At 72.3% G+C, this 56,745-nt stretch carries 51 protein-coding genes (1 of these 51 only partly in view); 14 read left to right on the forward strand and 37 right to left on the reverse strand.

Annotation, left to right across the window (positions count from 1 at the left end; all coding sequences use genetic code 11):
- Positions 1-87: 87 nt before the first annotated feature.
- The 3 genes from ABZY91_RS13225 to ABZY91_RS13235 form a co-directional block, all read right to left on the reverse strand.
- Positions 88-1,773: a methylmalonyl-CoA mutase family protein gene (locus ABZY91_RS13225; RefSeq protein WP_329882987.1), complete on the reverse strand. Its 1,686-nt coding sequence runs from the start codon at positions 1,771-1,773 to the stop codon at positions 88-90.
- 233 nt (positions 1,774-2,006) lie between these two features.
- Entirely contained in the window at positions 2,007-2,348 is a 342-nt protein-coding gene (locus tag ABZY91_RS13230) for a DUF3817 domain-containing protein (RefSeq protein WP_355402119.1), read from the reverse strand.
- Positions 2,349-2,423: 75 nt separating this feature from the next.
- Positions 2,424-2,963, reverse strand: coding sequence for a MarR family transcriptional regulator (locus tag ABZY91_RS13235; protein WP_329952210.1), 540 nt, complete (start codon positions 2,961-2,963; stop codon positions 2,424-2,426).
- A 491-nt stretch (positions 2,964-3,454) separates the two neighbouring features.
- Here ABZY91_RS13235 and ABZY91_RS13240 point away from each other — a divergent pair, with 491 nt between their 5' ends.
- Together ABZY91_RS13240 and ABZY91_RS13245 are read left to right on the forward strand one after the other, a co-directional pair.
- Entirely contained in the window at positions 3,455-5,092 is a 1,638-nt protein-coding gene (locus ABZY91_RS13240) for a M4 family metallopeptidase (RefSeq protein WP_355402122.1), read from the forward strand.
- A gap of 480 nt (positions 5,093-5,572) precedes the next feature.
- Positions 5,573-7,186 (forward strand): M4 family metallopeptidase, encoded by a 1,614-nt coding sequence (locus ABZY91_RS13245; RefSeq protein ID WP_355402124.1) that lies wholly within the window; start codon positions 5,573-5,575, stop codon positions 7,184-7,186.
- 124 nt (positions 7,187-7,310) lie between these two features.
- On the opposite strand, the gene ABZY91_RS13250 is transcribed toward ABZY91_RS13245, so the two are convergent.
- A complete protein-coding gene (locus ABZY91_RS13250) occupies positions 7,311-7,634 on the reverse strand; it encodes a DUF3817 domain-containing protein (RefSeq protein ID WP_355402180.1) in 324 nt (107 codons plus the stop codon).
- A gap of 231 nt (positions 7,635-7,865) precedes the next feature.
- Between ABZY91_RS13250 and ABZY91_RS13255 the strand changes: the two genes are divergently transcribed.
- The 4 genes from ABZY91_RS13255 to ABZY91_RS13270 all read left to right on the forward strand — a co-directional run bounded on the left by ABZY91_RS13255 (position 7,866) and on the right by ABZY91_RS13270 (position 10,822).
- Positions 7,866-8,504, forward strand: a complete 639-nt coding sequence (locus tag ABZY91_RS13255) for an AIM24 family protein (RefSeq protein ID WP_329882992.1) — start codon at positions 7,866-7,868, stop codon at positions 8,502-8,504.
- Positions 8,504-9,154 (forward strand): AIM24 family protein, encoded by a 651-nt coding sequence (locus ABZY91_RS13260; protein ID WP_329882993.1) that lies wholly within the window; start codon positions 8,504-8,506, stop codon positions 9,152-9,154. Before ABZY91_RS13255 ends, ABZY91_RS13260 begins: the two co-directional genes overlap by 1 nt.
- 257 nt (positions 9,155-9,411) lie before the next feature.
- Positions 9,412-10,212, forward strand: a complete 801-nt coding sequence (locus ABZY91_RS13265; protein WP_329883202.1) for an AIM24 family protein — start codon at positions 9,412-9,414, stop codon at positions 10,210-10,212.
- Between the two features lie 85 nt (positions 10,213-10,297).
- Positions 10,298-10,822 carry a MarR family transcriptional regulator gene (locus ABZY91_RS13270; RefSeq protein ID WP_329882994.1) on the forward strand — a complete coding sequence of 175 codons (525 nt, stop codon included), beginning with the start codon at positions 10,298-10,300 and terminating at the stop codon, positions 10,820-10,822.
- Between the two features lie 115 nt (positions 10,823-10,937).
- On the opposite strand, the gene meaB is transcribed toward ABZY91_RS13270, so the two are convergent.
- Together meaB and ABZY91_RS13280 are read right to left on the reverse strand one after the other, a co-directional pair.
- The gene (gene meaB / locus ABZY91_RS13275; RefSeq protein ID WP_329952213.1) at positions 10,938-11,894 is read right to left on the reverse strand and encodes a methylmalonyl Co-A mutase-associated GTPase MeaB; all 957 of its coding nucleotides are present in this window, start codon (positions 11,892-11,894) and stop codon (positions 10,938-10,940) included.
- Positions 11,895-11,973: 79 nt separating this feature from the next.
- Complete coding sequence (locus ABZY91_RS13280; protein ID WP_329882996.1) at positions 11,974-13,167, reverse strand: acetyl-CoA C-acetyltransferase; 1,194 nt, start codon at positions 13,165-13,167, stop codon at positions 11,974-11,976.
- Between the two features lie 258 nt (positions 13,168-13,425).
- Here ABZY91_RS13280 and mce point away from each other — a divergent pair, with 258 nt between their 5' ends.
- From mce to ABZY91_RS13295, 3 genes are all read left to right on the forward strand, one after another.
- Positions 13,426-13,869, forward strand: a complete 444-nt coding sequence (gene mce, locus ABZY91_RS13285) for a methylmalonyl-CoA epimerase (RefSeq protein ID WP_355402182.1) — start codon at positions 13,426-13,428, stop codon at positions 13,867-13,869.
- Positions 13,870-14,469: 600 nt separating this feature from the next.
- Positions 14,470-18,987 (forward strand): hypothetical protein, encoded by a 4,518-nt coding sequence (locus ABZY91_RS13290; protein ID WP_355402126.1) that lies wholly within the window; start codon positions 14,470-14,472, stop codon positions 18,985-18,987.
- A 107-nt stretch (positions 18,988-19,094) separates the two neighbouring features.
- Complete coding sequence (locus tag ABZY91_RS13295; protein ID WP_327680760.1) at positions 19,095-20,024, forward strand: cellulose-binding protein; 930 nt, start codon at positions 19,095-19,097, stop codon at positions 20,022-20,024.
- Between the two features lie 195 nt (positions 20,025-20,219).
- Here ABZY91_RS13295 and ABZY91_RS13300 read toward each other — a convergent pair whose 3' ends face one another.
- Positions 20,220-20,531 carry a hypothetical protein gene (locus ABZY91_RS13300; protein WP_329882998.1) on the reverse strand — a complete coding sequence of 104 codons (312 nt, stop codon included), beginning with the start codon at positions 20,529-20,531 and terminating at the stop codon, positions 20,220-20,222.
- Positions 20,528-21,325 (reverse strand): alpha/beta hydrolase, encoded by a 798-nt coding sequence (locus tag ABZY91_RS13305; protein WP_329882999.1) that lies wholly within the window; start codon positions 21,323-21,325, stop codon positions 20,528-20,530. The genes ABZY91_RS13300 and ABZY91_RS13305 overlap by 4 nt, the downstream gene beginning before the upstream one ends.
- A gap of 92 nt (positions 21,326-21,417) precedes the next feature.
- Between ABZY91_RS13305 and ABZY91_RS13310 the strand changes: the two genes are divergently transcribed.
- Together ABZY91_RS13310 and ABZY91_RS13315 are read left to right on the forward strand one after the other, a co-directional pair.
- Positions 21,418-22,422, forward strand: coding sequence for an ATP-binding cassette domain-containing protein (locus ABZY91_RS13310; protein ID WP_329883000.1), 1,005 nt, complete (start codon positions 21,418-21,420; stop codon positions 22,420-22,422).
- A 1-nt stretch (position 22,423) separates the two neighbouring features.
- Complete coding sequence (locus tag ABZY91_RS13315; protein WP_355402130.1) at positions 22,424-23,188, forward strand: ABC transporter permease subunit; 765 nt, start codon at positions 22,424-22,426, stop codon at positions 23,186-23,188.
- A 90-nt stretch (positions 23,189-23,278) separates the two neighbouring features.
- Here ABZY91_RS13315 and ABZY91_RS13320 read toward each other — a convergent pair whose 3' ends face one another.
- Positions 23,279-23,575, reverse strand: a complete 297-nt coding sequence (locus ABZY91_RS13320; protein WP_329883204.1) for an ATP/GTP-binding protein — start codon at positions 23,573-23,575, stop codon at positions 23,279-23,281.
- A gap of 414 nt (positions 23,576-23,989) precedes the next feature.
- Here ABZY91_RS13320 and ABZY91_RS13325 point away from each other — a divergent pair, with 414 nt between their 5' ends.
- A complete protein-coding gene (locus ABZY91_RS13325; RefSeq protein WP_355402185.1) occupies positions 23,990-25,138 on the forward strand; it encodes an LLM class flavin-dependent oxidoreductase in 1,149 nt (382 codons plus the stop codon).
- 292 nt (positions 25,139-25,430) lie between these two features.
- Here ABZY91_RS13325 and ABZY91_RS13330 read toward each other — a convergent pair whose 3' ends face one another.
- Complete coding sequence (locus ABZY91_RS13330) at positions 25,431-25,823, reverse strand: SCO5389 family protein (protein ID WP_329883002.1); 393 nt, start codon at positions 25,821-25,823, stop codon at positions 25,431-25,433.
- A gap of 514 nt (positions 25,824-26,337) precedes the next feature.
- Here ABZY91_RS13330 and nucS point away from each other — a divergent pair.
- Entirely contained in the window at positions 26,338-26,997 is a 660-nt protein-coding gene (gene nucS / locus ABZY91_RS13335) for an endonuclease NucS (RefSeq protein ID WP_329948544.1), read from the forward strand.
- A gap of 70 nt (positions 26,998-27,067) precedes the next feature.
- On the opposite strand, the gene ABZY91_RS13340 is transcribed toward nucS, so the two are convergent.
- The 5 genes from ABZY91_RS13340 to ABZY91_RS13360 all read right to left on the reverse strand — a co-directional run bounded on the left by ABZY91_RS13340 (position 27,068) and on the right by ABZY91_RS13360 (position 33,324).
- Entirely contained in the window at positions 27,068-29,473 is a 2,406-nt protein-coding gene (locus ABZY91_RS13340) for an ATP-binding protein (RefSeq protein WP_355402132.1), read from the reverse strand.
- A 192-nt stretch (positions 29,474-29,665) separates the two neighbouring features.
- On the reverse strand, positions 29,666-29,998 hold the full coding sequence (locus ABZY91_RS13345; protein WP_329883005.1) for an STAS domain-containing protein: 333 nt from the start codon (positions 29,996-29,998) through the stop codon (positions 29,666-29,668).
- A 416-nt stretch (positions 29,999-30,414) separates the two neighbouring features.
- On the reverse strand, positions 30,415-31,284 hold the full coding sequence (locus tag ABZY91_RS13350; RefSeq protein WP_329883006.1) for a 3-hydroxyacyl-CoA dehydrogenase family protein: 870 nt from the start codon (positions 31,282-31,284) through the stop codon (positions 30,415-30,417).
- Positions 31,285-31,465: 181 nt separating this feature from the next.
- Positions 31,466-32,116 carry a response regulator transcription factor gene (locus ABZY91_RS13355; RefSeq protein WP_329883007.1) on the reverse strand — a complete coding sequence of 217 codons (651 nt, stop codon included), beginning with the start codon at positions 32,114-32,116 and terminating at the stop codon, positions 31,466-31,468.
- Complete coding sequence (locus tag ABZY91_RS13360; RefSeq protein ID WP_329948546.1) at positions 32,113-33,324, reverse strand: histidine kinase; 1,212 nt, start codon at positions 33,322-33,324, stop codon at positions 32,113-32,115. Before ABZY91_RS13360 ends, ABZY91_RS13355 begins: the two co-directional genes overlap by 4 nt.
- 158 nt (positions 33,325-33,482) lie before the next feature.
- Between ABZY91_RS13360 and ABZY91_RS13365 the strand changes: the two genes are divergently transcribed.
- Positions 33,483-34,082 (forward strand): hypothetical protein, encoded by a 600-nt coding sequence (locus ABZY91_RS13365; protein WP_355402135.1) that lies wholly within the window; start codon positions 33,483-33,485, stop codon positions 34,080-34,082.
- 24 nt (positions 34,083-34,106) lie between these two features.
- Here ABZY91_RS13365 and ABZY91_RS13370 read toward each other — a convergent pair whose 3' ends face one another.
- The 22 genes from ABZY91_RS13370 to thrC form a co-directional block, all read right to left on the reverse strand.
- Entirely contained in the window at positions 34,107-34,679 is a 573-nt protein-coding gene (locus tag ABZY91_RS13370) for a cob(I)yrinic acid a,c-diamide adenosyltransferase (RefSeq protein ID WP_329883010.1), read from the reverse strand.
- Positions 34,680-34,824: 145 nt separating this feature from the next.
- Positions 34,825-35,325: a DUF2550 domain-containing protein gene (locus ABZY91_RS13375; RefSeq protein WP_030302766.1), complete on the reverse strand. Its 501-nt coding sequence runs from the start codon at positions 35,323-35,325 to the stop codon at positions 34,825-34,827.
- A gap of 148 nt (positions 35,326-35,473) precedes the next feature.
- On the reverse strand, positions 35,474-35,857 hold the full coding sequence (locus ABZY91_RS13380; RefSeq protein ID WP_329883011.1) for a F0F1 ATP synthase subunit epsilon: 384 nt from the start codon (positions 35,855-35,857) through the stop codon (positions 35,474-35,476).
- Between the two features lie 186 nt (positions 35,858-36,043).
- Positions 36,044-37,489, reverse strand: coding sequence for a F0F1 ATP synthase subunit beta (atpD, locus tag ABZY91_RS13385; RefSeq protein WP_329883012.1), 1,446 nt, complete (start codon positions 37,487-37,489; stop codon positions 36,044-36,046).
- Positions 37,490-37,491: 2 nt separating this feature from the next.
- Entirely contained in the window at positions 37,492-38,406 is a 915-nt protein-coding gene (locus tag ABZY91_RS13390; protein WP_329883013.1) for a F0F1 ATP synthase subunit gamma, read from the reverse strand.
- A gap of 32 nt (positions 38,407-38,438) precedes the next feature.
- Positions 38,439-40,013 carry a F0F1 ATP synthase subunit alpha gene (atpA, locus tag ABZY91_RS13395; protein WP_329883014.1) on the reverse strand — a complete coding sequence of 525 codons (1,575 nt, stop codon included), beginning with the start codon at positions 40,011-40,013 and terminating at the stop codon, positions 38,439-38,441.
- A 156-nt stretch (positions 40,014-40,169) separates the two neighbouring features.
- The gene (locus ABZY91_RS13400; protein ID WP_329883015.1) at positions 40,170-40,985 is read right to left on the reverse strand and encodes a F0F1 ATP synthase subunit delta; all 816 of its coding nucleotides are present in this window, start codon (positions 40,983-40,985) and stop codon (positions 40,170-40,172) included.
- Complete coding sequence (locus ABZY91_RS13405; RefSeq protein ID WP_329883016.1) at positions 40,982-41,539, reverse strand: F0F1 ATP synthase subunit B; 558 nt, start codon at positions 41,537-41,539, stop codon at positions 40,982-40,984. Before ABZY91_RS13405 ends, ABZY91_RS13400 begins: the two co-directional genes overlap by 4 nt.
- A 34-nt stretch (positions 41,540-41,573) precedes the next feature.
- On the reverse strand, positions 41,574-41,810 hold the full coding sequence (gene atpE, locus ABZY91_RS13410; protein WP_329883017.1) for an ATP synthase F0 subunit C: 237 nt from the start codon (positions 41,808-41,810) through the stop codon (positions 41,574-41,576).
- Positions 41,811-41,905: 95 nt separating this feature from the next.
- Positions 41,906-42,718: a F0F1 ATP synthase subunit A gene (gene atpB / locus ABZY91_RS13415; RefSeq protein ID WP_329883018.1), complete on the reverse strand. Its 813-nt coding sequence runs from the start codon at positions 42,716-42,718 to the stop codon at positions 41,906-41,908.
- Positions 42,719-43,003: 285 nt separating this feature from the next.
- The gene (locus ABZY91_RS13420) at positions 43,004-43,447 is read right to left on the reverse strand and encodes a hypothetical protein (protein ID WP_329883019.1); all 444 of its coding nucleotides are present in this window, start codon (positions 43,445-43,447) and stop codon (positions 43,004-43,006) included.
- Positions 43,448-43,738: 291 nt separating this feature from the next.
- Positions 43,739-45,100, reverse strand: coding sequence for an MraY family glycosyltransferase (locus ABZY91_RS13425; RefSeq protein ID WP_355402140.1), 1,362 nt, complete (start codon positions 45,098-45,100; stop codon positions 43,739-43,741).
- A 160-nt stretch (positions 45,101-45,260) separates the two neighbouring features.
- Positions 45,261-46,553, reverse strand: coding sequence for a serine hydroxymethyltransferase (locus ABZY91_RS13430; RefSeq protein ID WP_355402142.1), 1,293 nt, complete (start codon positions 46,551-46,553; stop codon positions 45,261-45,263).
- A gap of 162 nt (positions 46,554-46,715) precedes the next feature.
- Complete coding sequence (locus ABZY91_RS13435; protein WP_329883206.1) at positions 46,716-47,357, reverse strand: protein-tyrosine-phosphatase; 642 nt, start codon at positions 47,355-47,357, stop codon at positions 46,716-46,718.
- 29 nt (positions 47,358-47,386) lie between these two features.
- Positions 47,387-48,034: an L-threonylcarbamoyladenylate synthase gene (locus ABZY91_RS13440; RefSeq protein ID WP_327680712.1), complete on the reverse strand. Its 648-nt coding sequence runs from the start codon at positions 48,032-48,034 to the stop codon at positions 47,387-47,389.
- A 46-nt stretch (positions 48,035-48,080) separates the two neighbouring features.
- A complete protein-coding gene (gene prmC, locus ABZY91_RS13445; protein ID WP_329883023.1) occupies positions 48,081-48,947 on the reverse strand; it encodes a peptide chain release factor N(5)-glutamine methyltransferase in 867 nt (288 codons plus the stop codon).
- A gap of 58 nt (positions 48,948-49,005) precedes the next feature.
- Positions 49,006-50,082 (reverse strand): peptide chain release factor 1, encoded by a 1,077-nt coding sequence (prfA, locus tag ABZY91_RS13450; protein ID WP_329883024.1) that lies wholly within the window; start codon positions 50,080-50,082, stop codon positions 49,006-49,008.
- Between the two features lie 127 nt (positions 50,083-50,209).
- Positions 50,210-50,431: a 50S ribosomal protein L31 gene (gene rpmE / locus ABZY91_RS13455; protein WP_030057539.1), complete on the reverse strand. Its 222-nt coding sequence runs from the start codon at positions 50,429-50,431 to the stop codon at positions 50,210-50,212.
- Between the two features lie 148 nt (positions 50,432-50,579).
- Positions 50,580-51,833, reverse strand: coding sequence for an LCP family protein (locus ABZY91_RS13460; RefSeq protein WP_355402145.1), 1,254 nt, complete (start codon positions 51,831-51,833; stop codon positions 50,580-50,582).
- A 181-nt stretch (positions 51,834-52,014) separates the two neighbouring features.
- Positions 52,015-54,132 (reverse strand): transcription termination factor Rho, encoded by a 2,118-nt coding sequence (rho, locus tag ABZY91_RS13465; RefSeq protein WP_329883026.1) that lies wholly within the window; start codon positions 54,130-54,132, stop codon positions 52,015-52,017.
- 632 nt (positions 54,133-54,764) lie between these two features.
- Positions 54,765-55,700: a homoserine kinase gene (gene thrB / locus ABZY91_RS13470; protein ID WP_355402147.1), complete on the reverse strand. Its 936-nt coding sequence runs from the start codon at positions 55,698-55,700 to the stop codon at positions 54,765-54,767.
- 340 nt (positions 55,701-56,040) lie between these two features.
- Positions 56,041-56,745: the 3' portion of a threonine synthase gene (gene thrC, locus ABZY91_RS13475; RefSeq protein ID WP_329883207.1), read on the reverse strand. Its footprint extends 393 nt past the window's final position; the window shows 705 of its 1,098 coding nt (coding positions 394-1,098); the start codon falls outside the window, past its right edge; its stop codon occupies positions 56,041-56,043.

Genomic DNA, 56,745 nt, shown 5'->3' on the forward strand with positions numbered 1-56,745 from the left:
GTGGTGTTGCCGGGTACTGCGGTTCCAACCGTACGTGGACGCACACGGAGGTGCGGGGCGGCTCTCGGCCCGCCGGGGCGGGCGGGGTCAGAACCGGGCGGTCTCCCGGTAGATGCCCCACTCGTCGCGCAGCGCGTTGCAGATCTCGCCCAGGGTCGCCTCGGCCCGCACCGCGTCCAGCATCGGCGGGATCATCGACGCACCGGACCGCGCGGCGGCCAGCATCGCGTCCAGCCCGGCCCGGACCGCGGCGTCGTCCCGGGCCGCCTTGCGTGCGCCCAGCACCCGCACCTGCTCGCGTTCCACCTCGTGGCTGACCCGCAGGATCTCCAGCTCGGGGGTGACGCTGCGCGGGTGGCAGTTGACGCCGACGACCCGCTTCTCCCCCTTCTCCACCCCCTGCTGGTACTGGAAGGCCGCCTCGGCGATCTCGCCGGTGAACCAGCCGTCCTCGATCCCGCGCAGGATGCCGGAGGTGATCGGGCCGATCTCGTGGTCGTCCCGGCCCTTGTCGAGGATCTTCCGGAAGATCTCCTCGGCCTGCTGCTCGATCCGGTCGGTGAGCGCCTCGACGTACCAGGAGCCGCCCAGCGGGTCGGCCACGTTGGTGATGCCGGTCTCCTCCATCAGCACCTGCTGGGTGCGCAGGGCGATCTCGGCGGCCTGCTCGGAGGGCAGCGCCAGGGTCTCGTCCAGCGCGTTGGTGTGCAGCGAGTTGGTGCCGCCGAGCACCGCCGAGAGCGCCTCGACGGCGGTGCGGACGACGTTGTTGTACGGCTGCTGGGCGGTGAGCGAGACGCCGGCGGTCTGGGTGTGGAACCGCAGCCACTGCGCCTTGTCGGTCTTCGCGCCGAACCGGTCGCGCATCCACCGGGCCCAGATCCGCCGGGCGGCGCGGAACTTGGCGATCTCCTCGAAGAAGTCCAGGTGCGCGTCGAAGAAGAAGGAGAGGCCGGACGCGAAGTCGTCCACGTCCATGCCCCGGGAGAGGCCCAGCTCGACGTAGCCGAAGCCGTCGGCCAGGGTGTACGCCAGCTCCTGCGCGGCCGTGGCCCCGGCCTCGCGGATGTGGTAGCCGGAGACCGAGAGCGGCTTGTACGCCGGGATGCCCTCGGCGCAGTACTGCATGAGGTCGCCGATCAGGCGCAGGTGCGGCTCCGGGGCGAAGAGCCACTCCTTCTGGGCGATGTACTCCTTGAAGATGTCGGTCTGCAGGGTGCCGTTGAGCACCGCCGGGTCGACGCCCTGGCGCTCGGCGGCGACCAGGTACATGCAGAAGACCGGGACGGCCGGGCCGCTGATCGTCATCGAGGTGGTGACCTCGCCCAGCGGGATGCCGCCGAACAGCACCTCCATGTCGGCGGCCGAGTCGATGGCCACGCCGCAGTGGCCGACCTCGCCGAGCGACTTCGGGTCGTCGGAGTCGTACCCCATCAGCGTGGGCATGTCGAAGGCGACCGAGAGGCCGCCGCCGCCGGCCTCCAGGATCATCCGGTACCGCTCGTTGGTCTGCTGGGCGTTGCCGAAGCCGGCGAACTGGCGGATGGTCCAGGTCCGGCCGCGGTAGCCGGTCGGGTGCAGGCCCCGGGTGTACGGGTACTCGCCCGGCCAGCCGATCCGCTCGAATCCCTCGTAGGCCTGCCCGGGGGCCGGCCCGTAGACGGGCTCGACCTCGTCCCCGGAGAGGGTGGTGAAGTCCGCGTCCCGCTTGCGGGCGCTGTCGTACCGCTGCTGCCAGCGCTGACGTCCGCGCTCGATCTCCTCGGCGTCCATGACCCCGAACTCCGCTCCGTACGGCCGCCGCACCAGCGGGCGACACTGCTGTTAGGACGTCCTACTAATTTACTCGGACGTCCTAGTAATTGTCGACGGACGTCCGGTACGACATGCGGGGAATTCGGCGGCTTGACGGGCGGCCCTCGGACGGAACGGGGTGCGGCACGGGGTGCGGCACGCACGAGGGCGCCCTCCCCGACGGGGGAGAGCGCCCTGTGGAACACCTGCGGTCAGACGCCCGCGGGCTGGCGGGCGGCGTCACCGGACGGCAGCTTCGCGGCGGCCTCGGCGACCACCCTGCGCTCCGCGACGAAGGAGGCGAACGGGATGCAGCCGGCGGCCAGGGTCAGGATCATCCGGCCCAGCGGCCACTTGAGCTTCTGCCCGAGCATGAAGGTCACCACGAAGTACCCGATGTAGAGGTAGCCGTGCAGCATCGCCACGTACGTGGTCGCGTCCTCGGCCGCGTCGAAGCCGTACTTCGCCACCATGAAGCCGCAGAACACCAGCAGAGCCGCACCGGTCGCAATGGCCAGGGCCCGGTACCAGCCCAGCAGGGGGGTCGCCTTCATATCTTCAATCGCCTCGCTCGGCAGGATCGGGGGGCACGCCCGTTCCGCGCACCGCTCCCACGAGGGTAGCCGCCCTCACGCCCCGCCCCGCGCAGGCCCCTCGGCCTCCGACTCGTCGAAGTCGCCGGCCGCCACCCGCAGCGGACGCAGCAGGTCGAACACCTCGCGGCACTGGTCCGCGTCGTACTCCTCCAGGCCGAACTCCACCGACATCAGCCCGCGGGTGGCCTCCTCGACGACCTCGCGGCCGCGCGCGGTGATCGTCGCGAGCACGCCGCGGCCGTCCAGCGGATTGGGGCGGCGGGCGACCAGGCCGGCCCGCTCCAGGCGGTCGACCGTGTTGGTGACGCTGGTCGGGTGGACCATCAACCGCTCGCCGACCTTGGAGAGCGAGAGCTCGCCGGTCCGGCTGAAGGTGAGCAGCACCAGCGCCTCGTAGCGGGCGAAGGTCAGTCCGTACGGCTTGAGGACCGCGTCCACGCGGGCGAGCAGGATCTGGTGGGCGCGCATGATCGAGGTGATCGCCGCCATCGAGGGGACGGCTCCCCAGCGGCGGGTCCACAGCTCGTCGGCGCGGGCGATCGGATCGAAGTCGAGTGCGAGGGGCTTGGCCACGCCCTTACCGTACCGGCGGGTGGGGCTGGTGCTACCAGGCGTCCTGATGGTGGACAAGTGCGACACGTGGCGGGATCACGCCAGCCGGTCCACCAGGTCCGGACCAGGACGTTGCGCGGATGTGAACCCCCGCCAACCCGCAGGCCGGGTCCGGTGGTTGGCCGACGAACCGGCGTCCGGCCCGGGATCAGGCCTCGGTTCGGGCGGTAACCCGCCGCGCGAAGGGTGATCCGTCCCCTTTTGTCGCCCTGTTCACGATCCGCCGCATTGGCGAGACCTGGCCAATCGATGAAGCAGACCTGTCATTTCACTTGTTGGATTGTCATGCTTTCGCCCAGCCCCGTCCGGCGATCACCGCCCCCACTCACCGGTGACCGCCGGGGACCGCACGGAGCAGCACGTCAGCGCCCGTTCCGCCCCTCAGGTGCCAACCCCGGCACCCCGGAGCGAGGTGCGACCGCGCACACGCGGTTTTCCGGAAGGACCTGTACGTGAAGCGAAAGCTCGCAGCCGGCGCCGTACTCTCCGCCACCGCCCTCCTCACCGGCGTCATCCAGGTGAGCACCGCGGCCCAGGCCACCCCGACCCCGTCCGCCCAGGCGCAGGCCGCGCAGCACCGCGCCGACCTGATCGCGCTGGCGGGCGGCCAGTCCGGCCCGCTGGCCGGGGCGCTCGCCCTGGGCGGCCAGGAGACGCTGGTCGCCAAGGACGCCGTCGTGGACGCCAACGGCACCCGACACCTCCGCTTCGAGCGCACCTTCGCCGGCCTCCCCGTGCTCGGCGGCGACCTGGTGGTGCACCAGGCGCCCGACGGCGCGGTGAAGGCGGTCGACAAGGCCGTCGCCGCGCAGATCTCGGTGCCCAGCCTGACCCCCGGGATCCCCGCCGACCAGGCCGCCTCGCAGGCCACCGGCGCGGTGCAGTCCACCGTCGGCATAGCCGCCGACAAGGACGAGTCCCCGGTGACCGAGGTCCGCCGGGCGGGCGCCGCCCAGCTGGTCGTCTGGGCCGCCGACGGCAACCCGCGCCTGGCGTACCGGACCACCGTCGAGGGCCTCCGCGCCGACGGCACCCCGAGCAGCCAGCTGCTGGTCACCGACGCCGCCACCGGTCAGGTGCTCTCCAGCCACGAGCAGGTGCAGACCGCCTCCGGCACCGGCACCGGCGTCTTCGTCGGCAACGTCCCGCTGACCACCTCCACCGCGAGCGGCGGCTACTCGCTGAAGGACGCCTCCCGCGGCGGACAGTCCACCAGCGACCTCAAGGGCAGGACCTCCGGGTCGGGCACGCTGCTCACCGACGCCGACAACACCTGGGGCGACGGCACCGCCGCCAACCGCCAGTCGGCCGCCGTGGACGCGCAGTTCGGCGCCGCGGCCACCTGGGACTACTACAAGAACAGCTTCGGCCGCAACGGCATCAAGAACAACGGCGTCGGCGCCACCAGCCGCGTCCACTACGGCAAGAACTACGTCAACGCGTTCTGGAACGACTCCTGCTTCTGCATGACCTACGGCGACGGCGACGGCAACACGCACCCGCTGACCGCACTGGACGTCGCGGGCCACGAGATGACCCACGGCGTCACCTCGGCCACCGCCGGCCTCAACTACTCGGGCGAGTCCGGCGGCCTCAACGAGGCCACCTCGGACATCTTCGGCACCATGGTCGAGTGGTACGCCAACCTCCCCGCCGACAAGCCGGACTACCTGATCGGCGAGAAGATCGACATCAACGGCGACGGCACGCCGCTGCGCTACATGGACAAGCCCTCCAGGGACGGCGGATCGGCCGACTCCTGGTCCTCGGGCGTCGGCAGCCTGGACGTCCACTACTCCTCGGGCGTCGGCAACCACTTCTTCTACCTGCTGGCCGAGGGCAGCGGCGCGAAGGTGATCAACGGCGTCAGCTACAACAGCCCGACCTCCAACGGCTCGACCGTCACCGGGATCGGCCGCACCAAGGCCGCGGCGATCTGGTACCGCGCGCTGACCGTCTACTTCACCTCCACCACCAACTACAAGGCGGCCCGCGCCGGCACCCTCAGCGCCGCCAAGGACCTCTACGGCGCCGGCAGCACCGAGTACAACGCGGTGGCCGCCGCGTGGAGCGGCGTCAACGTCAACTGACGTCCGCGTGCCGGGCGCCCGGGGTCCTCACTGGGAGGGGAGGCCCCGGGCGTCCGGCGTTCCCGGACCTCCGCCACCGGCGGCCGCCGGGCGTCCACGCGCCGCCCGTACGCGCGAGCGCCGGGGGCGCGGGCACGGGCGCGCGGTAGCAACGGCCGCCGGGCCCGGCAAGGCCCGTCGGCTGGCGGGATCCCGCCAGCCGGACGAACCGTCCCGAACCGGACACTCGGCGCTCCGTCACCTCCCGCACCTGCGCGTGGCGGGACCTGGCCAATCGCCGGCCGCACCCTGTTCTTTCACAACCTGCATTGTCATGCTTCTGACCACGCCCCGTCGGGCGGCCGTCGCCCCCACCCATCGACGGACCGCCAGGCCGCACGGGACAGCACGTCAACGCCCTACCGCCCCACGGCGCCAACCCCGGTGCCCCGGTATGCGGCGTGACCGCGCACCCGCGGTTTCGTGGAAGGAACCCCGTACGTGAAGCGAAAGCTGACAGCCGGCGCCGTACTCTCCGCCACCGCTCTGCTGGCCGGCGCCATCCAGGTCGCCGCCGCCCCCGCCCAGGCCGCGCCCCCCGCGCCGGTCCAGCAGCGGGAAGCCCTGATCGCCCTGGCCGGCCAGCAGGCCGCGCCGCTCGCCCAGGCCCTCGCGCTCGGCGGCCAGGAGACGCTGGTCGTCAAGGACGCCATCGTCGACGCCAACGGCACCCGGCACCTGCGCTACGACCGGACGTTCGCCGGCCTGCCGGTGCTCGGCGGCGACCTGATCGTGCACCAGAAGGCCAACGGGACGATCACCTCCGTCGACCGCGCCTTCGACGGCCGGCTCTCGCTGCCGAGCCTCACCCCCGCGCTCTCCGCCGGCACGGCCTCCACCCAGGCGGTCGACTCGGTCCGGGCCACCGTCGGCATCGCCGCCGACGCGGACGAGATCCCGGTCAGCCGGGTCGACGGCGCGAGCCCGCCCACCCTGGTCGTCTGGGCGGGCGACGGCAGCCCCCGCCTCGCCTACCAGACGGTGGTCCACGGCGAGCGGGCCGACGGCACCCCGAGCAGCCAGCGGCTGATCACCGACGCCGCCAGCGGCAAGGTGCTCTCCACCCACGAGGAGGTGCAGACCGCGACCGGCACCGGCAAGGGCGTCCACGTCGGCTCGGTCACCCTGACCACCACCCAGAGCGGCTCCACCTACCAGCTCAAGGACGCGTCCCGGGGCAACCAGTGGACCGGGAACGCGAAGAACGGCAACGCGCTGTACACCGACGCGGACAACAACTGGGGCAACGGCCTCGCCTCCGACACCCAGTCGGCCGCGGTGGACGCGCAGTTCGGTGCCAGCGCCACCTGGGACTACTTCAAGAACACCTTCAACCGCAACGGCATCAAGAACAACGGTGTCGGCGCGAGCAGCCGGGTCCACTACGGCAACGCGTACGTCAACGCGTTCTGGCAGGACTCCTGCTTCTGCATGACCTACGGCGACGGCACCGGCAACTCGAACCCGCTGACCGCCATCGACGTGGCCGGCCACGAGATGGCCCACGGCGTCACCTCCGCCACCGCCAACCTCACCTACTCCGGCGAGTCCGGCGGCCTCAACGAGGCCACCTCGGACATCTTCGGCACCCTGGTCGAGTGGTACGCCAATCTGCCGGTGGACGTGCCGGACTACCTGATCGGCGAGAAGATCAACATCTTCGGCAACGGCCAGCCGCTGCGCTACCTGGACAAGCCCTCCAAGGACGGCTCGTCCAAGGACTCCTGGTACTCCGGCATCGGCGGCATCGACGTCCACTACTCCTCGGGCGTCGCGAACCACTTCTTCTACCTCCTCTCGGAGGGCAGCGGCGCCAAGGTGATCAACGGCGTCAGCTACAACAGCCCGACCTCCAACGGCTCCACGATCACCGGCATCGGCCGCGCCAAGGCCGGGGCGATCTGGTACCGCGCGCTGACCACCTACTTCACCTCCAGCACCAACTACAAGGCGGCCCGCACCGGCACGCTGAACGCCGCCAAGGACCTCTACGGCGCCGGCAGCACCGAGTACAACACCGTGGCCGCGGCCTGGAGCGCGGTGAACGTCAACTAGCGGTGAACGTCAACTAGTCGCCACCGGACCACTCCCGGAAAAGCGACAGGCTGCCGGGGCCCACTGGGAGAGGGGGCCCCGGCAGCCTGTCGGCGTTCGCGGCGGGGTCGGACCGGTCGGCGGCTCAGGCCGTGACGGGCTTCCCGACCGGGCCGCCGGCGCGCTCCTCCTTGGCGAGCATGCGCTCGGCGACGAAGCCGCCGCCGGGGAGCACCGAAAGGATGAACAGCACGGCGCCGCGCTTGACGTCCCACTTCTGCGCCTGCCAGGCCATGATCCAGAAGACCACGTACAGGATGAAGAGGATCCCGTGGATCATGCCCATCACGGGCACGCCGTTGAAGCTGGTGGTGCGCTTCAGCACCGAGCACAGCAGCAGGAGGAGGAAGGAGACCCCTTCGGGGCCGGAGACCAGGCGCAGGCGGTGGACGGCGCTGCTGTTCACGATGGGTACCTCGATGCGGGGGTCGGAGATCACTTGTGAATCGACTCACAAGCGTCCGGCCCATTATCACCGAGCACATGTCCGGGTCCTCGGCCGGGGTCCGGAGCAGGGGTGCGGCGCAGGGGTGCGGAGCCGGGTCCGGAGCGGAGTCCGGACCCCCGCTTTGTCCCAGATGCGTACCAGAACACCCCCACCCCCTCCCCCGGGCCGCCCGCGGCCCGCTAGATTGCGCCCGTGGCACAGTTTCGACTCCAGGGGTCCAAGGTGCTCGCCGTCGACATGACGGGCGACGCCGTGAAGGCCAGAAACGGCTCAATGGTCGCGTACACCGGCCAGATGGGCTTCAAGAAGCTCAGCGGCGGCGGCGACGGCCTACGGGGCATGGTGACCCGCCGGTTGACCGGCGAGCAGATGACGGTCATGGAGGTGAAGGGACAGGGCACCTGCTACTTCGCCGACCGCGCGACCGAGATCAACCTCGTGCGGTTGAACGGCGAGACGCTGTACGTCGAGTCCGACAACCTGCTCTGCACCGAGGCGACGCTGAAGACCGGTACCAGCTTCACCGGACTGAACGGCGTCTCCTCCGGCAACGGCCTGTTCACCACCAAGGTCGAGGGCCACGGCTGGGCCGCGGTCACCTCCAAGGGGCCGGCGATCATCCTCCGGGTCACCCAGGGCATGCCCCTGCGGGTCGACCCGGGTGCGTACGTGGCGCACACCGGCAACCTCAACCGCTCCATCAAGTCGGGCGCCGGCTGGAGCACCTTCATCGGCGAGGGCGGCGGCGAGGCCGTGCAGGTCGAGTTCGCCGGCGAGGGCCTGGTCTACGTGCAGCCGTCCGAGAAGCTGACCGTCGGGGGCGACGTCTGATGGCGTTCACGAAGATCAACAGCAAGATGATCGAAGCCGTGGTCGTTCCCGGCCAGCGGCTGTTCAGCCAGCGCGGCGCGATGCTCGCGTACCGCGGCGAGGTCCGGTTCACGCCGAACATCACCGGCGGGCAGGGCGGGGTCATGTCGATGATCGGCCGCCGGGTGGCCAACGAGGACACCCCGCTGATGAGCGTCGAGGGCCACGGCAGCGTGATGTTCGGCCACGGCGGCCACCACGTGCAGGTCATCGACCTCACCGGCGACACCCTGTACGTCGAGGCGGACCGGCTGCTGGCCTTCGAGGGCTCGCTCCAGCAGTCCACCATGTTCATGGGCTCGCAGGGCGGCGTGATGGGCATGGTCCGCGGCCAGGTGACCGGACAGGGCCTGTTCACCACCAAGCTGGACGGCCACGGCGCGGTGGCGGTGATGGCGCACGGCGGCGTCTTCGAGCTGCCGATCACCCCGCACCAGCCGGTGTTCGTCGACCCGCAGGCCTACGTCGCGCACCGCGGCCAGGTCCAGAACAAGCTGTCCACCGCGCTGGGGTGGCGCGACATGATCGGGCGCGGCTCCGGCGAGGCGTTCCAGCTGGAGCTGTCCGGGAACGGCGCGGTGTACGTGCAGGCGAGCGAGGAGAAGCTCTGATGTCCTACCCGCCGCAGCCCCCGTACGGGCAGGACCCGTACGGGCAGCCCACCCAGCCCGGCTACCCGCAGCCCGGCTACCCCCAGCAGGGGCAGCCCTACCCGCCGCAGGGGTACCCGCAGCAGGGACAGCCCTACCCGCCGCAGCCCCCGCCGGGCTACCCGCAGCAGGGGTACCCGCCGCCCCCGCAGCAGGGCTACCCGGCCCAGCCGCCGCAGCAGTACGCCCAGGAGCAGTTCGGCGGCGCCCAGGCCCCGCTGCCCAAGGCCCAGGACGGCTCCGGCCCGGTGGTGCACGACGTGCACAGCCTGCCGGTCAACGACAACGTCAACCCGTACGCCTTCTCGGTGGACCTCAACGGGTCGTACTTCCTGCAGAAGGGCAAGATGATCGCCTACTACGGCGACATCTCCTTCAAGGGCGTCGGCGCCGGCGCGATCGACCGGATGCTCGGGCAGCACTTCAACTCGCCGATGCACGCGGCGGACTGGGTGGTCGCCGAGGGCCGGGGCAAGCTGCTGCTGGCCGACCGCGCCTTCGACCTGAACTCCTACGACCTGGAGGAGGGCAACCTGACGGTCCGCTCGGGCAACCTCCTCGCGTACGAGCCCACACTGCGGCTCAAGCAGTCGATCATCCCCGGGTTCCTCACCCTGATCGGCAGCGGCAAGTTCGTCGCCGCCTCCAACGGACCGGTGCACTTCGTCGAGCCGCCGATCCGGGTGGACCCGCAGGCACTGGTGGGCTGGGCGGACTGCCCGGCGCCGTGCCACCACTACGACCACGACTACATGCACGGGGTGATCGGCGGCATCCGCCGGCTGACCGGGCTGGGCGGGGCGTCCGGCGAGGAGCACCAGTTCGAGTTCATCGGCGCCGGCCAGGTGCTGCTGCAGTCGACCGAGGTGCTGATGGCCGAGCGCGCGGTCGGCCAGGTGCACGCCGAGGCCGGCGTGCCGATGGGCGGGGTGCCGCCGCAGCACGCCCAGGGCCACGGGGGCCCGAACGTGCCGGGCCTCGGTAACCTGGGCGACCTCGGACGCCGCTTCGGACTCTGAGCCGCCCTGGCCGGATCCGTACGCCGGCGTTCGTGAACGCCGGTAAATTCGTACAACATTGAACTAATTGGGGTATGCTGTGTCCATGGACACGCACACGATCGCCCCGGCCGACGTCTCCTCCTCGCAGCCCGCGGGCCCCGAGGAGGAGACCCCCTGGCTGTCCTCCCGGGAGCAGCGGTTGTGGCGGGCCCACCTGGAGGTCGCCAAGCTGCTCGACTACCAGCTCGGCCGCGAACTCCAGCCGCACAGCCTGGCGATCAACGACTACGAGATCCTGGTCGTGCTCTCCGAAGCCCCCGAGCGCCGGATGCGGATGACCGACCTCGCCACCGCGACCCTCCAGTCCAAGAGCCGGCTCTCGCACCAGATCACCCGGATGGAGAACGCCGGCCTGGTGCTGCGGCAGGAGTGTCCGGGCGACCGCCGCGGCCTGTACGCCCACCTCACCGAGCAGGGCTGGGAGACCATGCAGCGGGTCGCCCCGGACCACGTCCGCAGCGTCCGGGCGCACTTCATCGACCGTTTCACGCCCGAGCAGCTGGACGCGATGTACGAGGCGCTCGCCCCGGTGGCCGAGCACCTGCGCGGGCTCCGCGGCCGTTCCTGACCCGGCCCCCGAACCACCGCGCGACACGGAACCGCCGCGCGGGACGGAACGAACCGCCGCGCGGGCCGAAGGCCGGCGCCCCGCACGAGGGGTGCCGGCCTTCCGCACGGACCGGTCAGGCCGCCGTGAGCCCCGCGACCAGCCGGTCGGCCGCCCCGTACGGGTCCAGCTCCCCGGCCACCACCCGCTCGGCCAGGGTCGTCAGGTGCCGGTCGCCGCGCAGGTCGCCGATCCGGGCGCGGAGCGCGGCCAGCGCGATCGCCTCGATCTCGTCGGCCGCCCGGCGGCGGCGGCGCACGGCCAGCTCACCGTGCTCGTCCAGCCAGGCGCGGTGCTTCTCCAGCGCCTCGACCACCTCGTCCACGCCCTCGCCCCGGGCCGCGACGGTCTTCACGATCGGCGGCCGCCAGTCCCCCGGCTCGCGCGGCCCGCCGAGGCCGAGCATGTGGTTCAGCTCCCGGGCGGTGGCGTCGGCGCCGTCCCGGTCGGCCTTGTTGACCACGAAGAGGTCGCCGATCTCCAGGATCCCGGCCTTGGCGGCCTGGATGCCGTCGCCCATGCCGGGGGCGAGCAGCACCACGGTGGTGTCGGCCTGCGCGGCGATCTCCACCTCGGACTGGCCGACACCGACCGTCTCGACCAGGATGACGTCGCAGCCGGCCGCGTCGAGCACGCGCAGCGCCTGCGGGGCGGTCCAGGAGAGGCCGCCCAGGTGGCCCCGGGTGGCCATCGAGCGGATGAACACCTCGGGGTCGGTCGCGTGGTCCTGCATCCGGACCCGGTCCCCGAGCAGCGCGCCGCCGGAGAACGGCGAGGACGGGTCGACCGCCAGCACCCCCACCCGCTTGCCCAGCCGCCGGTAGGCGGAGACCAGCGCCGAGGTGGAGGTGGACTTGCCCACGCCCGGCGAGCCGGTCAGCCCGACGGTGTAGGCGCGCCCGGCGTACGGCGCCAGCGCGGCCATCACCTCGCGCAGTTCGGGTGCGGCGTTCTCGACCAGCGAGATCAGTCGGGCTACCGCCCGCGGACGGCCCTGCCGGGCCTGCTCGACCAGCGTCGGCACATCGATCATGGGTAGCTGCTCCTTGCGCCGAAGGGCTGCGGCCCGCTTGTGGCGGTCCGCAGCCCCTGAGTGGGTTTCCTGTGACGGGTCAGGCCTTGGGAACCCGGACGATCAGCGCGTCGCCCTGGCCGCCGCCACCGCAGAGCGCGGCCGCGCCGACACCGCCGCCGCGGCGCTGGAGCTCCAGCGCGAGGTGCAGCACCACCCGTGCGCCGGACATGCCGATCGGGTGCCCGAGCGCGATCGCGCCGCCGTTGACGTTGACGATCTCCGACGACACCCCCAGGTCCTTGGTCGACTGGTGGGCGACGGCGGCGAAGGCCTCGTTGATCTCGATCAGGTCGAGGTCCCCGACGGCGATGCCCTCCTTGGCGACCGCGTGCCGGATCGCGTTGGACGGCTGCGACTGCAGCGAGTTGTCCGGGCCCGCGACGTTGCCGTGCGCGCCGATCTCGGCGATCCAGCTCAGGCCCAGCTCCTCGGCCTTGGCCTTGCTCATCACGACCACGGCCGCGGCGCCGTCCGAGATCTGCGAGGAGGTGCCGGCGGTGATGGTGCCGTCCTTGGTGAAGGCCGGGCGCAGCCGGGCCAGGCCCTCGGCGGTGGTGTCGGCGCGGATGCCCTCGTCCTGGCTGAACAGGACCGGCTCGCCCTTGCGCTGGGGGACGGCCACCGGGACGATCTCGGCGTCGAAGACGCCGTCCGCCTGGGCCTTGGCGGCGCGCTGGTGCGAGGCGGCCGCGATCTCGTCCTGGACCTCGCGCGGGATGCCCAGCCGGGCGTTGTGCTTCTCGGTGGACTCGCCCATCGGGATGTTCTCGTAGGCGTCGGTCAGGCCGTCGTGGGCCATCGAGTCGAGCAGCTCGATCGCGCCGTACTTGTAGCCCTCGCGGGACTTCGGCAGCAGGTGCGGGGCGTTGGTCATGGACTCCTGGCCGCCCGCCACCACGATGTCGAACTCGCCGGCCCGGATCAGCTGGTCGGCCAGGGCGATGGCGTCCAGACCCGAGAGGCACACCTTGTTGATGGTGAGCGCGGGGACGCTCAGCGGGATACCGGCCCTGACGGCGGCCTGGCGGGCCGGGATCTGGCCGGCGCCGGCCTGCAGCACCTGGCCCATGATCACGTACTGGACCTGGTCGCCCGTGACACCGGCCCGCTCCAGCGCCGCCTTGATCGCGAAGCCGCCGAGTTCGGCGCCGGAAAAGCCCTTGAGCGAACCGAGCAGCCGACCCATCGGGGTCCGTGCACCGGCAACGATCACAGAGGTGGTGTTGGTCATAGGACGGGCCCCTTCGCACGTCGTGGCCAGGTGAGGATGCCGCTCAATGTACTGACCTGCTACCCGCCCGTCACCGGACCGACCGTGTGATCGAGCGCACTGGCACCCTCCAGTCAACACCGTGTCAACCCGGTCCGGGTGAACCCTTGCCGCCGGGCCTCCCGTGTGAGCAGGCTCGCACCGGGATCGCTGGCGCCGCGGACCCGCATGCGCTGCACTGTTGCCGTCCTGTCACCCGCGCCGCATCCGGAGGCCACCGTGCTGACCCGTATCGACCACATCGGCATCGCCTGCCACGACCTCGACAAGACGGTCGAGTTCTACCGCTCCACCTACGGCTTCGAGGTGTTCCACAGCGAGGTCAACGAGGAGCAGGGCGTCCGCGAGGCCATGCTCAAGATCAACGACACCGGCGACGGCGGCGCCTCCTACCTCCAGCTGCTGGAGCCGATCCGCGAGGACTCCCCGGTCGGCAAGTGGCTGGCGAAGAACGGCGAGGGCGTCCACCACATCGCCTTCGGCACCGCCGACGTGGACACCGACTCCGAGGAGATCCGCGCCAAGGGCGTCCGGGTCCTCTACGAGGAGCCGCGGATCGGCTCGATGGGCTCCCGGATCACCTTCCTGCACCCGAAGGACTGCGGCGGCGTACTGACCGAGCTGGTCACCGCCGCGAAGCCGGGCGAGCACGAGGCCCACTGAGCGACGCCGGGTGCCGCCGGGCGGCGGCACCCGGCTCCTCCCCGCCGCTTCCCGGCCACTTCGGCGCCTCTCCCCGGCCCCGTTCCCGGCGACTCCTCCGGCACTCCCCGGGCCCCCCGGACGCCCGTCCGCCGCCGCGCCACCGCCCCTCCACGCTCATGACCCGTCGGTAACCTCGGGCGGCGAGCCGGAAAACCCCCACGCGGCCATTCCCCCGCAAGGCGCTCCCACTACAATGCCCAGGTGCGCGAAGACTCCGGGGGACGGGGACGACGGGCACGGCCGAAGACAGGCCCGTCCGCCCCGGTGGGAGGCCCGTCGCAGGGGAGTCCATTTCGCGGGCACGGCTGAACAGTCGCAAGACGGATCTGTCACCATTCTCCACAAGGCAAGAGTTCGCCCAGGAGTCCACCCGGACGGGGGAACGCGGATCGACCGCGCTCCCAAGCCCCGGACTCCCACGACCGCGGCAGGTGCCCCCAAGGACGGGGCCGCCCGCACGAGCGCGGATGCAAGGACCAGTCGGACCAGCGCCCGGACAACGGGAGCACCGGACCGGCCGGGTCGAGGACGCGACCAGGAGATGGATGGGACCGCGGAGTGCGGGGCTACGACCGCTACGAGGTTGACGACCACCTCTCCCAGTTCGAGGCCGACATGGATCGGACTCGGAAGGAACGGGAAAAGGCAGTCGAGCATGCCGAGGACCTCGCCTACCAGGTAGAGGTACTCCGGGCCAAGCTGCACGAGTCCCGTCGCATGCTGGCCCAGCCGCGCGCTTTCGACGCCGTTTCCGGCCAGGCCGAGCAGATGCTCCGCACTGCCGAGATGCAGGCGCAGCAGCTGCGCGCCGACGCGGAACGCCAGCTTCGCGACTCCCAGGCCGCCACCCAGCGCATCATGGCCGAGGCCGCCGAGCGCACGGCCCGGCTGGAGGCCGAGCTGGCCGCCCGCCGCCGCCAGCTGGAGGACGAGCTCGCCGAGCTGCGGCGCAGCGCCGAACAGCACGTCAACGAGAACGTCAACTGGGCCGAGCAGACCCGGGCCGGCACCGAGCAGGAGGCCCAGCGCCTCCTCCAGGACGCCCGCGCCGAGGCCGACCGGATGATGGCCGCTGCCCGCGCCGAGGCCACCGCCCTGGCCGACCAGGCCCGGGCGCAGACCGCCGCCGACGTCGACGCCGCCCGCGGCGAGGCCCACGCCGCCGCCGAGGCCGCCCTCCAGCGCGCCCACACCGACGCCGAGCGGATGCTGCGCGCCGCCTCCGAGCAGGCCCAGCAGGCCGGCGCCCAGGCCGCCGCCGACGTCGACGCCGCCCGCGGCGAAGCCCAGCAGCAGCTGGCCGCCGCGCACGTCGCCGCCGAACAGCAGCTGACCGTCGCCCACGCCGAGATCGGCCGGCTCAAGGAGGAGGCCTCCGCCGAGCAGGCCCGCGCCGAGCAGGCGCTCGCCCACGCCCAGGCGGAGATAGCGCGGCTGCGCGCCGAGGCGATCGCCGAGGCCGAGCGGGCCCGCCAGGAGGCCGCCGAACTGCGGGCCCGGGCCGAGGTCGCCGCCGAGCAGCTCCAGGCCGACGCCGAGGCCGCCGCCGAGCGGAAGGTCGCCGACGGCGAGGCCGCCAGCGAGCAGCGCTCGCAGACCGCCCGGGCCGAGGTCGCCCGGATGGTCGCCCAGGCCACCAAGGAGGCCGAGGCGATCCGCGCCGAAGCCTCCACCAAGCAGGCCCAGGCGGAAGCCGCCAAGGCCGCCGCCTCCGAGGAGAGCGAGCGGCTGCGCGCCACCGCCGAGTCGGTGGCCGGACAGCTGCGCGCCGAGGCCGAGGCCGCGATCGCCGAGCTGCGCGGCCAGGCCGAGCGGGACGTCGCCGAGCTTCGGGCGCACGCCGAGGCCACCGCCGCGCGGCTGCGCGGCGAGGCCGAGGAGGCCGGCCGGGCCGCCGGCGCCAAGGACGCCGCCGTCCACCTGGCCAAGGCCGCCAAGACCGCCGAGGAGATGCTGGCCCGGGCCGGCCGGGACGTCGAGGCGACCCGCACCGAGGCCACCACCGAGGCCGAACGGATCCGCACCGAGGCCGCCGCCGAGGCCGAGCGGCTGCGCGAGCAGGCCCGGGCGGCCGTCGAGGCCGCCCAGAACGCCGCCCTGGACGACGCCGCCGCCATCCGCGAGCGGATCCAGGAGATGCAGGACGAGGCCGCGCGGCTGCGCGCCGAGGCCGAGGAGCTTCGCGCCCAGGCCGCCGCCGAGGCCGACCGGGTGCGCGGCGAGGCCCGCCGGCAGGCCGCCCTGCAGATCGAGGAGTCGGCGAAGAACGCCGAGGAGCTGCTCACCAAGGCCAAGTCCGACGCGGACGAGCTCCGCGCGGGCGCGGCCGGCGAGATCGAGCGCCTGCGCGCGCAGGCCAAGGAGCAGGCCGCCGAGACCCAGGGGCGGGCCGAGCAGACCCTGGAGCGGGCCCGCACGGAGGCCGCGAAGATCACGGCCACGGCCGAGCAGCAGGGCCGGGGCGCGCTCACCGCGGCCAAGGCCGCGGCTGCCGAGAACCGGGCCGCCGCCGAGCGCGAGACAGCCGAACTGCGCCGCGAGGCACACGAGTTCGACCAGCGGGTGCGTGCCGAGGCGGGCACCGCCGCGGAGGTCCTGCGGGCCGACGCGGAGGCCGAGGCGACCTCCGTCCGGGACGCCGCCGTCGCCGACGCGGAGCGGCTGAGGACCGAGACCGACACCGAGGTCGCCCGGAGCCGGGCCGAGGCCGAGGCCGCCGCCGAGGCGCTGCGCGAGGAGAGCCGGCGCGAACGCGAGGAGGCGTCCGCCGGTCTGCAGCGGGAGCGCGAGGAGACCGCCGAGCACCTGGCCGCCGCCACGGCGGCCCGTGAGCAGGCGGAGCAGGCCGCCACCGAACTCACCGACCGCACCGCCACCGAAACCACGGCACTGCGCGAGGCCGCCGACGCACACGCCACCCGCGTCCGCACCGAAGCCGAACAAGCCGCCACCGAACTCACCGACCGCACCACCGCCGAGACCGCCCGGCTGCGGGCCGAGGCCGAGCAGACGCTGGAGGCCGCCCGGGCCGCCGCCGAGCGGCGCCGGGCCGAGGCCGAGAAGGCCGCCAAGGAGGTGCGCGAGCGGGCCGAGGCCGAGCTGGCGCTGGCCGACGAGCAGGCCGGGACGGTCCGCGCCGAGGCCGGCCGGGAGCTGTCCGAGGCCCGCGCCACCGCCGATTCGATCCGCGCCGAGGCGGGCGAGGTGCTGGAGCAGGCCCGTCTGGACGGCGAGGACCTGATCGCCGCCGCCGATCTGGAGGCCGCCGCGCTGATCGAGGCCGCCGAGGAGGAGGCCGCCGAGGTCCGCCAGTCGGTGGCCGGCCTGCACGCGACCGCCTCGCAGCAGATCGCCGATCTGCGGGCCGCCGCCGAGCGGGAGGCCGCCGAGGTCAGGGAGCGGGCCGAGCAGGCCGCCGCGGACCTGCGCGACACCGCCGACCGGGAGACCACCGAGCAGCGGGCGCTCGCCGACCGCGAGACGACCGAGCTGCGCGAGCGCACCGACCGCGCGGTGGCCGAGCTGCACGACGCCGCCGACCGCGAGACCACCGAACAGCGGGCCCTGGCCGACCGCGAGACCGCCGAGCAGCGGGCGCTCGCCGACCGCGAGACCGCCGACCTGCGCGCCCGGACCGCCGCCGAGACGGCCGCCCTGCGTGAGCAGACCGAGCTTGAGCTGACCGCCGAGCGGGAGGCCGCCGACGCCGAGCTGTCCCGCCGCCACGCCGAGGCGCACGCCTACGACCAGCAAGTGCGGGCCGACGCCGAGGCCGAGCTGCACGCCGCCCAGGAGGCCGCCGAGCAGCAGCGCGCCGAGGCCGAGGCACTGGCCGCCCGGACGGTGGCCGCCGCCGGGGACCGGTCGGCCGCGCTGGTCGCCGAGGCGGAGGACTTCGCCGCCCAGCTGCGTGCCGAGGCCGAGGAGTACGCGTTCGCCACCCGCAGCCTCGCGGACGACTACGACACGGCGACCCACGCCCGTGCCGACGCCTTCGACGCCGAGATCCGCGAGGCCGCCGAGCACTTCGACAAGGCCACCCGCGACCAGGCGAAGTCGGTCCTGGAGAAGGCCTTCGCGGACGCCGAGTCGCTCGGTGAGGACGCCCAGACCACCGCGCTGGCCACCACGGCCGCCGCCGAGGAGCAGGCGGACGCGATGGTCGCGGCCGCCCGCAAGGAGGCCGACCGGCTGGTCGGGACCGGCGAGGCGGCCGGTCAGGACGCGGTCGAGAAGGGCCGGGCCGACGCCGACGCGCTGCTCTCCGAGGCCCGCCGGGACGCCACGGCGATCCGTGAGCGTGCCGAGGAGCTCCGCGAGCGCACCGACGCCGAGGTCGAGGCCCTGCACGAGCGCGCCCGCAAGGAGAACGCGCAGGCCATGAAGTCGGCCGGCGAGCGGGTGGACGCGCTGGTGACGGCCGCCCAGGAGCAGCTGACCGAGGCCGAGGAGCAGGCGGTCGCCACCGTCGCCGAGGCCGAGGAGCGGGCGGCGGCGCTGGTCACGGGCGCCGAGGACCGCGCCAACGAGCTGACCTCGGAGGCGTCCGCGGAGGCCAGCAAGGTCCGGATCTCGGCCGTGCGCAAGGCCGAGGGCCTGCTCAAGGAGGCCGAGACCAAGCTCTCCGACTCGACCAGCCGCGCCGAGGCACTGATCATCAAGGCCGAGGCGAAGCTGAAGTCCTCCCAGGACGAGGCGGAGGAGCGGCTCGACTCGGCGGCGACCGAGGTGGAGAAGCGGCTGCGGGCCGCCGACGAGGCCGCGGACGAGCAGGTCGAGCTGGCGAAGGCGGAGGCCGAGCGGCTGCTCGCCGAGGCACGGGCCGAGGCGAAGCGGGTCACCGACGAGGGCCGTCGCGAGTTGGACGAGCTGGTGCGCCGCCGCAAGGACATCAACACGGAGATCTCCCGCGTGCAGGACGTGCTGTCCGCGCTGGAGGCCTTCGAGGCGCCGTCGCCGGTCGCGCAGGCAAACGGGGGAAGCACCACCAAGAAGGACGGGGGTGCCAAGGCCGGTGCCGGAGTTGGCGCTCCCCGGTCGAGTGGCAATCGCTCCAAGAGCGCACCACCCGATTGAGCGGACATTGTCCGCGAGACAACGGCGTTTCGCCGTCGACACTCCGGTACCGTGTCAGGATTCCCTCAACCACCTCAGCGGTTTGACGACAGGAAGCCCAGAACCCCATGAGCGACAGTCACTCCCCTCACGGCTTCGACCTGGTGCGCCGTGGGTACGAGCGCGCCCAGGTCGACGAGCGGATCACCAAGCTGGTGGCCGACCGTGACAGTGCCTTGACCCGGATCAGCGCACTCGAGAAGCGCATCGAGGAGCTCCACCTGGAGACCCAGACCGCCCAGGCGGCGGTCGCCGAGGCGGAGCCCTCGTACGCGGGTCTCGGCGCCCGGGTCGAGAAGATCCTGCGGCTCGCCGAGGAGGAGGCCAAGGACCTGCGCGACGAGGCGCACCGCGCCGCCGAGCAGCACCGCGAGCTGGCCGAGGCCGCCGCCCAGCAGGTCCGCACGGAGGCCGAGAACTACGCCAAGGACCGCAAGGCCAAGGCGGAGGACGAGGGTCTGCGGATCGTCGACAAGGCCAAGAGCGACAGCGCCCAGCTGCGGGCCGAGGCCAACAAGGACGCCCAGAACAAGCGCGAGGAGGCGGACGCCCTCTTCGAGGAGACCCGCACCAAGGCCGCCCAGGCCGCGCTGGAGTTCGAGACCAACCTGGCCAAGCGCCGCGAGCAGTCCGAGCGCGACCTCGCCGCCCGTCAGGCCAAGGCCGAGAAGCGTCTGGCCGAGATCGAGCACCGGGCCGAGCAGCTCCGCCTGGAGGCCGAGAAGCTGCGGACCGACGCCGAGCGCCGTGCCCGTCAGACCGTCGAGACGGCCCAGCGCCAGTCCGAGGACATCGTGGCCGACGCGAACGCCAAGGCCGACCGGATCCGCAGCGAGTCCGAGCGCGAGCTGGCGGCGCTCACCAACCGCCGCGACAGCATCAACGCCCAGCTGACCAACGTCCGCGAGATGCTGGCGACGCTGACCGGCGCGGCCGTGGCCGCCGCCTCGCTGCCGGGCGACGACTCCCTGGGCGTGCCCGCCCAGCAGTCGCGCTGACGCCCTGACCGACGGGCCCCCACCCTCCGGGGTGGGGGCCCGTCGTGCTGTCCGGGACCGGCTCCCCCGTTTCCGGGGGCCGCCTCCGGGGGCCGCCTCCGGGACCGGCGTGACCGCCGGCACCACAGGGGCCCCGGAGGCCCCCAGGAAGCCCGGGGAGACGGCCGGGGGCTCCCGGGCCGCCCCGGGGCGCGTTCAGCGCGGGTACGCGCCGTCCGGCCGCTGGTGCCCGCAGCTCAGTTGGTTGCCGTCGTCGTCCGAGACGGTGCCGAACCACGAGGTGCACCAGACCGACACCGAATCGGGCCAGTACTGCACCTCGAACGGGTGACCCGAGCCGTAGTCCCCGTACGAGGAGACGATGAACGTCTCCCCCGGACGCATCCAGTAGTCCTCTCCCAGTGGCTCCAGGGTCAGTTCGAGCAGTCCCTCGCCCCGGTTGGTCACCGGCATCCGGCCGGTCACCTCCAGCGCCGAGAAGTCCCAGCGCTCCCGCTCGTCCTTCATCCGGCGGCCACCCGGACCAGCAGCCGGCGCACGGCCGCGTTGAACGCCTCCGGCGCCTCGATCGCGCTCAGGTGACCCACCCCGGGGAGCACCGTCAGCTCCGCGTCCGGCCGGGCCCGCGCCATCAGCTCCGCCTCGGCGAGCGGCACGAGGCCGTCCTCCGCACCCGCCACCACCGTGGTCGGCACCCGCAGCCCGGCCAGGACGTCCAGCGTCTCCGGCCGGGCCGCCATGGCCCGCTGCGCCCACGCGACGGCGGCCGGCGGCGCGGCGGCGATCAGCGTCTGCACCCGGTCGGCCAGGTGCTGCGAGTCCGGGCCGAGCTGACCGGCCGCCATCCGTTCGTCGAGCAGCAGCCGGACGCTGTTCCGGGCCAGCACCGCGGAGGCGATCCGTTCCCGGTTGGCCCGGGCGGCCTCCGTGTCGGCGGTGGCCTTGGTGTTCGCCAGCAGCAGGCCCGCCAGCCGGTCGGGGTGGCGGCGGGCGAAGGCCAGCGCCACGTACCCGCCCATCGAGAGGCCCCCGAGCACCGCCCGGTCGACCCCGGCCGCGTCCAGCAGCAGGGCGACGTCGTCGGCGACCGCGTCCAGCGAGGGCTCGTCGGTGCCCAGCACGGTGCCTCCGAAGCCTCGCTGGTCGGGGGCGATCACCCGGGCCTCGTCCCCGGTCGGTCCGGGCAGCTCGTCCAGTTGGGAGGACCACATGGCGGCGTTGAGCGGAAAGGCGTGCAGCAGCACGAGGGGAGTTCCGGTACCGCTCTCGCGGACCGACACTGCGGAGGGGAGCTGGGTCATGGGCACACCGTATTCCGGTGCGCCCGGCGGGCCCACTCAGCGGGCCGCATTGTCCCCTTTGTCATAGCCTGACGGAGAGTAAGGGAGCGCGAATGATCGAGTTGCACGAGCTGACAAAACGTTACGGCAAGACCCTCGCCGTGGACCGGCTGAGCTTCAAGGTCCCCCAGGGCGTGGTCACCGGGTTCCTCGGCCCCAACGGCGCCGGCAAGTCCACCACCATGCGCATGATCCTCGACCTGGACCGGCCCACCGGCGGGCGCGTCACCATCGACGGCAGACGGTACGGGCAGCTCAGCGAACCGCTCAAGTACATCGGCGCGCTGCTGGAGGCCAAGGCCGTCCACCCGGGGCGCACGGCCCGGGACCACCTGCTCTGGCTCGCCCAGAGCAACCGCATCCCCACCCGCCGGGTCGACGAGGCGCTCGCCCTCGTCGGTCTCACCCCGGTCGCCCGCAAGCGCGCCCGGGGCTTCTCGCTCGGCATGGGCCAGCGGCTCGGCATCGCCTCCGCCCTGCTCGGCGACCCGGAGATCGTCATGTTCGACGAACCGGTCAACGGACTCGACCCGGAGGGCATCCTCTGGATCCGCAACCTGATGAAGCGCCTCGCCGCCGAGGGCCGGACCGTCTTCGTCTCCTCCCACCTGATGAGCGAGATGGCCGTCACCGCCGACCACCTGGTGGTCATCGGCAGGGGCCGGCTCCTCGCCGACCTGTCGATGGCCGAGTTCATCCGCCGCAACTCCCGCTCCGCCGTCCGGCTGCGCACCCCCCAGCCCGAACGGCTGCTCGACGTCCTGGCCGGCGCCGGAGTGCGGCACGAACCGGGCCCGGACGGCTCGTACGAGGTCGTCGACGGCAGCCTCGCCGCACTCGGCGAGCTGGCCGCCGCACAGGGCGTGGTGCTGCACGAACTCAGCCCGCAGCAGGCCTCCCTGGAGGAGGCCTTCATGCAGATGACGGCCGACTCGGTGGAGTACCACGCCGGGGACGGCCCGGGCCGCGACGCGGCCGGCGCACCCGGCGTCTGGGGCGCCGACTGGCAGGGAGGCAAGGCGGCGCAGCCGGCGGCCCCCCGTACCGAGGAGAACTGAGATGGCGTCCTTCCCCGCGATCCTGCAGTCCGAGTGGACCAAGATCCGCAGCGTCCGCTCGACGATCTGGACGCTCGCCCTGACCTTCGTGATCACGCTCGGCATCGGCGCCCTGCTGTCGCTGCTCACCCACAACAACTTCGAGGAGTTCCGGAGCGACGACAGCCCCTTCGACGCCACCGGCACCGCCTTCTCCGGCATCATCCTCGGCGAGCTGGCCATCATCGTCTTCGGGGTGCTGGCGGTCGGCAACGAGTACAGCACCGGGATGATCCGGGTCACCCTGGCCGCCGTCCCCCAGCGCGGCACGCTCCTCACCGGCAAGGCGGTGGTGCTCGGCGGACTCGCCCTGGCGGTCTCGCTGGTGACGGCGTTCCTCACCTTCTTCGTCGGCCAGGCCCTGCTCGGCGACCACTCCACCGACCTCGGCGAACCGAACGTCCTGCGCGCGGTGTTCGGGGCCGCGCTCTACCTGACGATGCTCTGCCTCTTCTCGGCCGGCGTCACCGCGATGCTGCACAACCAGACGCTGGCGCTGGGCGTGCTGGTCCCGTTCTTCTTCCTGCTCTCGCCGATCCTGTCGGCGGTGCCGAAGGTCAAGACGCTGGCCCACTACTTCCCCGACTACGCGGGCTCCCGGATGATGCTGGTGTACGAGCAGAACGGCCAGCCGTACGGGCCGTGGGCCGGCTTCCTCATCTGCCTGGCCTGGACGGTCGCCGCCCTGGTCGGCGGCGCGCTGGTGCTGAAGCGGCGGGACGCCTGACGGCGCGCGCCGCCTCCACCGCCGCCCCCGCACGGTCCACGCCCCTTCCCCTCCCGAGCCGCGGCCGGCCGGGGGGAAGGGGCGTCGCCGTCAGTACCGGGGCGCGCCGCGGCCGCGGAGCAGGTTCGAGGCCCGGCGCTCCCTGGCGCCCCAGCACGCCCGGTGCCAGTGCCGGCGGTCGTCCACCCCCGCGCCGTGCATCGGCCAGGCCACCACATGGCCGACACCGGGCGGGATCTCCTGGTCGCACCCCGGGCAGCGGTAGTGCCGGCCCGCCGTACCCGCCACCGTCTGCACCACCCAGTCCTCGCCCTGGTAGTTGTCGGTGCGGCGCAGCGCACCCCCCGGCGGGGCGGCCTGCTCGGCCGGCTCGCGGTCGGCTGCGATCTTGATCCGGTTACGGCGGGGCGACACGGCGGGCTACCTCTCTACGGTGGTCGCGGAACCGTTCAAGCCTACGGCCGGGGGCCGCCCGCCGGGTCTCTATCACGGCATCGGACCGTGCTCCGGTGTTTCCCGTGATATCCACCCGTTCTTCTGGGAAATTGGTGGTTCGGCGTGCCATTGGCACATGACATGGGCTACTCACGAGGGGACAGGCGGGGCCCGCAGACCCTGCGCGCACCCGAGGAGGCTCTCAGTATGACCAGAACCAGCGCCCGCGCCGAGACCCGCCGACCCGTCGGGGTCCGCCCGCCGGCACCCGGCCCGGCGCTGACCACCACCGCCGCGACGGGCACCGCCGGCACTCCCCTGCCGACCGTCCAACGGGCCGGTGCCGCACCCGCGGACACCGCTCCCGTGCTCGTCGGCGCCTTCCTGCTCTCCGCACAGTTCCCGGGCCAGACCCACGGCGAGGCGCTGGACCGCACCGTCCGCGCCGCCGTCGAGGCCGAACGCGCGGGGCTGGACAGCGTCTGGCTCGCCGAACACCACTTCGTCCCGTACGGGGTCTGCCCGAACGCCGCCACCCTGGCCGCGCTGCTGCTCGGCCGCACCCGGCGGATCGGCATCGGGACGGCGGTCAGCGTGCTCTCCACCGCCCACCCGGTGGCCCTCGGCGAACAGGCCGCGCTGCTCCACCTCACGTCCGGCGGGCGGTTCACGCTCGGCGTGGGGCGCGGCGGGCCCTGGATCGACCTGGACGTGTTCGGTGGCGGCGTGGAGGCCTTCGAGCAAGGGTTCCCGGAACGGCTCGACCTGCTGCTGCGCTGGCTGCGCGGCTCCCGGGTGGGCGCGTCCGGACCGCAGTTCGAGTTCCCCGAAGTGGCCGTGGTGCCCCGGGCCACCGAGCCGCCCCGCCGCCCCGACCTCGGCGCCTGGCTCGGCGTCGACGAACGCAGCGGACTGCTCCGGTTCCCCCGCCAGCGTCAGGACGCCGACGGCCCCGGCGAGGAGCTCACCGCCGCCGGCCGACCGGTCGCCGGCCCGCCGGTGGTGGTCGCCTGCACCTCGCCGGGCGGGGTGCGGAACGCCGCCGAACGCGGCCTGCCGATGCTGCTCGGCATGCACTCCGGCGACGACGACAAGCTGCACATGCTGGAGCTGTATCGTTCCGCCTGGCTGGCCGCCGGGCGCAGCGAGGAGCAGCTGCGGCGGGTCGGCCGCCAGCACGTCGCGGCCGGCGTGGCCCAGGTGGACGACCGGACCTCGGCGGCCCGGGCCACCCTGCTGCGCGCGATGCCCGGGTGGTTCGAGTACGGGCTCGGCGCCCACCGCACGGTGGACGGCCGGGAACGCAAGATGCGCGACCCCCGCGAGTACACCGAACTCCTCTGCGACCTGCACGCGGTGGGCACGCCGAAGCAGTGCGCGGACCGGCTGCTGGCCACCGCCGAAAGGACCGGCATCCGCCGCTTCGCGCTGCTCGCCGAGGGAAGCGGCGACCACGAGGCCACCCTGCACAACATCGCCCGGCTGGGCTCCGAGGTGCTGCCGCAACTGAGCTGAGGCCGGTCGGACCCGGCCGCGCGCACCGAACCGAAGCAACCCGGAGGCGAGCGGGCGACACCCGCCCCGAGCAGGCCCAAGGCGAGCGGGCGACACCCGCCCCGAGCCGAAGGACCGCGCCGGTGCCGAAAGGGAGAAGCGAGGAAGCGACGAAGGAGCGCGGGAGCGCCGACCGTCGGCACCGGACCGAAGCGGCCCGGAGGCGAGCGGGCGACAACACGGCCCGGGCCGCCCGTCCCCCTTCGTGGGGGCGGGCGGCCCGGTGGCGTATCCGGCGCGAGCCGACCGGTGCTCAGCAGTCCCGCAGTTCCTCGGACTGGTTGAGCAGCTGCGCCCGAACGGAGGTGAACCGCTCGTACCGCTTCTTGTTGGCGGACGACGGCACGAAGACCGCCACCCGGTGACAGTTCTGGAAGGCCAGCTGGACACCGAAATGCCGCTGCAGGGCACCCCGGATGGCGTCACTGGCGAGCGCCCGAAGGAGCTGGCCACGGGCCTGCTCGCTGGGCGGAGGTACCTGGTTGTCGGCGAAGTCGGTGCCGTCGACCTTCGCCTGGGCGACCAGCGAGCTGATCAGGTCCCAGGCGTACGGCAGGGAGACGCGGACGCAGTCGACGAACTCCCGCTCGTCGACCTCGTCCCGCTCGGCCTTCTCCAGCAGGGCCGGTGAGACGTCGAGCGACATGGATTCTCCTCTCGCGGTCCACCCGCGCGGCGCACGGGTGGTGGTGCGTAGTCCAAGTCCGAGCTGAGGGTGAGGGTGAGGGTGAAGCGCGGGATGTCCGGAACACCGTCGGACGGGTGTGACGCCGTCGGACGGCCGTGTTTCCGGCACCGCGCCGAGGCGGGGGCGCCGAGGACCCGTTGAGGGACGTGGTCGGGGGCGCCAACCGCTCAGAACAGCGTGGCAGTCAACGGCGGACCGGACCGGTGGTTCCGGCTGATTGCTCCGGGAATGAGCCCCGGTGCACCAGATTGGCCGGATCCCGTCGGATCGTTCATCTGAAGTCTCCATCCCCGTTGACAGCGATCCCGCAAGCAAGCCGTCACACACCGTAGCTGCCAATGGTGGTGGCCGCCAGGGTGCCGACAGGCTTTCGAGGGATCGCAGGGCATCCATGTTCGCGGGGTTCGCGGATTCTTCACCCGGCCGTCGCGGAATCGCATCAACTGGCCCCGGTGGGCTAGCGTGGTCGACCGTGCGTCTCGTAATTGCCCGCTGCTCAGTCGACTATGCCGGTCGGCTCTCCGCCCATCTGCCCTCCGCCACCAGGCTCATCCTGGTCAAGGCCGACGGCAGCGTCAGCATCCACGCCGACGACCGCGCCTACAAGCCGCTCAACTGGATGTCCCCGCCGTGCGCCCTCAAGGTCGCCGACGGGGTCTGGACGGTGGAGAACAAGGCCGGCGAGAAGCTCATCATCACGCTGGAGGAGGTGCTGCACGACTCGTCCCACGAACTCGGAGTGGACCCGGGTCTGATCAAGGACGGTGTCGAGGCACACCTCCAGGAGCTGCTCGCGGACCGGATGGAGGTGCTCGGCGCCGGCTGGTCCCTGATCCGCCGCGAGTACCCCACCGCGATCGGACCGGTCGACATCCTCTGCCGCGACTCGGACGGCGCGACCGTCGCCATCGAGATCAAGCGGCGCGGCGAGATCGACGGTGTGGAACAGCTCACCCGCTATCTGGAACTGCTCAACCGGGACCCCCTGCTGGCCCCGGTGAAGGGCGTCTTCGCCGCGCAGGAGATCAAGCCGCAGGCCCGTGTGCTGGCCACCGACCGGGGCATCGGCTGCGTGGTCCTGGACTACGACGCGCTGCGCGGCATCGACGACGACAAGCTGAAGCTGTTCTGACCCGCACCTGACCTGACCCGACCCGCCGACCCGACCCGATCGACCCGATCGACCCGGCGTCGCCGACCGGTCAGCCGGTCGGCGACGCGGACGTCGTGGACGCCGTCGGACTCCCCGAGTCCGGCGGCGTCGTCGTGGTCGAGGGGACCGTTGTCGTCGGGACGGGCGTCGGGGTCGCCGGGGGCTGGGTGGTCGGCGGCGTGCCGCCTCCGGGGGGCTGCGTGGACCCTCCGCCCGCCGTTCCCCCGTTCGTGGTGCCGTTCCCGCCGGTGCCGCCTCCGCCGCCCGTGCCGCCGCCCGGGGGCGGCGGGTTCCCGCCCGTTCCCCCCGCGCCGCCCGCCGACTGCGACTGGCCCGGGGCCGTGGACTGCGGGGCGGTGCTCGTCGTCCCCGTGCTCGGCGACCGGCTCGGCCGCTTCGACGCCGACGGCGAGGCCGACCGTGACCGCGAAGCGCCCGTCGAGGGCCCGTCCTCGGGCTCCTCGGCCGTGGGCGCGGCCGTCGGGGCGGAGGTCTCGGGCGCGGCCGTGGAGGAGGGCCCCGAGGCGGTCGGCCGGGGGCTGCCGGAGCGGGGCGACGGCCGGGTGCCGGTCGGCAGGGAGCCGTCGTCGCTGCTGCTGTGCGGATCCGTTCCCTTCGGCTCCCCGTCGGCCGTCATCGCGACCGCCGTACCGAGGACGCCCAGCGCGAGCACGGCTGCCGAGGCGGCGATCACCGTGCGCCTGGTGCGGCCGGGGCCCGTGGTGGTGGCCCTGAGCCGCAGGGGCACCTGGGCGATGGCCCGGATGACGGGCCGGCGGGCGGACCCGGAGCCGGCCGGCGCGGCGGGCGGCAGCTGCCGGCCGTCGGCGCGCAGCAGGTCGAGCATCCGCCGGGCGCCGGCCGCCCCGCGCTGCTCGCCGAGGGCGGCCCGCAGGGCGAGTGCGGCCTCCAACTCGGCCGTGGCCCGGCCGGGTTCCCGCACGCAGATCGCGTAGACGCCCAACTCGTGGTGGAACCACGCCTCGTCGACCCGCGCGCCGGCCTTCCGGGCGGCTTCCAGACCCAGTTGCAGGGCGCGTTCCCAGGCCCCCCAGCGCAGCGCCAGCGCCAGTGCCGGGGCGGCCGCCCGGGCCAGCCGCAGTACGGAGGCGTGCCGTCCCGCGGCCCGGTCGGCCAGGAGTACGCCGATCACCACCTCGGCCTCGGCGGCGATCTGCGCCAGCGAGACCGAGGAGTGGCCGACCCACCAGGCGAAGTGCTGCGCGGCGCCGTCGACGCTGCCGCGGGCGGGCCAGTGCGGGGCGAGCAGCTCCAGCGCCCCGGCGGTGAGCCGGTGGTGGCCGCCGATGGAGACGGCGAGCCCCGCGTCGGCGAGCTCGGCGAGCGCGTTCTCGCCCTGGCCGACGTCGATCAGCGCGGGCAGGTGCGGGGCGGTCGGGCACTCGCCGCCGAGCGCCACGGCGAGCCGCAGTACGGCCTGGGCGGTCTCCCCTAGGCCCTCGGCGAGTCGGACGGCGGGGAGCGTGGACTCGGCGACGGAGGGCAGCGGGACGTTCCCGCGCAGCGCGGCTTCACGGACCGCCGGGTCGGGGTCGTGGACCGGCTCCCGGACTGCTCCGAAGACGTCCATGCGGTCGTCCTCGGCGGCGACCAGGGCGTCCACCGCGACGTCCCGCTGCCGCAGCAGCGCGGCGGCCTGGACGAACCGCAGCGGCAGGCCCTCGGACTCGAACCAGAGGTCCACCGCCCAGGCCTTCTCGGCCGCGTCCAGGGGCCGCCCGGCCAGCCGGGCGGCGAGTGCCAGGCAGGCCGGCCGGGAGAGGCCGGCGACCAGGTGGTCGCGGAGCCGCGAGTCCGGCGTCAGCTGCGGGCTGTCGGGGGCGACGGAGATCAGGAAGGCGCAGTCGGGCGCGGCGGCGAGGAACTGCTCCAGCTCCGGCCCGGAGGGCTCCACCTCGTCGACGACGACGATCGCGCCGACCCGGGCGAGGTGCTCGGCGAGCTGGGCCGGGTCGGGGCGGAAGCCGGGGGCGTGGTGGGTGGCCGCGAAGAGGTCCTGGAGCAGGTCGGCGGCGGTGCGGCGGTGGCCGCAGAGCTGGACGACGCCGCCGGGGGCGAGGTCGCCGGCCGACTCGGCGACGGCCGACAGCAGGGCGCTGCGGCCGGATCCGGCCTGGCCGACCAGGCGTATGGAGCGGCCCTCGGCGAGCAGGCCGAGCAGCTGGGCGACGTCGGCCTCGCGGTCGAGCAGCGGCAGGTCGGCGGGCCCGGCGCCGAGGGCGAGCGGACCGACCTGGCGGCCGGCGTCACCGGACGGGCCGCGGGCGGGGCCGCTGCGCTCGGTCCGGCGGGGGCTGGGGCGCCACTCGTCGGGGCAGGGGCGCACCTCGGATCCCTCCGGGGTGCCGACGGTCACCAGCAGCCCGCCGGTGACCAGCTCACCGCTCCGGGCCCGTACGGCCTCCTGCCGGAACTCACCGGATGGCTGTCCCACGATCTGCTCCGCCCCACGCTCGCGCCGACGACTTCGTCCGGCCGCCCGCGGACCGGGGGCACCTCCCGGTCGAAGGCCGGGGGGCCGGGCTCGGCCCCGGCGGCCGTTTCCTGACGCCAGACTCTCGCACATCCGCGCCCGCCCGCACAGCGGCCTCCCGGCGCCGGGCGTCCGCGGCCGCGCGACCGCCGGTCAGAGCACCGGCAGGGTGGCGCCGCGGGGTTCGGCGATCATGCCCTCGACGGCGAGGATCCGGTGCAGCCGGGTGGCCACCAGCAGCCGCTGGAGCTGGGCCGGGACGGAGCGGAGCACCAGGCGGCGGCCGATCCGGCCGGCCCGGCGGTGGGTGCCCATGATCACGCCGAGGCCGGTGGCGTCCCAGAACTCCAGCCGGGCGAGGTCGAGCACGAGGTCGCCCAGGCCGCCGTCGACGGCCTGGTGCAGCCGGGCCCGCGCGTCGGCGGCGGTGCGCACGTCGAGGCGGCCTTCGATGGCCAGCGCCACGTGGTTGCCGGTGATGCGCATGCTCTCCTCCTCCGCGTGGCGGACCTGCGTGGCGGATCTGGTCGGGGTCGTCCCGCTGCGTCCGCCCCGGCCGTGCCGGGTCAGGATGCGGGGGTGTCGGTGTCGGTCGGTGGTCGATGTCGGTATCGATGACGGTGTCGATTCGGGCGGGCCTTCGGCCCCACGCCCGGCCCCGGCCGGAATCCCGGGTTCCCCCTCATCTGACGGCGAACCAGCCCCGCGGGTTGCTGGTTCCGGCCAGATCTGAAGCAACTTCACTCGTCCGAGGGAATATACGCAGGAACTCTCCACACCTACGCTCGATTACCGCCCAAATCACCCGTCTGCGACACCGGCGTGAGGAAACTCACCCACCCCGGAGCGGGGCCGTGCGGTGCTCCGACCGCACGGCCCGCGGGCTCAGCGGCGCCGACCGGTCACTTGGCCGGGTACGGGTAGAAGCCGCGGCCGCTCTTGCGGCCCAGGTCGCCGGCGGTGACCATGCGGGCCATGATCTCGGGGGCGGCGAACTTCTCGTCCTGGGTCTCCTCGTAGATGTTCCGCGCGGCGTGCAGCAGGATGTCCACGCCGGTCAGGTCGGCGGTCTCCAGCGGGCCCATCGGGTGGCCGAAGCCGAGCCGGCAGGCGGCGTCGATGTCCTCGGCGCTGGCGACGCCCGACTCGTACAGCTTGGCGGCCTCGACGACCAGCGCGGTGATCAGACGGGTCGTGACGAAGCCGGCCACGTCGCGGTTGACCACCACGACGTCCTTGCCGACGCCCTCGGCGAAGGCCCGGGCGGTGGCCAGCGTCTCGTCGCTGGTCTTGTAGCCGCGGACCAGCTCGACCAGCTTCATCAGCGGCACGGGGGAGAAGAAGTGCACGCCGACGACCGACTCCGGGCGGCCGGTGGCGGCGGCGATGCGGGTGATCGGGATGGCGGAGGTGTTGGAGGCGAGCACCGCACCCGGCTTGGCGAGCTTGTCGAGCTCCTTGAAGACGCCCTCCTTGACGTCCAGCCGCTCGAAGACCGCCTCGACCACGATGTCGGCCTCGGAGACCGCGTCCAGGTCGGTGGTGGTGGTGATCCGGCCGAGCGCCGCCTCGGCGTCCTCGGCGGTCAGCCGCCCCTTGGAGACGAACTTGTCGTACGAGGCGCGGATGCCCGCGAGGCCGCGCAGGAGCGCCTCCTCGGTGACGTCGCGCAGGACCACGGGGTGCCCTGCCTGCGCGGAGACCTGGGCGATGCCGGCGCCCATCAGGCCGGCACCGATCACGGCGATCCGCTTACTGGACACATTGCTCATGGCTTGGTCTCCCGATGCCGTCGCCGCCCTGGCGGGCGGGCCCTGAAGGCGGCTCAGGGCAGGGATCACCGGCGCCGAGCCGCGTCGCTCATGGGCCGGACTTTAGTGCCCGAACGGTCGACATGGGGCGATCCGAAGGTGTGATCTGCGCCGGACCCGAGCAGGCGAGAAGGTCAGCTGATCAGATCGTCAGCCCAAGGTCCTGGGCGAGGATCGCCGCCTGCACCCGGCTGCGCAGACCCAGCTTCGCCAGGATCCGGCTGACGTGCGTCTTGGTGGTCGCCTCCGCCATCTCCAGCCGCCGGGCGATCTCACCGTTCGGCAGGCCCGCACCGATCAGGGTGAGCACCTCACGCTCCCGCGGGGTCAGCCCCGTCACCGCCGCCCGGACCGCCGGCCCCACCTGACGCTCCGGACGGGCGAAGGTGCCGATCAGCCGCCGGGTCACCGAGGGGGCCAGCATGCCGTCCCCGCGCGCCACCGTCCGGATCCCCTCGACCAGGGTGTCCGCCTCCAGGTCCTTCAGCAGGAACCCGGCCGCCCCGGCCCGCAGCGCCCCGTAGACGTACTCGTCGAGGTCGAAGGTGGTCAGCACCAGCACCTGGGCCGCTCCGGCCGCCACCACCTCGCGGGTCGCCGACACGCCGTCCAGCCGGGGCATCTGGACGTCCATCAGGACCACGTCCGGCCGCAGCTCCAGCGCCAGCCGGACGGCCTCCTCGCCGTCCGCGGCCTGCCCGACCACCTCCAGGTCCGGCTCCGCCCGCAGGATCATCACCAGCGCCGCCCGCACGGCCGCCTGGTCCTCCGCCACCAGCACCCGGATCGTCATGCCCGCCCTCCCTCTCCCTCGGTCACCAGCGCCCGCGGCAGCACCGCCCGGACGGTCCAGCACTCGCCCTCCGGACCGGCCTCGAAGCCGCCTCCCAGCAGCGAGGCCCGCTCGGCCATGCCGACCAGCCCGGCCCGCGCACCGGGCAGCGACTGCCCCGCGCCGCGGCGGAACGGGCTCGACACCACGATCCGCAGCTCCTCCGGCAGGAACTCCAGCAGCACCCGGACCTCGCCCGGCCCCGCGTGCTTGAGCGCGTTGGTCAGCGACTCCTGGACGATCCGGTACGCGGCCAGACCCACCGGCACCGGCAGCGAGCCGCGGTCGCCACGCTCGGTGAGCTCGAAGCCCAGCCCGACGTCCTGCCCGGCCGCCCGGGCCTTCGCCAGCAGCGCGTCCACCGCGTCCAGGTCGGGCGCGGCGTACGACGCGTCGGCCTCTCCCCCGCCGCTGTCCCGCAACAGGCCGATGATGCGGCGCATTTCGGTCAATCCCTGGACGCTGTTCTCCCGGATCACTCCCAGCACCTCCACCAGCGGATCGTCCTCCGGACGCCGCTGGCGCCGGGCGACCGACTGCGCGCCGGTGGCGTGGATCGCGATGGCCGACAGGTGGTTCGCCACCACGTCGTGCAACTCCCGCGCCATCCGGGCCCGTTCGACGACGACGGCCTCCCGCCGGTCCATCTCGGAGAGCAGCGCGGTCTGCTCGGCCCGCAGCCGCTGGGACTCCGCCTCCTCGCGGTGCTTGCGCACGATGTCGCCGGTCCAGACCGGCGCCAGGTAGACCAGCGTGGTCAGCACCACGACGGCCACGGCCGTCGGCGCGTCGCTGTAGATCAGCACCAGGGTGGACAGCACCAGCACCGAGGCCGCACCGGTCAGGTGCAGCACCCGCGACATCTTCGGGTTGCCGTAGAGCACCGCGGCGTACAGCAGGTCGGTGTACATCAGGGTGGTCGCCAGGAGCGCGCCGTTGAAGATGCTGACCGCGAAGACGATCCCGCCGACCGTCGCGATGAGGACCGGCCTGCTCCGGCGGACCAGCTCCAGCGAGGCCATCACCACCAGCGGCGGGACGACCGCCCAGCGGGCGACGTGCTCGGAGCCGTCGTAGACCTTGACGGAGATCAGGAACAGCCCGCCGAGCAGCCCGAAGACCGCGATCGCCCGGTCTTCCTGCCGCGGGGTGAGAGTGGGTCTGCGCACAGCCCCATCAGATCATCCCCGGCCGGACCGGCGGCTCGGGTCCGGGGAGGAGTGCGCGTACATCGAAAGGTGCAGCCCGGACTCGGCTCCGGCGACGACGACGCGCGGACCGGCGCGCGGAAGGCTGGTAGCACCACCGAACAGCCCGGAGGCCCGCCATGATCGTCACCCTCATCCTCGCCGCCGAGGTCGCCTTCTGGGTCGTCCTCGGGCTGGCCCTGACCGCCCGCTACGTGCTGCGGCTGCGCACGGTGAGCACGGCCCTGCTGATCGGCCTGCCGGTCCTGGACCTCACCCTGTTCACCCTCGCCGTGCTCGACCTGCGCGGCGGCGCCACCGCGAGCTGGACGCACGCGCTGGCGGCGAGCTACGCGGGCTTCTCCCTCGGGTTCGGGCCGTCCCTGGTCCGCTGGGCCGACCGGCACTTCCAGTACCGCTTCGCCGGCGGCCCCAAGCCCGCGCGCTCCCCCAAGTACGGCTCGGCGCGGACCCGCTACGAGTGGCAGGTCGCCGGCCGCACCACGGTCTCGGCGGGCGTCACGCTCGGCCTGATCACCCTCATGGTGCCGCTCTCCGCCGGCGCCGCCGCCTTCTCCACCTTCACCGCCTGGTACCTGCGGCTGAGCATGGTGGCCGGGATCAACCTGATCGTGGCCGCCTGCTACGCGATCTGGCCGAAGGAGCCGCCGGCCGGCGCGATCGTCGAGGACGGCCACGTGGTCGGCTGGGAGATCCCGCGGCAGCACCAGCAGCTGTAGCGGCAGCCGTACGGCGACCGCGGGTCAGCGGTTGTCGCCCGGCACCCAGAGCACGTCGCCGCGCTCCTTGTTGGCCGCCCGGGCCAGGATGAACAGCAGGTCGGAGAGGCGGTTCAGGTACTTGGCGGTCAGCGGGTTGACGCTCTCCCCGTGTGCCTCGATCGCCGCCCAGGTGGCCCGCTCGGCCCGGCGGACCACCGTGCAGGCCAGGTGCAGGTACGCGGCGCCCGCGGCGCCGCCGGGGAGGATGAAGCTGCGCAGCTTCTCCAGCGACTCCAGGTAGTGGTCGCAGTCCCCCTCCAGCTTGTCGATGTAGGACTGGAGCACCCGCAGCGGCGGGTACTTCGGGTCCTCCACCACCGGGGTCGCCAGGTCGGCGCCCACGTCGAAGAGGTCGTTCTGGATCCGGGTGAGCACCGTGACGACGTCCTCCGGCAGCGCACCCGCCGCGATCGCCACACCGATCGCGGCGTTGGCCTCGTTGGCGTCCGCGTACGCGACCAGGCGCGGATCGGTCTTGGTCGTACGGCTCATGTCGCCCAGCGCCGTGGTGCCGTCGTCGCCGGTCCTGGTGTAGATACGCGTCAGATTGACCATGGCGCCAAGACTAGCCGCGGGGTTAGGCGACGTTAACCCCTGACCTCCGGCCGGGGGGACCCCCACCCCGAGGGTCTCGCCGCTACGCGACGTTGACCTCCCCCAGCCTCCGGCCGGGGGGACCCCCACCCCGAGGGTCTCGCCGCTACGCGACGTTGACCCTCTGCCCGGGGGGTGCGGCTTCGAGCCAGGCGAGGAAGCCGGTCAGCGCGTCGTCGCTCATCGCGAGCTCCAGCGGCGCGCCGTTGTGGAGGCAGCGCAGCACGACCGAGCCGGAGAGCAGGGCCAGCTCCTCCTGCCCCTCGGGGTAGCGCCGGCCCAGCACCTCGATCTCCCGGCGCGGCAGGACCTTGCGGGGGCGCGGGGCGTACGAGAAGACCCGGAACCACTCGATGGAGTCGCCGCTGTACCGGCCGATACCAAAAACCCACCCCTTGCCGTCGGTCTGGGGGACCGGGGCTGAGGTGGGTTTGCCGTTCTCGTCGAGGTCGGGCTGAGTCGAGGCGTCGGCGGGCATTTTGAGCCGGTAACTGCAGTCGAACGTTCCGCCGACCCGCTGGATCACACGGCGGCGTACCGCGAACGCGACCAACCCGATCACACCGAGCGCCACGACCGCCGCACACACCACAAGGGCGAGGACCATGCTCACCTACCTCCTCGCTACCCGCGTTCCCCGTTTCGGTCGTACCAGGCGACCGCGTTGACCTACCAACTGAGACGACAGTCCCGGGGTCACGCTCAGGCGTCCCCGGGACCGTCGGTCGACCCCGCTCAGGCGGGGTCCGGCGCACTCAGGCGTGGGCCTTGAGGCCGCGCGCCGCGAACAGACGCACCTCGGCGCGACGCTCGGCGTGCGCGTCGAGGTCCGACTTGGCCTTGTCCAGTGCGCGCTCGGCACGCGCGACGTCGATCTCGTCCGCCAGCTCGGCGATCTCCGCGAGGAGGGACACCTTGTTGTCGGCGAAGGAGATGAAGCCGCCGTGCACCGCGGCGATCACGGTGCCGCCGTCCGTGGTCCGGATGGTGACCGGACCGGTCTCCAGCACGCTCAGCACCGGGGTGTGACCCGGCATGATGCCGGTGTCACCGGAGGCCGTACGGGCGACGACGATGGTGGCCGCACCGGACCACACCTTGCGGTCGGCTGCGACCAGCTCGACGTGCAGCTCAGCCAACGTGGGCTCCTAGGCTCATGCAACCCCCGATTACTCGGGAGTTTCGGTAAGAATAACGGGCCCGCGCCCCCGGCATGAAACCGGCGGCACGGATTTGACCGGAATCACAGCCGGTGCGACGTGAGGGGTGGGTCCCAGGGCTGGGGCCCACCCCTCACGATCACGCTCGACTGCTACCGGCCGCGATTACTTCTTCGCCAGCTGAGCGGCGTTGCGCTCCAGGTCCTCGATGCCACCGCACATGAAGAAGGCCTGCTCCGGGACGGAGTCGTACTTGCCGTCCGCGATCGAGTTGAAGGCCTCGATGGTCTCGGACAGCGGCACGGTCGAACCCTCGATGCCGGTGAACTGCTTCGCCACGTAGGTGTTCTGCGAGAGGAAGCGCTCGATGCGACGGGCACGGTGGACCGTGATCTTGTCCTCCTCCGACAGCTCGTCCATACCGAGGATGGCGATGATGTCCTGGAGGTCCTTGTACTTCTGCAGGATCCCCTTGATACGGATGGCCGTCTCGTAGTGGGTCTGCGCGATGTACCGCGGGTCGAGGATGCGGGACGTGGAGTCCAGCGGGTCGACGGCCGGGTAGATGCCCTTCTCCGAGATCGGGCGCGACAGAACGGTCGTCGCGTCCAGGTGGGCGAAGGTGGTGGCCGGGGCCGGGTCGGTCAGGTCGTCCGCGGGGACGTAGATCGCCTGCATCGAGGTGATCGAGTGACCGCGGGTCGAGGTGATGCGCTCCTGCAGGAGGCCCATCTCGTCGGCCAGGTTCGGCTGGTAACCCACCGCGGAGGGCATACGGCCGAGCAGGGTCGACACCTCGGAACCGGCCTGGGTGAACCGGAAGATGTTGTCGATGAAGAGGAGCACGTCCTGCTTCTCGACGTCACGGAAGTACTCCGCCATGGTCAGCGCGGAGAGCGCGACGCGCAGACGGGTGCCCGGCGGCTCGTCCATCTGGCCGAAGACCAGCGCGGTCTTGTCCAGAACGCCCGAGTCGACCATCTCGTCGATGAGGTCGTTGCCCTCACGGGTACGCTCGCCGACGCCGGCGAAGACCGACACACCACCGAAGTTCTCGGCGACGCGGTAGATCATCTCCTGGATCAGAACGGTCTTGCCGACACCGGCACCACCGAACAGACCGATCTTGCCACCGGTCACGTACGGGGTGAGGAGGTCGATGACCTTGATGCCGGTCTCGAACATCTCGGTCTTGGACTCGAGGTCCTTGAACTCCGGGGCCTTGCGGTGGATCGGCCACCGGACCTGGACCTGCGACTCGAACTCGTCCTTGTCGACGTTCAGCACCTCACCGAGGGCGTTGAACACCTTGCCCTTGGTGATCTGGCCGACCGGCACCGAGATCGCGGCACCGGTGTCGGTGACCTGCGAACCGCGGACCAGGCCGTCGGTCGGCTGCATCGAGATGCCGCGGATCAGGCCGTCGCCGAGGTGCTGGGCGACCTCAAGGGTGAGGACCTTCTTGCCCGTGCCGTCGGGGTTGTCCACCTCGACGCGCAGGGCGTTGAACATGTTCGGGATCGCGTCGACGGGGAACTCCACGTCGACGACCGGGCCGATGACCCGCGCGACGCGGCCCGTCGCCGTGGTCGGCTCAACAGTGGTAGTCATACTCATTCGCTCCCGCGGCTCGCGTCAGCGAGCGCGTTCGCGCCACCGACGATCTCGCTGATTTCCTGGGTGATCTCGGCCTGACGGGCCGAGTTGGCAAGCCGCGTGAGCGACTTGATGAGCTCGCCGGCGTTGTCCGTCGCGCTCTTCATCGCGCGGCGGCGGGCGGCGTGCTCGGAGGCAGCCGACTGCAGCAGCGCGTTGTAGATCCGGCTCTCCACGTACCGCGGCAGCAGGGCGTCCAGGACGCCCTCCGCCGACGGCTCGAAGTCGTAGAGCGGGAAGATCTCCGCCTTGGCGGACGACTCGTCGCTGAGCTGGACCTCGTCGAGCTTCAGCGGCAGCAGCCGGGCGTCGACCGCGGTCTGCGTCAGCATCGACTCGAACCGGGTCGAGATCACGTGGACCTCGTCCACGCCACCGGTCTCGGCCGTGAAGGCCTCGATCAGCGCGGCCGAGACGGCCTTGGCGTCCCCGTAGGTCGGCTTGTCCGAGAAGCCCGTCCAGGTCTCCGCGACGGCGAGGTCACGGAAGCCGTAGAACGAGACGCCCTTGCGGCCGACGACGTACGTCACCACGTCCTTGCCCTCGGACCGCAGACGCTCGGAGAGCGCCAGCGAGGCCTTGATGGCGTTGGACGAGTAGCCGCCCGCCAGACCGCGGTCCGCCGTGATCAGCAGGACTGCGGCACGCGTGGCGTTCGGGTTCTCGCTGGTGAGCGGGTGCTTGGCGTTGGACCGGGTGGCCACCGCCGTCACCGCCCGAGTGAGCTCGTCGGCGTACGGGGTGGAGGCGGCCACCGAGCGCTGCGCCTTGCCGATGCGCGCTGCGGAGATCATCTCCATCGCCTTGGTGATCTTCTTCGTCGCGGTGACAGAGCGGATCCGGCGCTTGTAGACCCGAAGCTGTGCTCCCATGGGTCGTTACGTCCTTTCCCTCGCTACCGGACTCAGGCCTGCTCGGAGAGCAGCTTGCCGTCAGCGGTCTGGTAGCCCTGCTTGAAGGCACCGATCGCGGTGGCCAGCGCGTCGACGGTGCCGTCGGCCAGCAGGCCGGTCTCGACGATGCCGGCGAGCAGGTCCTTGTGCTGCAGACGCACGTGGTCCAGGAACTCGCGCTCGAAGCGGCGGATCTCGGCGACCGGGACGTCGTCCAGCTGACCGGTGGTGCCGGCCCAGATGGAGACGACCTGCTCCTCGACCGGGAACGGCTGGTACTGGCCCTGCTTCAGCAGCTCGACCATGCGCGCACCGCGCTCCAGCTGGGCCTTGGAGGCCGCGTCCAGGTCGGAACCGAAGCCGGCGAAGGCCTCCAGCTCACGGTACTGGGCGAGGTCCAGGCGCAGACGGCCGGCGACCGAGCGCATGGCCTTGATCTGGGCGGAGCCACCGACGCGGGAGACCGAGATACCGACGTTCACGGCCGGGCGGATGCCGGCGTTGAACAGGTCGGACTCCAGGAAGCACTGGCCGTCGGTGATGGAGATGACGTTGGTCGGGATGTACGCCGACACGTCGTTGGCCTTGGTCTCGATGATCGGAAGACCGGTCATCGAGCCGCCGCCGAGCTCGTCGTTCAGCTTCGCGCAGCGCTCCAGCAGGCGGGAGTGCAGGTAGAAGACGTCGCCCGGGTACGCCTCGCGGCCCGGCGGGCGGCGCAGCAGCAGGGAAACGGAACGGTAGGCCTCGGCCTGCTTCGACAGGTCGTCGAAGATGATCAGGACGTGCTTGCCGTCGTACATCCACTCCTGGCCGATGGCGGAGCCGGTGTACGGAGCGAGGTACTTGAAGCCGGCCGGGTCGGAGGCGGGAGCGGCCACGATGGTGGTGTACTCCAGCGCGCCGGCCTCCTCCAGGGCGCCACGGACGGACGCGATGGTGGAGCCCTTCTGGCCCACGGCGACGTAGATGCAGCGGACCTGCTTCTCCGGGTCGCCCGAGCGCCAGTTGTCACGCTGGTTGATGATCGTGTCGACGGCCACCGCGGTCTTGCCGGTCTGGCGGTCGCCGATGATCAGCTGACGCTGGCCACGGCCGATCGGGGTCATCGCGTCGATGGCCTTGATGCCGGTCTGCAGCGGCTGCTTGACCGACTTGCGGGCCATGACGCCGGGGGCCTGCAGCTCCAGGGCACGGCGGCCGGTGGAAGCGATGTCGCCCAGACCGTCGATCGCGTTGCCCAGCGGGTCCACGACGCGGCCGAGGTAGCCGTCGCCGACCGGAACCGAGAGGACCTCGCCGGTGCGGCGCACCGTCTGACCCTCCTCGATGCCGCCGAACTCACCGAGGATGACGACACCGATCTCGCGGGTGTCGAGGTTCAGCGCGAGGCCGAGCGTGCCGTCCTCGAACTTCAGCAGCTCGTTGGCCATGACCGAGGGCAGGCCCTCGACATGGGCGATACCGTCCGCTGCGTCAGTGACCGTGCCGACCTCTTCCACAGAGGCGGCGTCCGGCTGGTACGACTGGACAAAGTCGGCCAGCGCGTCCCGGATCTCCTCCGGACGGATCGTAAGCTCCGCCATCAGGCTTCCCTGCTCTCCTAGTTTGCGATCCTCGGCCCGCCATTGAGGGCCGCAAGTACTCGACTCTCGGCCGGGTCGTATGAACCGGCCGTACGATTTGCCGACTCCGGTGGAGCCGGTTCCCGACCGAGGGTCGGATGTGCTGCTTGGGTGTGTTCAGCCTTCGAGCGACTGGCGAGCGCCCTCAAGGCGGCTCGACACGGTGCCCTCGATGATCTCGTCACCGATCTGCACCCGGACACCGCCGACGACCTCGGGGTCGACGTCGATGTTCAGGTGGACCTGGCGGCCGTACAGCCGGCCGAGAGCACCCGACAGGCGCTCCTTCTGGCTGTCCGACAGCGGCACCGCGGTGGTGACCAGGGCCACCACTCGGCCGCGCCGCGCGGCGGCGAGCTTCGAGTAGGACTCGAGGCCCTGCTCCAGGCTACGGCCACGCGGGTTGTTGACCAGGCTGGTGACCAGCCGGACGGTGCCCGCGTTGGCGCGGCCGCCGAGCAGCTTCCTGATCAGCGCAGCCTTGGCGGCGGCGCCGGCCTTCGGCTCGGTCAGCGCGGAGCGCAGCTCGTTGGAGCCGCTCACCACCCGGCCGAACCGGAACAGCTCGTCCTCGACGTCGTCCAGGGCACCGGCCTTCTCGGCGGCGATGACCTCGGCGTACGAGGACAGCTCCTCGACCGCGTCGACCAGGTCACGCGCGCCCGACCAGCGGGAGCGGACCAGGCCGGAGACCAGGTCGACAGCCTCGCCGGAAACCTGGCCGGACAGCAGCGAGGTGACCAGCTGCGCCTTGTCCTGACCCGACCGGGACGGGTCGGTCAGCACGCGGCGGAACGACACCTCACGGTCCAGCAGGGCCGTGACGGCGGTGAGCTCCTCGGCGAGCTTGGCCGCGTCCACCGAGGTGGAATCGGTCAGGCTCTCCAGGTTCTGCCGCCCGGCGACGAGGGCCTCGCGGCTGGCGCCGATCACTTGGCCGCGCCCTGAGCAACGGCGGCCTTGGACTCCAGCTCGTCCAGGAAGCGGTCGATGACACCGCTCTGCCGGGCGGAGTCCTCAAGGGACTCGCCCACGATGCGGGACGCCAGCTGGGAGGCCAGCGAGCCCACGTCCTGGCGCAGGGCGGCGGACGCCTGCTTCTTGTCGGCCTCGATCTGGGCGTGGCCGGCGGCGACGATGGCCTCGCGCTGACGCTGGCCCTCCTCGCGCATCTCGGTGAGCTGGGCTGCGCCCTGCTCGCGAGCCTGCTCGACGATGCGGGCAGCCTCGTGACGCGCGTCGGCGAGCTCGGCGCGGTACTGCTCAAGCAGGGCCTGGGCCTCGGCCTGGGCGGCCTCGGCGCGCTCCATGCCGCCCTCGATGGCGTCCCGGCGCTCCGACAGCACCTTCTCGATGCTGGGGAGGAGCTTCTTGCCGAGCAGACCGAAGACGATGAAGAAGCAGATCAGGCCGATGATGATCTCGGGCCACGCGGGGAGGAGAGGATTCATCTTCTCCTCGGCCGCGAGCTGCGCCGCGATGCTCATATCTGGACCTTCCTCGAAAGGGTCTTCGGCGGGATTACTTGTTGCCGAAGACGAACGGCATGACGATGCCGATCAGAGCGAGGGCCTCGGTGAGCGCGAAGCCGATGAACATGTTGGCGCGGATGAGACCGGCCGCCTCGGGCTGGCGGGCCATGGCCTGGACACCGTTACCGAAGATCAGACCGACGCCGATGCCGGGGCCGATGGCGGCGAGGCCGTAGCCGATCGAGGCGACGGAACCGTAGACAGTGCCCTCAGCGAGGAAGCTCATTGCAGTTGTCCTTTGCAGGGGTGGTGAACCGGTGGTGATTGGCCACCGGGCATTCCGGGAGGTGTGGTTCGGGGGTGGGGCCGGGGGCCCCAGGCTCAGTGCGCCTCTTCGAGGGCACCGGCGATGTAGCTGCTGGCCAGCATCACGAAGATGTAGGCCTGCAGGAACTGGACCAGCAGCTCGAAGGCGGTCAGCGCGATGGTCACGACGAAGGAGGCCGTGCCGTACAGCGCGCCCAGGGTCGGGCTGAGCAGGTACCAGGAGGCGATGGAGAACATCACGATCAGCAGGTGGCCGGCGAACATGTTCGCGAAGGCTCGGACCGCGAGCGTGAAGGGGCGCACGAAGATGTTCGAGAAGAACTCGATCGGCACCAGGATGAACATGACCCAGCCGGGGATGCCCGACGGCCAGCAGAGGTTCTTGAAGCCGCCGACGAAGCCGTGCTTCTTGAAGGTCAGCGTCATGTAGGTGAGCCACACGACGGCTGCGAGGCCGGCCGGGAAGGCGATCGCCGCGGTCACCGGGAACTGGGCGAACGGGATGATCGACATGATGTTCATCAACCAGATGAAGAAGAACATCGAGACGAGCATCGGGACGTACTTCTCGCCCTTCTTGCCGATCGTCTCCAGAACGATGGAGCGCTTGACGAAGTCGTAGCCGATCTCACCGACCAGCTGCAGCTTGCCGGGGACGAGCCGCGGCTTCGCGAAGGCGGCCCAGAAGAACAGAACGACCAGTACCGCAACGATCATCGACAGCAGCATCGGCTTGTTGAACTCGAAGCTGCCGATCGTGAAAATCGGCTCGAACTGGAACTCGTTCAGACCCGGGGCCGGGAAGCCGCAGCCAGCGTCCCCGAAGTGGCAACTGCCTGAGGCGAGGGACGTGAGTTCAGCACTCACCACGGACTCCTTCGTCGTGACGCATGGTTACGGCAACCTCGGTGTGTCGGCGTGGCCTGCGACCACGGAGCGGCACTGGAACTTGATGGGTTTCTCGCCGACCCCGCCCGGCAGTGCGCTGCACCGCCGCGGGATCATCGAAGACTGCGCGGATCCGGGGGGCGATCGGTCCGCCGTGCGGACAGACCTGGCCTCTTCCCGTACTCCGTTGTTGCGACGGACGATAGCAGCCCGTCAGCGCGGCATAAACACCGCCCCCCTCGTTGGGGGGACAGAGGGGCGCCGTCACTGTTGACGCCCCTTGTCGGACGGCTTGTTGCCCTTGTTTTCAGAGGCGTTGGGGTCGACGTAGAACATCTTCGCCTTCAGTGCGCCGCGCACCTGGAACCCCGTCCAGATGAGTGCGCAGCCGAGCAGCGTGAAGGCGAAGGCCTGCCGGTTGAAGAGCTCGGTGTCCTTGAACACGGCCAGCACGATGCCGACCAGCAGGATCTGCGTCGTGTACACGAGCAGCGCCGCGGCCATCATGATGTGCGGGTTCGACCTGGTCAGCCGGTCGAGCGCGACCTGACCCGAGGTGAAGAAGGCCATCACCAGCAGCGTTCCGAAGAGGGCGCCGAGCAAGCCCTTGCCACCCGCGACTGCAAAGGAGATCGCCATGGCGAGGACTCCGGCGACCGCAGTGGGGATCGCGGCGCCTCGGAGGATCCGGGCGTCGTTGGACGGCATGTCGGCAACTCCGGCGGCATGTCGATGGCGGGGGGACGGGCACAGAACGTGATGGTGACACCGGACCGGAACCGCCGCGGACCGGCCGCTCTGCGGCGAGTCCGTCGAGGGAGACCGGCCAGGGACGGAAGTCATCCACCTGTGAGGTCTTTCGGCGTGTTCTCGGTACTCGTGAACGGTATCACAAACTATTTGATGAGAGCTTTACCATGAATGTGTGGTACCTGTCACACCGATGGCCCAACAGTGCCGCCGAACGGGTGAGGGGGCTTGACAGGACGTCACTTCGCCCTACCGGCCGCGCCCGTGGCCGTGACCACGGCTTCCGGTCGCGGAGGAACCCTTCGGCAGCCCCCCGAGCAGTCGCTTGTCCTCGGCGGACAGCTCGGCCATCGGTTCGGTGGCGGACTCCGAGGCGGACTCGGCGGTCAGGGCCGTGCCCTCCTCCTCGCGCACCGCCGCCGGGGCGGACTTCCGGCCCGCCGGACGGCGGCGGTAGCGCGGCGGGACGAAGGCCTGCACCGCGCGCGGGGCCCGCGGCCGGAACCGCGGGGTCAGCAGCACCACCAGGCCGACCAGGCAGAGCCCGGCCAGCATCAGCACCAGGGTGCGGCCGGTGTTGGTGACCGAGAAGGCGACGGTCCCGAAGGCGATCAGCGCGGCCCAGAAGTACATGATCAGCACGGCGCGGCTGTGCGAGTGGCCGACCTGGAGCAGTCGGTGGTGCAGGTGCCGCTTGTCCGCGGCGAACGGCGACTGGCCGGCCCAGGTGCGGCGGACCACGGCGAGCAGCAGATCCGCCAGCGGCAGCGCGATGACCGTCAGCGGCAGCAGCAGCGGGATGTAGATCGGCACCAGGGCGTGCACGGTGAGGGTCTGCGAACCCGTCTCGCTGGTGATCAGGTCGGGGTCGACCCGGCCGGTGATCGAGATCGCCGCGACGGCCAGCATCAGGCCCAGCATCATCGAACCGGAGTCGCCCATGAAGATCCGGGCCGGGTGCATGTTGTGCGCCAGGAAGCCCAGGCACATGCCGATCAGCAGCACGCTGAAGAGCACGGCGGGGGCGGCGTCACTGATCGTGTAGCCGTACCAGAGCCGGTAGGAGTACAGGAAGAAGGCCATCGCGGCGATGCAGACCATGCCGCCGGCCAGGCCGTCCAGGCCGTCGATGAAGTTCACCGCGTTGACCATGACGACGACCAGGGTGACCGAGATGACCATGCCCTGGGTCGGGCTGACCGCGACCGGGCCGGAGCCGGGCACCGGCAGGGTGATCACCGTGACGCCCTGCCACACCATCACGCCGGCGGCGATCATCTGGCCGCCCAGCTTCACCAGCGCGTCCACGCCCCACTTGTCGTCCAGCACGCCGAGCAGCCACATGATCCCGGCGCCGGAGAGCAGCGCGCGGATGTCGGTGCCCTGCGAGAACACCTTGCTCAGGTTGTCCAGCTGGGAGGCGACCAGGATGCCGGCGCAGAGGCCGCCGAACATCGCGATGCCGCCGAGCCGCGGGGTGGGTTCGCGGTGCACGTCGCGGGCGCGGACCGGGGGCATCGCCCCCGCCGCGATGGCGAACTTCCGCACCGGGCCGGTCAGCAGGTAGGTGACGGCCGCGGTGCAGAACAGCACCAGCAGATACTCACGCACCACTGGCCTCCTGCTGCACTGTCCGACGGGTGGGTACCGAAGGTACGCCCGTGCCTGTCCGGGGTTCGAGGTGCGTCGCCACGGCACACACCTTATTGAGTCGGACGCCGGGTGCGTGCATCGCGGTTCGCCCTACCGGGTAGGAGATCGGTTCATCCGGTCAGCGGCGGCCCGCGAACGCCCCCGCCAGCTCCCGGACCCGCTCCCCCACCCGGACGTCCGTGCCCCCGGCGAGCAGCCGTCCGATCAGCCCGGCGATCTCCGTCAGCTCGCTCTCGCCCATGCCCTGGGAGGTCACCGTGCCGGTGCCCAGGCGGATGCCGGAGGCCTCGGACGGCGGCGCCGGGTCGTACGGCAGCGCGCACTTGCCGAGCAGCAGCCCGGCGACGGCGCAGCGCCGCTCCGCCTCGGCGCCGCTCACCCCGAGCGGGCCGACGTCGACCGTCACCAGGTGGGTGTCGGTCCCGCCGGTCAGTGGACGCGCCCCCGCCGCTTCGAGCCCCGCCGCCAGCACCCGCGCCCCCGCGACGGTGCGGTGCGCGTACGCGCGGTAGGCGGGCGTGGCGGCCTCGGCCAGGGCGACGGCCTTGCCGGCCACCTCGTTCATCGCGGCGCCGCCCTGGGTGAACGGGAAGACCGCCCGGTCGATCCGGTCGGCCAGCTCGGCGGTGGAGAGCAGCAGGCCCCCGCGCGGCCCCCGGAGCAGTTTGTGGGTGGCGGCCACGGTGACGTCCGCGTACGGCACCGGGGAGGGCGCCAGGCCCGCCGCGATCAGGCCGGTGGTCTGCGCGACGGTGGCGACCAGGTAGGCGTCCACCTCGTCGGCGATCTCCCGGAAGGCGGCCCAGTCCGGGTGCCGGGGGTGCGAGATGGAGCCGGCCACGATGGCCTTGGGGCGGTGCAGGCGGGCCAGTTCGCGGACCTGGTCGAGGTCGACCAGCCCGTCCTCGCGGCGCACCCCGTAGCCGACGAACTCGAACCACCGGCCGGAGAAGTTGGCCCGCGAGCCGCAGCTGAGGTGGCCGCCGTGCTCCAGCGACATCGCCAGCACCGCGTCCCCCGGCCGCAGCAGCGCCGCGTAGGCGGCCAGCATCGCCGAGGTGGCCGAACGCGGCTGGACGTTGGCGTGCGGCGCCGTGAACAGCGCGCGGGCCCGGTCGACGGCCAGCAGTTCGGCGGCGTCGGCCAGCGCGCAGCCGGTGTGGTGGCGCCGGCCCGGGTAGCCCTCGGCGTACTTGTCGATCAGCGGGCCGGCGAGCGCGGCCAGCACGGCCGGGCTGGTGAGGTTCTCCCCGGCCAGCAGCTGGATCGTCTCGGCCCGCCGCTCGGCCTCGGCGGCGAGCAGGTCGGCGATCTGGGGGTCGGCCCGGTGGAGGACCTCGTCGGGCGCCCCGGACGCCCACCGGCGCCCCGTCGTCTCGGTGGAACCGGTCGCGGCATCGGTGACGGTCATGGCGGGGCTCCCGGGCGGCATGGGGCCACCTCCCGGTCGGAGGCCGGGAGAGGGTGAGGGTTCCTCCAGCGTAGGACCGGCCCCCGGGAGCGGCGCGGCGGCGCGGGCCGGGATGCACCCGCCCGGGCGCCCGGACGGTCACGGCCTACGGGGCCGCCCTGCTCAGTAGCGCGCGGGAACCCCGGTGAGCGCGGTGACCACCGGGTCGACCGCGTGGAATATCTCCTCGCCGCAGTTGCGGAACATGCCGATCGGCGCGCCGTACGGGTCGTGCACCTCGTCAGACTCGGGGGTGGCGGCGAGCAACCAGCCGCGCAGCGAGGCGGCGGCCCGGACCAGCGCGCGGGCGCGCTCGGTCACGTCGGCGCCGCGTCGCGGGTCCGGGAGGGTGCCGGGGTCGATCGTCCGGACCAGGCGGGTGAACTCCTTCATGGTGAAGGTGCGCAGGCCGGCCTCGTGCCCCATCGAGATGACCTGGGCCCGGTGGTCCAGGGTCGCGGTGAGCACCAGGTCGGCCTCGACCACGTGCTCGTCCAGCAGCTCACGGCCGGTGAAGCCGCCGCTGTCGGCGCCGTACTCGTCCAGCACCGTGGCGGCGTGGTCCTCCATCGGTGCGCCCTCGTGGCCCCAGGTGCCGGCCGACTCCACCAGGATGCGGCCGGCCACCCGCGGGTTCAGCCGGGTGTCCAGCTCACGCCTGGTGAGCCGCTCGGCGATCGGCGAGCGGCAGATGTTGCCGGTGCACACGTACAGGATCCGGAAGTGGTCCAGCGGCCTGGGGCCCACGGCCAGGTACGGCGATATGCCGGGCCCGGCATGGAGGGAGGCGGCCGTCAACTGCCGGCCTCCAGGTCGGGGACGACCTCCCTCAGCTGCTCGGCGGTGATCGCGCCGGCCCGCAGCAGCACCGGGACCTTGCCCGTGACATCGACGATCGACGAGGCCTGCGCGTGGTCGGCCGTGCCGCCGTCCAGGTAGACCGAGATGGCGTCGCCGAGCTGCTGCTCGGCCTCGTCACAGGTGGACGGCGACGGCCCGCCGGTCCGGTTGGCGCTGGAGACCGCCAGCGGGCCGGTGGTGTTCAGCAGCTCGATGGCGACCGGGTGCAGCGGCATCCGGACGGCGACCGTGCCCCGGGTCTCGCCGAGGTCCCAGCGCAGCGAGGGCTGGTGCTTGGCGACCAGGGTGAGCCCGCCCGGCCAGAACGCGTCGACCAGCTCCCAGGCCTGCTCGGAGAAGTCGGTGACCAGCCCGTGCAGGGTGGTCGGCGAGCCGACCAGGACGGGTGAGGGCATGTTGCGGCCACGGCCCTTGGCGGCGAGCAGGGCGGCGACGGCCTCCGGTGAGAAGGCGTCCGCACCGACCCCGTAGAGGGTGTCGGTGGGCAGCACGACGAGTTCGCCCCGGCGGATGGCCGAGGCGGCCTCGCGCAGGCCCGTCGCGCGGTCCCCTGCGTCGGCACAGTCGTAGCGGCGGCTCATCGGTGCGGTCCCCTTCCGAGACAACTCATCACGTGGACGGACGCGGTCACAGCGACGCCTTGCGCGCCGTGGTGAATCGCGGCCGGTTGTTCAGATCGCGGTGGTCGGCGGTGTCGGTCCAGCCGGCTTCCTCGTTGAAGATCCACGGGACCTGGCCGCCCTGGGTGTCGGCGTGCTCGATCACCACGGCGCCGCCCGGGCGCAGGAGCCTGGCGGCGACCCGCTGGATGCCCCGGATGGTGTCCAGGCCGTCCTCGCCGGAGAAGAGCGACATCTGCGGATCGTGGTCGCGGGCCTCCGGCGCGACGTACTCCCACTCGGTGAGCGGGATGTACGGCGGGTTGGAGATGACCAGGTCGAAGCGGCCGTCCCAGCCGTGGTCGCCCTCGAAGGCGCGGGTGGCGTCACCCTCGTGCAGGGTGATCCGGGCGCGGTCGGGCGAGGCCCCGATGTTGCGCCGGGTGTAGGGCAGCGCGCCCTCGTCGAGCTCGAAGGCGTGCACGGTGGAGCGCGGCAGCTCCTGCGCCAGGGCGAGCGCGATGGCGCCGGATCCGGAGCAGAGGTCGACCACCAGCGGCTCGGCCACGTCCATGTCGCGGACCGCGTCTATGGCCCACTCGACCACGGACTCGGTCTCCGGCCGGGGTACGAAGACACCGGGGCCGACCGCCAGCTCCAGGTAGCGGAAGAACGCCCGCCCGGTGATGTGCTGGAGCGGCTCGCGTGCCTCCCGCCGGGAGACGGCCTCCCAGTAGCGGGCGTCGAAGTCCGCGTCCTTGACCGTGTGCAGTTGGCTGCGCTTGACGCTGTGGACGTGTGCGGCGAGTTCCTCCGCGTCGAAGCGCGGCGACGGCACGCCGGCCGCGGCCAACCGCTGGGTGGCCTGGGCCACCTCGGCGAGTAGCAGGTTCATCCGTACGACCTCTTGCTTCCGCTCTCCGGCCTCGACGTCGGTCTCGCTGCCGCAGGTGTCAGTTCTGTTGGGCCGCGGCCAGCTTGGCCGCCGCGTCCGTGTCGACGCAGGACTGGATCACCGCGTTCAGGTCGCCGTCCAGGACCTGGTCCAGGTTGTACGACTTGAAGCCCGTGCGGTGGTCCGAGATGCGGTTCTCCGGGTAGTTGTACGTCCGGATCCGCTCGGAACGGTCCACCGTGCGGACCTGGCTGCGACGGGCGTCCGAAGCCTCCCGCTCGGCCTCCTCCTGCGCGGCGGCCAGCAGCCGCGAACGCAGGATGCGCATCGCCTGCTCCTTGTTCTGGAGCTGGCTCTTCTCGTTCTGGCAGGAGGCCACGATACCGGTCGGCAGGTGGGTGATCCGGACCGCGGAGTCGGTGGTGTTGACCGACTGCCCGCCGGGGCCGGACGAACGGTAGACGTCGATCCGCAGGTCGTTGGCCACGATCTCGACCTCGACCTCCTCCGCCTCGGGGGTGACCAGCACGCCGGCCGCCGAGGTGTGGATGCGGCCCTGCGACTCCGTGGCCGGCACGCGCTGCACGCGGTGCACGCCGCCCTCGTACTTCAGCCGGGCCCAGACGCCCTGACCGGGCTCGGTGCTGCCCTTGGTCTTGACGGCGACGGAGACGTCCTTGTAGCCGCCGAGGTCGGACTCGTTGGAGTCGATGATCTCGGTCTTCCAGCCGATCCGCTCGGCGAAGCGCAGGTACATCCGGAGCAGGTCACCGGCGAAGAGCGCCGACTCCTCGCCGCCCTCACCCGCCTTGATCTCCAGGATGACGTCCTTGTCGTCGTTCGGGTCGCGCGGGACCAGCAGCAGCCGCAGTTCCTCGGTCAGTTGCTCGCGGCGGGCCTCGGAGTCCTTCACCTCGGCCAGGAACTCCGGCTCCTCGGCCGCGAGTTCACGGGCGGCCTGGATGTCCTCACCGGCCTGCTTCCACTCCCGGAAGACCCGGGTGATCGGGGTCAGCTCGGCGTACCGCTTGGCCAGCTTGCGCGCGTTGGCCTGGTCGGCGTGGACGGACGGGTCGGCCAGCCTCGTCTCGAGGGCGGCGTGCTCGACGAGGAGCTCTTCGACTGCCTCGAACATGGGGTGGCCTTCTTCCCGGGGTGTGGGTGGGTGGGATCGCTGAGGCTGCGGGGGGACGCGAACGGCGCCGGTCCCCAGCGCCCCCGGAACGAGTACGGGGGCGCCGGGAACCGGCGCCGAGGGAGCGCTAGGCCTTCGCGCTGTGCTGCTTGCCGAAGCGGGCCTCGAAGCGGGCCACGCGGCCACCGGTGTCGAGGATCTTCTGCTTGCCGGTGTAGAACGGGTGGCACTGCGAGCAGACCTCGGCGCGGATCTCGCCACTGGTCTCGGTCGAGCGGGTGGTGAACTCGGCGCCGCAGGTGCAGGTCACACGGGTGACCACGTACTCGGGGTGAACGTTGGGCTTCAAGGGGTTCTCCTAGGTTCGGGAGGGCACCGGGTCGGCGGCTGGGACGCCGCACGTGAACCGGGACCGACGGACCAGTCTGCCAGGACGGGTCGCTTCTTCCCAAACCGGGGCGCGTTCCGGGATATTCCGGGCCCCCGGCCGGGCGTGTTCACCGCCGTGCGGGAGCCGTCGGGACGGTCCCGGTGGCGGTCCCGGTGGCGGTCCCCGCGGGGGCACCGGCGGGGGCCGTCGCAGGGGCGGTGGCCGTGGCACCGGGCGCCTTGGCGCGGCCGGTGGGGCCGGTGGGGCCGGTGGCACCGGCGGGGCCCTTGACGGGGGCCTTGGGGGCGCCGGTGGGGGTGGCCGTGGGCGTGGCCTGCGCCGGGTTCTGCGGCTGCGCCACGACGACCGCCGACGGCAGCGGCCGGTCGCCCTTCAGGGCCGCCCAGACCTGGTCGGCCTGCGGCTGCTGCTGGACCACCCGGTCCGGGTCGCTCGGCGCGGTCACCACGGGCAGGGTGACCATGGTGAGCCGGTCCGGCCCGATGCCCTTGAGTTCCTCGGCGAGCCCGACGAGGGCGTTGACCGAGGCGAGCGCGGAGTCGGTGGTGATGCTGCGGGTCAGGGTGTCGCCGGTCGACCAGAGCTTGGCCGGGTTGGTCAGCAGCCCCGCCCCGCCGGCCCGGTCGAGCAGTGAGCGCACCATCTGCTTCTGCAGCTCGATCCGGCCGAGGTCGCTGCCGTCCCCGACGCCGTGCCGGGTGCGGACGAAGGCCAGCGCCTGCTCGCCGTCGAGGCGGTGCTCACCGGGCGGGAGGTCCAGCCCGCTGTCCTTGTCGCGGATGGCCACCGTGGTGGTCACGGTGACCCCGCCGATCGCGTCCACGACCCGGGCGAAGCCCTCGAAGTCAACCTCGACGTAGTGGTCCATCCGCAGCCCGCTGATCTGCTCCGCGGTCTTCACCGCGCACGCCGCGCCCCCGGTCTCGTACGCGCTGTTGAACATCGCGCGTTTCGCCGCCGGGGTGGTCCGCCCCCCGGCGTCGGTGCACTCGGGGCGCGGGACGAGGGTGTCGCGGGGTATCGAGACCACGTCGGCGCGCGAGTGGTCCTGGTTGACGTGCACGACCATCGCGGTGTCCGAGCGCGCCGTGCCGTCGGCGTCGCCGCCGGCCAGGCCGGCGTTGCCGCCGGCGCGCGAGTCCGAGCCCAGCACCAGCAGGTTGAACGACCCGTCGGTGGCCGTGGGCGGCCGGGAGGTGCCCAGCCGGGCGTTGATGTCGACGCTCCTGATGTTGGCGTTCAGCCGGTGGTACGCGTAGCCGGCCGCTCCGGCCCCGAGGACGACGAGCGCGGCGAACGCACACGCGGCCACGCGCAGGAGCCTGCGGCGGCGGTTCGGAACCCTCTTGTGCTCGGCCATACGATCCAGAATAAATCGGACAAGATGCCGTAAAGACCTCAAGATGTCCCGACTCTGGAACAAACCTCCGAAATGGATCTTCCCGACAAACCTCCGGAGACCCCGCAGCCCCCGGAACACGACGAACCCCGGCCCGCTCGCGCGGGCCGGGGTTCCGTGTCGAGAAACCGTCTCGCGACGGTCAGTCGCCGGACCCGGGGGTCGTCTTGGCGATCTGCATCAGGAACTCGGCGTTGGACTTGGTCTGCTTCATCTTGTCCAGCAGCAGCTCGATCGCCTGCTGCGAGTCGAGCGCGTGCAGCACCCGGCGCAGCTTCCAGACGATCGCCAACTCCTCGCTGCCGAGCAGGATCTCCTCCTTGCGGGTGCTGGAGGCGTCCACGTCGACGGCCGGGAAGATGCGCTTGTCCGAGAGCTTCCGGTCGAGCTTGAGCTCCATGTTGCCGGTGCCCTTGAACTCCTCGAAGATCACCTCGTCCATCCGCGAGCCGGTCTCGACCAGCGCGGTGGCCAGGATGGTCAGCGAGCCGCCGTTCTCGATGTTGCGCGCGGCGCCGAAGAACTTCTTCGGCGGGTACAGCGCGGTCGAGTCGACACCACCGGACAGGATGCGGCCGGAGGCCGGCGCCGCCAGGTTGTAGGCACGGCCGAGACGGGTGATCGAGTCCAGCAGGATCACCACGTCGTGGCCCAGCTCCACCAGGCGCTTGGCGCGCTCGATGGCCAGCTCGGCCACCGTGGTGTGGTCCTCCGCCGGGCGGTCGAAGGTCGAGGAGATGACCTCGCCCTTCACCGACCGCTGCATGTCGGTGACCTCTTCCGGACGCTCGTCGACCAGGACGACCATCAGGTGGCACTCGGGGTTGTTGTGGGTGATCGCGTTGGCGACCGCCTGCAGCACCATCGTCTTACCGGTCTTCGGCGGCGCGACGATCAGACCGCGCTGGCCCTTGCCGATCGGCGACACGAGGTCGATGATCCGGGTGGTCAGCACGCCCGGGTCGGTCTCCAGACGGAGCCGGTCCTGCGGGTACAGCGGGGTGAGCTTGTTGAACTCGGGGCGGCCGCGGCCGCTCTCCGGGTCCATCCCGTTGACGGAGTCCAGCCGCACCATGGCGTTGAACTTCTCGCGGCGCTCGCCGTCGCGCGGCTGACGCACCGCACCGGTGATGGCGTCGCCCTTGCGCAGGCCGTTCTTGCGGACCTGGGCGAGCGAGACGTAGACGTCGTTCTGGCCCGGCAGGTAGCCGGAGGTCCGCACGAACGCGTAGTTGTCGAGGATGTCCAGGATGCCCGCGACCGGGATCAGGACGTCGTCCTCGCCGACCTGCGGCTCGGCCGGGCCGGCCTCGAAGCCCTCGCGGCGGCTGCTGCCACGGCCACGGCGGTCGCGGTAGCGGCCGCGCCGGCCACGGCGCCCGTCGCCGAACTCGTCGTCGTCGAAGCCGCCCTGGGGCTGCGCCTGCTGCACCTGCTGCGGCTGGGCCTGCTGGCCGCCGCTCGGGCGGCTCTGCTGGCTGTCGCCCTGGGTGCTCTGGGCGCCCTGCTGCTGGGGGCGCTCGGTACGGTCCCGGCGGTTGCGGCGGTCGCGGCGCGACTCGCGCCCGTCGCCGTCCTGGCCGGCCTGGGCCTCGCCGGCCTCCTGGCGGCCCTCGCGCTCGCCGGCCTCGCGGCCACCGCGGCGGTCACGACGGTCGCGGCGGGTCTCGCTGCGACCCTCCTCGCGGTTCTCGAAGGCGCGGGCGCCCTCGGGACGGGCCTCGGCCTGCTTGGCCTCGGTCGCCACGGCGGCGGGCGCCTCGGCGGCCTCGGCCACCGGGGCGCCGGCGGCCGAGGTGGCCCGGCGGCGGGTCCGCTCGGTCCGGGCGGGGGCGGCGGTCTCGGCGGCGGCCTGGACCGGGATCTCGATCTGGGCCTGCGCCTCGGCGGCGGCGGGGGCCTCGGCCGCAGCAGCGGCGGCGGCCTTGGTGCGGCGGGCGGGCTTCTCGGCCGGCTCGGCGGCCTCGGCCTTGGCGGCGCGCTTGGCGGCCGGAGCGGCCGCGGCGGCGGTCCCGGCGCCGGCGAGCAGCGGGTCTCCGCCGCTCTTCTCCTTGATGGTCTCGATCAGCTGGCTCTTGCGCATGCGTCCGGTACCGGTGATGCCAAGGTCCGCGGCGAGCTTCTGCAGCTCGGCCAGGACCATGCCGTCCAGGCCCGCGGCAGCGGTACGACGGCGTCGCGCCGGAGCCGCGGGGGCGGCGGCTGCGTCCGACGCCTCGGCGTCCGGGCGCGCGCCCATCAGATCGGTGGTGTCGCTCACTAAGGGTCCTTCCCTGGAGCGGACGTCGGCCTGTCTGGCTCGGCGACCGGTTGTGCTGTCCTGACCAACGCTCGTCTGCGTCGGTCCGAGGCGGTGATCCCCCGGATGGCGGTGTGCCGGTCGGGGGAGAGCTGCGAGGTGCGGTGCATGAAGCACGGTGGTGCTGAGTGGCGTGGTGGAACGGTCGAACGTCGACCCGCCCCCAGCCTTCGGCCGGGTGGTACCCCCACCCCAGCTTTCGGCGGGGAGATATCCCCACGCTGCCTGCGAATCCCGGGCCCCCGTCGCGTGACGGTGGCCCGTGCTCCGCCCGTCCTGTGCCTCAAGGTGGGAGGCCGCGGGTGGGAGTCAGGTGCCGTCACGGCTTCGGGATGCGGCCGCAAGTCGCGCAGGCAGGCTGCGTACGCGCTGCGGTGGGCTCCCGGAGAATCGTCGCCCCGTATATCGCCGGGACTCCGCTGGTGCGGAGTGCTGGGATCGGGACGCGGCGCACCTAGCCCCGGAGGGCACCTGGTGCAGCAATGAGGTTAACACTACCGACCCCCTCAGACATTCCCCAGCCTTGCGCTTGCCAATCGTGTCCGGACGGCCCGGCTCCGGCGCACCGGTCCGGGCCCGCTCCGAACGGGTGCTCAGACGTCGAGCGGGAGCACCGTGGCCCCGGTCCGGTCGAGCTCCAGCCGGTGCGCGGCGAACACCGGGCCGCCGGAACCGTGGTCCTCGGCGAAGGACAGGACCTTCTGCACGCCCGCCTCGTCGGTGAGCGCGAGCACGGTCGGGCCCGCGCCGGAGATCACCGCGGCGACGCCCTCCGCACGGAGCGCGCCCACCAGGGCGGCGCTGTCCGGCATCGCGGAGGCCCGGTAGTCCTGGTGCAGCCGGTCCTCGGTGGCGGCGAGCAGCAGCTCGGGGCGCCGGGTCAGGGCCTCGACCAGCAGCGCGGCGCGACCCGCGTTGACGGCGGCGTCGGCCAGCGGGACGGTCTTCGGCAGCAGGCCGCGGGCGGTCTCGGTGAGCACCTCGGTGGCCGGTACGAAGACCACCGGGACGACCTGGTCGGAGGGCTCCAGGGCGACCGCCCGGGCGGTGTCCTCCTCGGTCCAGGCCACCGTGAAGTTGCCGCGCAGGCAGGCCGCGACGTTGTCCGGGTGGCCCTCCAGCTCGGAGGCGAGGGCGAGCAGGGCGTCGTCGTCCAGCGCGGACGGGCCGCCGATGGTGACGGCGCGGGCCGCCACGATGCCGGCGCAGATCGCGGCGGACGACGAGCCCAGGCCGCGGCCGTGCGGTATGCGGTTGGCGCAGACGACTTCGAGGCCGCGCGGCTGGCCGCCGAGACGGTCGAAGGCGGCGCGCATCGAGCGGACCACGAGGTGGCGCTCGTCGCGGGCCAGGCTGTCGGCACCCTCACCGGCGATGTCGACGGAGAGCCCGGAGTCGGAGACCCGGACGACCACGTCGTCGTACAGACCCAGCGCGAGTCCGAAGGCGTCGAAGCCGGGGCCGAGGTTGGCACTGGTCGCGGGGACCCGGACCCGGACGGCGGCGGCACGGAACGCAGGACCGGCCATGCGGTGGACTCTCCTGGGGAAATCGGGCGGCGCGAAGCGCGTCGGTGCGAGGGTGGGAGGGGGCCGCGGGCCCCGGCCGGGGCGGTCGGTCACAGTCGATGGTGCGGCTCCCGCGGTGGGGCCGGACCCGGGGCATGTGCCACACGGCCGAACCCAGAGTATCGAAGAGAGGTTCCACAGCGGTACACCCCGTGGGCCTTCCGTCTGGTGTGTTGCCGGTTCTGGCCGGAATCCATGCCGGAATCGGATCGGAAAGCGCCGTGGAATTGACACAAAAGTGTCAGTCGAGAACGACGCAGGGCCGACCCCCGAAAGGGTCGGCCCGGCGTTCGGTCACGGGTCAGTCGAGCAGGCCGAGGCGCTGCGCGGCGGTCTCCGGGTCGATCGGGACGATCTGCGGCTGCGGCGCGCCGGCCACCGCCCAGTCCGGGTCCTTGAGGCCGTTGCCGGTCACCGTGCAGACGATCCGCTGGCCCGGGTCGACCAGGCCGGCCTCCGCCTTGGCCAGCAGACCGGCCACCGAGGCGGCCGACGCGGGCTCCACGAAGACGCCCTCCTGCGAGGCCAGGAGCCTGTAGGCGGACAGGATCTGACGGTCGGTCACCTTGTCGATCAGGCCACCCGACTCGTCCCGCGCGGCGAGCGCGTAGTCCCAGGAGGCCGGGTTGCCGATCCGGATCGCGGTGGCGATGGTCTGCGGCTTGAGCACCGGGGCGCCGTCCACGATCGGGGCGGAGCCGGCGGCCTGGAAGCCCCACATCCGCGGGGTGCGGGCGGCCAGGCCGTCCGCCGCGTACTCGCGGTAGCCCTTCCAGTACGCGGTGATGTTGCCCGCGTTGCCGACCGGCAGGACGTGGATGTCCGGCGCGTCGCCGAGCATGTCGACGATCTCGAAGGCCGCGGTCTTCTGGCCCTCGATGCGAACCGGGTTCACCGAGTTGACCAGCGCCACCGGATACTTCTCGGACAGTTCACGCGCAAGGGTGAGGCAGTCGTCGAAGTTCCCGTCCACCTGAAGGATCTTGGCGCCGTGGACCAGCGCCTG

Source organism: Kitasatospora sp. NPDC002965 (assembly GCF_040611255.1).
Classification (GTDB): domain Bacteria; phylum Actinomycetota; class Actinomycetes; order Streptomycetales; family Streptomycetaceae; genus Kitasatospora.

Excerpts from the sequence above, each read along its gene's own strand:
- prfA (WP_329883024.1), bottom strand. The coding sequence starts at position 50,082 with ATGTTCGAGGCAGTCGAAGAGCTCCTCGTCGAGCACGCCGCCCTCGAG.
- ABZY91_RS13300 (WP_329882998.1), bottom strand. The coding sequence starts at position 20,531 with ATGAAGGACGAGCGGGAGCGCTGGGACTTCTCGGCGCTGGAGGTGACC.
- ABZY91_RS13350 (WP_329883006.1), bottom strand. The coding sequence starts at position 31,284 with ATGAGCAATGTGTCCAGTAAGCGGATCGCCGTGATCGGTGCCGGCCTG.
- ABZY91_RS13365 (WP_355402135.1), top strand. The coding sequence starts at position 33,483 with ATGATCGTCACCCTCATCCTCGCCGCCGAGGTCGCCTTCTGGGTCGTC.
- thrB (WP_355402147.1), bottom strand. The coding sequence starts at position 55,700 with ATGGCCGGTCCTGCGTTCCGTGCCGCCGCCGTCCGGGTCCGGGTCCCC.
- ABZY91_RS13440 (WP_327680712.1), bottom strand. The coding sequence starts at position 48,034 with ATGAGCCGCCGCTACGACTGTGCCGACGCAGGGGACCGCGCGACGGGC.
- atpE (WP_329883017.1), bottom strand. The coding sequence starts at position 41,810 with ATGAGCTTCCTCGCTGAGGGCACTGTCTACGGTTCCGTCGCCTCGATC.
- ABZY91_RS13330 (WP_329883002.1), bottom strand. The coding sequence starts at position 25,823 with ATGTCGCTCGACGTCTCACCGGCCCTGCTGGAGAAGGCCGAGCGGGAC.
- ABZY91_RS13345 (WP_329883005.1), bottom strand. The coding sequence starts at position 29,998 with ATGCGCATCACCGGCAACCACGTGGCGCTGGCCATCGAAGGCCGCCTC.
- ABZY91_RS13355 (WP_329883007.1), bottom strand. The coding sequence starts at position 32,116 with ATGACGATCCGGGTGCTGGTGGCGGAGGACCAGGCGGCCGTGCGGGCG.
- ABZY91_RS13260 (WP_329882993.1), top strand. The coding sequence starts at position 8,504 with ATGGCGTTCACGAAGATCAACAGCAAGATGATCGAAGCCGTGGTCGTT.
- prmC (WP_329883023.1), bottom strand. The coding sequence starts at position 48,947 with ATGAACCTGCTACTCGCCGAGGTGGCCCAGGCCACCCAGCGGTTGGCC.
- ABZY91_RS13420 (WP_329883019.1), bottom strand. The coding sequence starts at position 43,447 with ATGCCGTCCAACGACGCCCGGATCCTCCGAGGCGCCGCGATCCCCACT.
- ABZY91_RS13270 (WP_329882994.1), top strand. The coding sequence starts at position 10,298 with ATGGACACGCACACGATCGCCCCGGCCGACGTCTCCTCCTCGCAGCCC.
- ABZY91_RS13310 (WP_329883000.1), top strand. The coding sequence starts at position 21,418 with ATGATCGAGTTGCACGAGCTGACAAAACGTTACGGCAAGACCCTCGCC.
- ABZY91_RS13305 (WP_329882999.1), bottom strand. The coding sequence starts at position 21,325 with ATGACCCAGCTCCCCTCCGCAGTGTCGGTCCGCGAGAGCGGTACCGGA.
- ABZY91_RS13315 (WP_355402130.1), top strand. The coding sequence starts at position 22,424 with ATGGCGTCCTTCCCCGCGATCCTGCAGTCCGAGTGGACCAAGATCCGC.
- atpA (WP_329883014.1), bottom strand. The coding sequence starts at position 40,013 with ATGGCGGAGCTTACGATCCGTCCGGAGGAGATCCGGGACGCGCTGGCC.
- ABZY91_RS13460 (WP_355402145.1), bottom strand. The coding sequence starts at position 51,833 with ATGGCCGAGCACAAGAGGGTTCCGAACCGCCGCCGCAGGCTCCTGCGC.
- atpD (WP_329883012.1), bottom strand. The coding sequence starts at position 37,489 with ATGACTACCACTGTTGAGCCGACCACGGCGACGGGCCGCGTCGCGCGG.
- meaB (WP_329952213.1), bottom strand. The coding sequence starts at position 11,894 with ATGATCGATGTGCCGACGCTGGTCGAGCAGGCCCGGCAGGGCCGTCCG.
- ABZY91_RS13375 (WP_030302766.1), bottom strand. The coding sequence starts at position 35,325 with ATGGTCCTCGCCCTTGTGGTGTGTGCGGCGGTCGTGGCGCTCGGTGTG.
- ABZY91_RS13430 (WP_355402142.1), bottom strand. The coding sequence starts at position 46,553 with ATGACCGTCACCGATGCCGCGACCGGTTCCACCGAGACGACGGGGCGC.
- ABZY91_RS13295 (WP_327680760.1), top strand. The coding sequence starts at position 19,095 with ATGAGCGACAGTCACTCCCCTCACGGCTTCGACCTGGTGCGCCGTGGG.
- ABZY91_RS13390 (WP_329883013.1), bottom strand. The coding sequence starts at position 38,406 with ATGGGAGCACAGCTTCGGGTCTACAAGCGCCGGATCCGCTCTGTCACC.
- ABZY91_RS13405 (WP_329883016.1), bottom strand. The coding sequence starts at position 41,539 with ATGAGCATCGCGGCGCAGCTCGCGGCCGAGGAGAAGATGAATCCTCTC.
- ABZY91_RS13225 (WP_329882987.1), bottom strand. The coding sequence starts at position 1,773 with ATGGACGCCGAGGAGATCGAGCGCGGACGTCAGCGCTGGCAGCAGCGG.
- ABZY91_RS13230 (WP_355402119.1), bottom strand. The coding sequence starts at position 2,348 with ATGAAGGCGACCCCCCTGCTGGGCTGGTACCGGGCCCTGGCCATTGCG.
- ABZY91_RS13280 (WP_329882996.1), bottom strand. The coding sequence starts at position 13,167 with ATGACCAACACCACCTCTGTGATCGTTGCCGGTGCACGGACCCCGATG.
- ABZY91_RS13370 (WP_329883010.1), bottom strand. The coding sequence starts at position 34,679 with ATGGTCAATCTGACGCGTATCTACACCAGGACCGGCGACGACGGCACC.